The organism is Rubrivivax sp. JA1055 (assembly GCF_020966565.1).
Taxonomy (GTDB): domain Bacteria; phylum Pseudomonadota; class Gammaproteobacteria; order Burkholderiales; family Burkholderiaceae_C; genus Rubrivivax; species Rubrivivax benzoatilyticus.
This window is the reverse complement of the sequence record NZ_JAJKFP010000006.1, coordinates 224744-282414: the sequence shown is the minus strand read 5'-3', so window position 1 is coordinate 282414 and position 57671 is coordinate 224744. Positions and strand designations below refer to the sequence as shown.

The 57671-nt window shown below is 73.2% G+C and carries 48 protein-coding genes (1 of these 48 cut by a window edge); 24 read left to right on the top strand and 24 right to left on the bottom strand.

Annotated features, from left to right (window positions below; all coding sequences use genetic code 11):
* Positions 1–89: 89 nt before the first annotated feature.
* Positions 90–1349: a TetR/AcrR family transcriptional regulator gene (locus LOC65_RS10720; RefSeq protein ID WP_230247476.1), complete on the top strand. Its 1260-nt coding sequence runs from the start codon at positions 90–92 to the stop codon at positions 1347–1349.
* Here the strand turns inward: LOC65_RS10720 and LOC65_RS10715 are convergent, their stop codons facing one another.
* The 3 genes from LOC65_RS10715 to LOC65_RS10705 form a co-directional block, all read right to left on the bottom strand.
* A complete protein-coding gene (locus LOC65_RS10715) occupies positions 1350–2168 on the bottom strand; it encodes a ChaN family lipoprotein (protein WP_009855651.1) in 819 nt (272 codons plus the stop codon).
* 88 nt (positions 2169–2256) lie between these two features.
* Positions 2257–2886 (bottom strand): CDP-diacylglycerol--serine O-phosphatidyltransferase, encoded by a 630-nt coding sequence (pssA, locus tag LOC65_RS10710; RefSeq protein ID WP_029719060.1) that lies wholly within the window; start codon positions 2884–2886, stop codon positions 2257–2259.
* A gap of 79 nt (positions 2887–2965) precedes the next feature.
* On the bottom strand, positions 2966–3439 hold the full coding sequence (locus LOC65_RS10705) for a TerB family tellurite resistance protein (protein ID WP_009855649.1): 474 nt from the start codon (positions 3437–3439) through the stop codon (positions 2966–2968).
* Between the two features lie 215 nt (positions 3440–3654).
* Between LOC65_RS10705 and LOC65_RS10700 the strand changes: the two genes are divergently transcribed.
* The 6 genes from LOC65_RS10700 to LOC65_RS10675 all read left to right on the top strand — a co-directional run bounded on the left by LOC65_RS10700 (position 3655) and on the right by LOC65_RS10675 (position 12436).
* Complete coding sequence (locus LOC65_RS10700) at positions 3655–4782, top strand: efflux RND transporter periplasmic adaptor subunit (RefSeq protein ID WP_230247475.1); 1128 nt, start codon at positions 3655–3657, stop codon at positions 4780–4782.
* 8 nt (positions 4783–4790) lie between these two features.
* A complete protein-coding gene (locus LOC65_RS10695; protein ID WP_164963785.1) occupies positions 4791–7973 on the top strand; it encodes an efflux RND transporter permease subunit in 3183 nt (1060 codons plus the stop codon).
* A gap of 314 nt (positions 7974–8287) precedes the next feature.
* A complete protein-coding gene (locus LOC65_RS10690; protein WP_009855646.1) occupies positions 8288–8824 on the top strand; it encodes a hypothetical protein in 537 nt (178 codons plus the stop codon).
* A gap of 146 nt (positions 8825–8970) precedes the next feature.
* Positions 8971–9945 (top strand): hypothetical protein, encoded by a 975-nt coding sequence (locus LOC65_RS10685; RefSeq protein ID WP_009855645.1) that lies wholly within the window; start codon positions 8971–8973, stop codon positions 9943–9945.
* Positions 9946–9990: 45 nt separating this feature from the next.
* Positions 9991–11085 (top strand): AAA family ATPase, encoded by a 1095-nt coding sequence (locus tag LOC65_RS10680; RefSeq protein ID WP_230247474.1) that lies wholly within the window; start codon positions 9991–9993, stop codon positions 11083–11085.
* Complete coding sequence (locus LOC65_RS10675) at positions 11078–12436, top strand: DUF2201 family putative metallopeptidase (protein WP_230247473.1); 1359 nt, start codon at positions 11078–11080, stop codon at positions 12434–12436. The genes LOC65_RS10680 and LOC65_RS10675 overlap by 8 nt, the downstream gene beginning before the upstream one ends.
* Here LOC65_RS10675 and LOC65_RS10670 read toward each other — a convergent pair whose 3' ends face one another.
* The 12 genes from LOC65_RS10670 to LOC65_RS10615 form a co-directional block, all read right to left on the bottom strand.
* Entirely contained in the window at positions 12437–12772 is a 336-nt protein-coding gene (locus tag LOC65_RS10670) for a thioredoxin family protein (RefSeq protein ID WP_029719062.1), read from the bottom strand.
* A gap of 249 nt (positions 12773–13021) precedes the next feature.
* Complete coding sequence (locus tag LOC65_RS10665) at positions 13022–13810, bottom strand: SDR family NAD(P)-dependent oxidoreductase (protein WP_230247472.1); 789 nt, start codon at positions 13808–13810, stop codon at positions 13022–13024.
* A 19-nt stretch (positions 13811–13829) separates the two neighbouring features.
* Positions 13830–14735, bottom strand: a complete 906-nt coding sequence (locus tag LOC65_RS10660; protein ID WP_164963782.1) for a DMT family transporter — start codon at positions 14733–14735, stop codon at positions 13830–13832.
* Entirely contained in the window at positions 14735–16372 is a 1638-nt protein-coding gene (locus tag LOC65_RS10655; protein ID WP_230247471.1) for a gamma-glutamyltransferase family protein, read from the bottom strand. The genes LOC65_RS10660 and LOC65_RS10655 overlap by 1 nt, the downstream gene beginning before the upstream one ends.
* A 60-nt stretch (positions 16373–16432) precedes the next feature.
* Positions 16433–18025 carry an MFS transporter gene (locus LOC65_RS10650; protein WP_230247470.1) on the bottom strand — a complete coding sequence of 531 codons (1593 nt, stop codon included), beginning with the start codon at positions 18023–18025 and terminating at the stop codon, positions 16433–16435.
* A 447-nt stretch (positions 18026–18472) separates the two neighbouring features.
* Entirely contained in the window at positions 18473–19987 is a 1515-nt protein-coding gene (locus LOC65_RS10645) for a tripartite tricarboxylate transporter permease (RefSeq protein WP_009858647.1), read from the bottom strand.
* 13 nt (positions 19988–20000) lie between these two features.
* Positions 20001–20462, bottom strand: a complete 462-nt coding sequence (locus LOC65_RS10640) for a tripartite tricarboxylate transporter TctB family protein (RefSeq protein ID WP_009858646.1) — start codon at positions 20460–20462, stop codon at positions 20001–20003.
* Between the two features lie 97 nt (positions 20463–20559).
* Positions 20560–22326 (bottom strand): GspE/PulE family protein, encoded by a 1767-nt coding sequence (locus LOC65_RS10635; protein WP_230247469.1) that lies wholly within the window; start codon positions 22324–22326, stop codon positions 20560–20562.
* On the bottom strand, positions 22323–23105 hold the full coding sequence (locus LOC65_RS10630; protein WP_009858644.1) for a hypothetical protein: 783 nt from the start codon (positions 23103–23105) through the stop codon (positions 22323–22325). Before LOC65_RS10630 ends, LOC65_RS10635 begins: the two co-directional genes overlap by 4 nt.
* 6 nt (positions 23106–23111) lie before the next feature.
* On the bottom strand, positions 23112–25895 hold the full coding sequence (locus LOC65_RS10625) for a DUF3857 domain-containing protein (RefSeq protein ID WP_164963778.1): 2784 nt from the start codon (positions 25893–25895) through the stop codon (positions 23112–23114).
* Positions 25896–25969: 74 nt separating this feature from the next.
* Complete coding sequence (locus LOC65_RS10620; RefSeq protein ID WP_009858642.1) at positions 25970–26467, bottom strand: DNA-deoxyinosine glycosylase; 498 nt, start codon at positions 26465–26467, stop codon at positions 25970–25972.
* Positions 26464–27276 carry a TatD family hydrolase gene (locus LOC65_RS10615; RefSeq protein ID WP_230247468.1) on the bottom strand — a complete coding sequence of 271 codons (813 nt, stop codon included), beginning with the start codon at positions 27274–27276 and terminating at the stop codon, positions 26464–26466. Before LOC65_RS10615 ends, LOC65_RS10620 begins: the two co-directional genes overlap by 4 nt.
* Positions 27277–27364: 88 nt before the next feature.
* Here LOC65_RS10615 and LOC65_RS10610 point away from each other — a divergent pair, with 88 nt between their 5' ends.
* The 4 genes from LOC65_RS10610 (at position 27365) to LOC65_RS10595 (ending at position 31447) form a co-directional block, all read left to right on the top strand.
* Positions 27365–28297 (top strand): S1C family serine protease, encoded by a 933-nt coding sequence (locus LOC65_RS10610; RefSeq protein ID WP_230247467.1) that lies wholly within the window; start codon positions 27365–27367, stop codon positions 28295–28297.
* A 55-nt stretch (positions 28298–28352) separates the two neighbouring features.
* Entirely contained in the window at positions 28353–29330 is a 978-nt protein-coding gene (locus tag LOC65_RS10605) for a MoxR family ATPase (protein ID WP_230248280.1), read from the top strand.
* Entirely contained in the window at positions 29323–30276 is a 954-nt protein-coding gene (locus tag LOC65_RS10600; protein ID WP_230247466.1) for a DUF58 domain-containing protein, read from the top strand. Before LOC65_RS10605 ends, LOC65_RS10600 begins: the two co-directional genes overlap by 8 nt.
* A 139-nt stretch (positions 30277–30415) precedes the next feature.
* The gene (locus LOC65_RS10595) at positions 30416–31447 is read left to right on the top strand and encodes a VWA domain-containing protein (RefSeq protein ID WP_230247465.1); all 1032 of its coding nucleotides are present in this window, start codon (positions 30416–30418) and stop codon (positions 31445–31447) included.
* Positions 31448–31462: 15 nt separating this feature from the next.
* Here LOC65_RS10595 and LOC65_RS10590 read toward each other — a convergent pair whose 3' ends face one another.
* The 4 genes from LOC65_RS10590 to LOC65_RS10575 form a co-directional block, all read right to left on the bottom strand.
* Positions 31463–32233 carry a lysozyme gene (locus LOC65_RS10590; protein ID WP_009855560.1) on the bottom strand — a complete coding sequence of 257 codons (771 nt, stop codon included), beginning with the start codon at positions 32231–32233 and terminating at the stop codon, positions 31463–31465.
* A gap of 67 nt (positions 32234–32300) precedes the next feature.
* Complete coding sequence (locus LOC65_RS10585) at positions 32301–33380, bottom strand: PQQ-dependent sugar dehydrogenase (RefSeq protein ID WP_230247464.1); 1080 nt, start codon at positions 33378–33380, stop codon at positions 32301–32303.
* A 47-nt stretch (positions 33381–33427) separates the two neighbouring features.
* Positions 33428–35137: a single-stranded-DNA-specific exonuclease RecJ gene (gene recJ / locus LOC65_RS10580; protein ID WP_230247463.1), complete on the bottom strand. Its 1710-nt coding sequence runs from the start codon at positions 35135–35137 to the stop codon at positions 33428–33430.
* Positions 35134–36069, bottom strand: a complete 936-nt coding sequence (locus LOC65_RS10575) for a hypothetical protein (RefSeq protein WP_230247462.1) — start codon at positions 36067–36069, stop codon at positions 35134–35136. Before LOC65_RS10575 ends, recJ begins: the two co-directional genes overlap by 4 nt.
* Positions 36070–36121: 52 nt before the next feature.
* On the opposite strand from LOC65_RS10575, the gene LOC65_RS10570 reads away from it, so the two are divergent.
* From LOC65_RS10570 to LOC65_RS10545, 6 genes are all read left to right on the top strand, one after another.
* Positions 36122–37378 carry a lipoprotein-releasing ABC transporter permease subunit gene (locus tag LOC65_RS10570; RefSeq protein ID WP_230247461.1) on the top strand — a complete coding sequence of 419 codons (1257 nt, stop codon included), beginning with the start codon at positions 36122–36124 and terminating at the stop codon, positions 37376–37378.
* Positions 37371–38045, top strand: a complete 675-nt coding sequence (locus tag LOC65_RS10565) for an ABC transporter ATP-binding protein (RefSeq protein ID WP_009855555.1) — start codon at positions 37371–37373, stop codon at positions 38043–38045. The genes LOC65_RS10570 and LOC65_RS10565 overlap by 8 nt, the downstream gene beginning before the upstream one ends.
* A gap of 31 nt (positions 38046–38076) precedes the next feature.
* Positions 38077–38934 carry a 3',5'-nucleoside bisphosphate phosphatase gene (locus tag LOC65_RS10560; RefSeq protein ID WP_230247460.1) on the top strand — a complete coding sequence of 286 codons (858 nt, stop codon included), beginning with the start codon at positions 38077–38079 and terminating at the stop codon, positions 38932–38934.
* 114 nt (positions 38935–39048) lie between these two features.
* On the top strand, positions 39049–40329 hold the full coding sequence (locus LOC65_RS10555; protein WP_164963770.1) for a sensor histidine kinase: 1281 nt from the start codon (positions 39049–39051) through the stop codon (positions 40327–40329).
* A 10-nt stretch (positions 40330–40339) separates the two neighbouring features.
* Positions 40340–41104, top strand: coding sequence for a LytTR family DNA-binding domain-containing protein (locus tag LOC65_RS10550; RefSeq protein WP_164963769.1), 765 nt, complete (start codon positions 40340–40342; stop codon positions 41102–41104).
* Between the two features lie 109 nt (positions 41105–41213).
* Complete coding sequence (locus LOC65_RS10545; RefSeq protein ID WP_164963768.1) at positions 41214–44279, top strand: PAS domain-containing protein; 3066 nt, start codon at positions 41214–41216, stop codon at positions 44277–44279.
* Positions 44280–44303: 24 nt separating this feature from the next.
* On the opposite strand, the gene LOC65_RS10540 is transcribed toward LOC65_RS10545, so the two are convergent.
* Both LOC65_RS10540 and LOC65_RS10535 read right to left on the bottom strand, forming a co-directional pair.
* Positions 44304–46388, bottom strand: coding sequence for a M3 family metallopeptidase (locus LOC65_RS10540; protein ID WP_230247459.1), 2085 nt, complete (start codon positions 46386–46388; stop codon positions 44304–44306).
* Positions 46385–47107, bottom strand: a complete 723-nt coding sequence (locus LOC65_RS10535; RefSeq protein WP_009855549.1) for a hypothetical protein — start codon at positions 47105–47107, stop codon at positions 46385–46387. Before LOC65_RS10535 ends, LOC65_RS10540 begins: the two co-directional genes overlap by 4 nt.
* 163 nt (positions 47108–47270) lie before the next feature.
* Here LOC65_RS10535 and LOC65_RS10530 point away from each other — a divergent pair, with 163 nt between their 5' ends.
* Genes LOC65_RS10530 through LOC65_RS10515 form a run of 4 tightly spaced genes read left to right on the top strand, consistent with a single transcriptional unit; the run spans position 47271 to position 51459 of the window.
* Positions 47271–47828, top strand: coding sequence for a YaeQ family protein (locus LOC65_RS10530; RefSeq protein ID WP_230247458.1), 558 nt, complete (start codon positions 47271–47273; stop codon positions 47826–47828).
* A gap of 13 nt (positions 47829–47841) precedes the next feature.
* A complete protein-coding gene (locus tag LOC65_RS10525) occupies positions 47842–49953 on the top strand; it encodes a prolyl oligopeptidase family protein (protein WP_230247457.1) in 2112 nt (703 codons plus the stop codon).
* 11 nt (positions 49954–49964) lie between these two features.
* Positions 49965–50702 carry a leucyl/phenylalanyl-tRNA--protein transferase gene (aat, locus tag LOC65_RS10520; RefSeq protein ID WP_230247456.1) on the top strand — a complete coding sequence of 246 codons (738 nt, stop codon included), beginning with the start codon at positions 49965–49967 and terminating at the stop codon, positions 50700–50702.
* Between the two features lie 28 nt (positions 50703–50730).
* Positions 50731–51459 (top strand): arginyltransferase, encoded by a 729-nt coding sequence (locus LOC65_RS10515; RefSeq protein ID WP_164963762.1) that lies wholly within the window; start codon positions 50731–50733, stop codon positions 51457–51459.
* Here the strand turns inward: LOC65_RS10515 and LOC65_RS10510 are convergent.
* Together LOC65_RS10510 and LOC65_RS10505 are read right to left on the bottom strand one after the other, a co-directional pair.
* Entirely contained in the window at positions 51411–53087 is a 1677-nt protein-coding gene (locus tag LOC65_RS10510; RefSeq protein ID WP_230247455.1) for an MBL fold metallo-hydrolase, read from the bottom strand. The two genes, LOC65_RS10515 and LOC65_RS10510, sit on opposite strands and share 49 nt — an antisense overlap.
* Entirely contained in the window at positions 53084–53455 is a 372-nt protein-coding gene (locus LOC65_RS10505; RefSeq protein WP_029718963.1) for a thioredoxin family protein, read from the bottom strand. Before LOC65_RS10505 ends, LOC65_RS10510 begins: the two co-directional genes overlap by 4 nt.
* A gap of 127 nt (positions 53456–53582) precedes the next feature.
* On the opposite strand from LOC65_RS10505, the gene LOC65_RS10500 reads away from it, so the two are divergent.
* Positions 53583–54356: a ferredoxin--NADP reductase gene (locus LOC65_RS10500; protein WP_009858602.1), complete on the top strand. Its 774-nt coding sequence runs from the start codon at positions 53583–53585 to the stop codon at positions 54354–54356.
* A gap of 111 nt (positions 54357–54467) precedes the next feature.
* On the opposite strand, the gene petA is transcribed toward LOC65_RS10500, so the two are convergent.
* Entirely contained in the window at positions 54468–55082 is a 615-nt protein-coding gene (gene petA / locus LOC65_RS10495) for a ubiquinol-cytochrome c reductase iron-sulfur subunit (protein WP_009858603.1), read from the bottom strand.
* A 195-nt stretch (positions 55083–55277) separates the two neighbouring features.
* On the opposite strand from petA, the gene LOC65_RS10490 reads away from it, so the two are divergent.
* Both LOC65_RS10490 and LOC65_RS10485 read left to right on the top strand, forming a co-directional pair.
* Positions 55278–56630 carry a sigma-54-dependent Fis family transcriptional regulator gene (locus LOC65_RS10490; protein WP_230247454.1) on the top strand — a complete coding sequence of 451 codons (1353 nt, stop codon included), beginning with the start codon at positions 55278–55280 and terminating at the stop codon, positions 56628–56630.
* A protein-coding gene (locus LOC65_RS10485) for an RNA methyltransferase (protein WP_230247453.1) crosses the window boundary here: on the top strand, positions 56627–57671 show its 5' portion. 11 nt of this gene lie beyond the right edge of the window; the window shows 1045 of its 1056 coding nt (coding positions 1–1045); its start codon is at positions 56627–56629; its stop codon lies beyond the right edge, outside the window. The genes LOC65_RS10490 and LOC65_RS10485 overlap by 4 nt, the downstream gene beginning before the upstream one ends.

Sequence of the window (57671 nt, the reverse complement as noted above, 5' to 3'; positions counted from 1 at the left end):
GCGGCAGCGACCATACCGGGCCCATCGAAAACCCGACATCGGCACAAACCACAGGGCACGGCACGGAACTCGGGCGGCATCGTTGCACCATGCCCGGCCCCACCGCCTCCGCAGCGCCCGACGCCGCGTCCGCCCACGCCCCGCACGGTGCGCGCCGCCGCGAGGCGCTGCTGGACGCCGCGGCACGGCGCTTCAACGAACAAGGCCTGCGCGGCGCGACGCTGGCCGACATCGCCGGCGCCGTCGGCCTGGCGACGAACAGCCTGACGCACTACTTCCGCCGCAAGGAGGAGCTGGCCGCGGCCTGCCTGCTGCGTGCCATCGCCGCGGTCGACGAACTGGCCGCCGAAGCGGCCGCCGAGCCGGGGCTGGAGGCGCGGCTGCGGCGCTTCTTCTGCGGCTTCGCCGCCCGGCTGGCCGAGGTGCACGCCGGCCGCCGCCCCGACCTGGTGGCCTTCAACGACGTGCGTGCGCTGCCCGAGTCGCAGGCCGAGCCGGTGTTCGCGGCCTACAACACGATGTACCGCCGGGTGCGTGCGCTGCTCGACGCCGACGACGCGCCGCGCCTGTCGCGGGCCGAACGCAACGCACGCGGCCACGTCGTGCTGTCGGTCGCCAACTGGCTGCGCAGCTGGATCGTCAGGCACGAGCTGGAGTGCTACGAACGCGCCGCGGCGCGGGTCGCCGAGCTGCTGGTGCACGGGCTGGCGGCGCCGGGCTCGCGCTGGGCGCAGGTGGCCGAGCGGCCGCCCATCGTGCTGGCGCCGCCGGCCGGGGACGCCGCAGCCGAGGCCTTTCTGCAGGCGGCCACCGCGCTCGTCAACGAGCAGGGTTATCGCGGCGCGTCGGTCGAGCGCATCGCCGCGCGGCTGCACCTCAGCAAGGGCGCCTTCTATCACCGCCACGACACCAAGCACGACCTGATCTCGGCCTGTTTCGAGCGCAGCTTCGAGCTGCAGCGCGCGGCGCTGCGCGCGGCCGAGGCGGCACCCGGCAGCGGCTGGCAGCGGGCCGGCGCGGCGGCGCGGGCGATGGCGGGTTTCCAGCTGTCGGCGCAGGGGCCGCTGCTGCGCGCCTCGGCGACCAGCGCGCTGCCCGACGCCGCCGAGCGCGACCGGGTGCAGCGCAGCGGCGAACGCCTGGCGGCGCGCTGCGCCGAGCTGCTGCTGGCCGGCATGGTCGACGGCTCGATCCGGCCGCTGGACCCGGCGCTGGCCGCCGAGCTGCTGCTGGCCGTCGTCAACGCCGGCGCCGAGCTGCCGCTGTGGGTGCCCGAGGCCGGCCGCGACGACGTCGCGCGGCTGATGCTGCAGCCGCTGTTCGAGGGCCTGCGCGCGCCGCCGGTTTGATCAGCGCGCGGCCGGGGCCGCCGGCGCGGCGCGCATCGCGGCGCAGGGGTCGGGGCGCGGCTGGCGCGGCACCTCGATGCGGCGGTCGAATGCCGTCGTGGCGTCGCCGGCCTCGACGACACCGATCGCCTCGGAGCGTGCGCGGGTCGCCGCGCTCAGCCAGCGCGGCGCGCCGACGTCGGTGCGCACGTGGCCGTTGCCGGCCAGCAGCACGGCGCCGCCGCCAGCGTGGGCCTCCAGCGCGCGCGCCATGCTCTGGTCGCGCGCCACCTGGGCCAGCGCCATGCGGCGCGCCGTCGCGGCGTCGAGCTGGCCGCAGTGCGAGCCTTCGATCTCGCCGGCCAGCACGTCGAGCACAGCCGCCGGCACGTCGGCGTCGAAACCTTGCGCGGCCAGGCCCTCGCGCATGACGACGCGGGCGTCGGCGCGCGAGACGTTGGCGGCGACGATGGGCACGCCGGCGCGCAGCGCGGCGGCGACGAACGGGCGGTAGAAGTCCCAGTTCCAGCCCGGCCCGCCGGCCGCGGCGATCAGCGCCGCGGCGTCGCCGCCGGCGGCGCGCGCGGCATCCAGGGCACCCTGGCGCTCGCGGTCGAACTGCTCCATCACCAGCGCCGGGCGCTCGCCGCGCGCCAGCACGGCCTCGAAGGCGGCCAGGCGCAGCGCGTGCGCAGCGGCGTTGTCGTGCACCTCGCCAAGCAGCACGACGGGGCGCTGCAGCTGCAGCGGCGGCGCGGCACAGGCACCCAGCGCGGTGCAGGCGGCGAAGACGGCCGCGATGCGGCGCAGGCGGGAGACGGGCGGCGTCAGGACGGTCACGACAGCTTCCTCGGGGACGAACGTGAACGGCTGGCGGCGGCTGGCGCGTGGAGAACCCGGCAGGCGCCAGCGCCCGCCGGGCCGGCGATCAGAGCTTGGGGATGCGGATGCGGCTGATCATCAGCGAGCCCGACACCGCGTAGATCAGCACCAGCGGGTGCAGCACGAAGCCGGCGACGTGGATCTGGCCGAACCACAGGTCCTGGCGCACGTGGCCCAGCGCGGCGGCCACGGCGAGCAGCGCGACGATCAGGATCGAGGTCGGGATCGGCGTGCCCTCGAAGTACTTGACCTTGTCGCCGCCCTCCGAGAGCGTCTCGGCGGTGACGTTGTAGCGCGCCAGCCGAGACACGCCGCAGGCGACGAAGTAGACCAGCACGATGCGGTCGTACAACCCCTGCATGCCGACGCCGTAGGCCATGATGGCCGGGGCGACGCCGAAGGAGATCACGTCGGCCAGCGAGTCGAGCTCGCGGCCCATCGCCGAGCTCTTCTGTCGCCAGCGCGCGATGCGGCCGTCGAGCACGTCGAAGACCAGCGCGGCCAGCACCAGCGCGGCGGCAAAGTAGACGTGCAGCACGTCGCCGGTCTCGAGATAGGTCATCGTCGAGAACAGCGCCCCGACGCCGCAGATCGCGTTGCCGAGGGTGAACCAGTCCGCGAGATGGAACTCGCGGATCATCGAGAAGGGCTTCTTGGGCGGGAGAGGCGTCGTCATGGGCAGGGTCGCGGCCGCCTTCGCGCGCGGCCGGGGCGCCAGTGTACGGGGGCCGGGCGAGCCGCCGGGCCGGGGTGCGTCAGGTCTTGTGCACGACGCCGGCGGCCTCGCGTGCGCGGCGCTTGGCATGCACGTAGGCGCCGTGCGGCACGTGCAGCAGGTCGGCGATGCGCCACAGCAGGTGCTGCTCGTGGGCGCCGAGCGTGCCGTCGGCATAGGCCACGCGCCACATCGCCTCGACGATGGCGATCTTCTGCTCCATGTCCCAGGCGTCGTTGATCGCCGAGGTGAAGCCGAACAGGTCGCTGGCACCGGCCACCGTGCGCTCGGCGAGCTCGACGAGGCGCTCCAGCTCGTCGTCGGCGAGGCCGAACTGCGTGCGCAGCGTCGCCAGCACCGAGGCGCGTTCAGCCGGCGAGATCCCGGGCTCGGAGCGCATCACCTCGACGAGCAGCGCGGCGCAGGCCAGCTGCAGCGTGTGCACGTCCTGGCGCGCGGGGGCGTCGCGGCGCGGGGCGACGGCGTCGAACAGGTCCTTCAGGGTCTTGAGCATCGTGTCGGGACGGCGGCGGCCAAGGCGCCGCCAGCCCCCGAGGGTAGCGCGTGCGGCGATGCCCCCGCCCGGGGCGGCGTTCGTCGCGTGCCGGGGCCGTCCCGGTGCCGCCGCGGCCGGCCTTCGTCGCAGCGGCCGGGCGGCGGCGGCCGGCTTTCGTTACGCTCGCGGCTTTTGTCGAGACCGATGCCGCCCGCCGCGGCCCGCCGATGTCCATGCGCCACGCCCTGACCGCCGTCTGCCTCGCCTGTCTGCTCGCCGCCTGCGGCAAACCCTCCAGCCCCGACGCCAACGGCGCCGCCGCCGCACCGACGCTTTACATCGCCGCCGAGGACATCGTCACCGTGCAGTCCAGCGCCATCGCCGGCGGCCCGGTGATCACCGGCTCGATCCAGCCCGAACGCCGCGCCGACCTGGCCGCCGAGGTCGCGGCGGTCGTCGTGCAGGTGTTGAAGGACAACGGCGAGCCGGTGCGCCGCGGCGACCTGCTGATGCGCCTGGACGACACCGCGCTGCGCGAGAGCCTGGCCTCGGCCGAGGAATCGGTGCGTGCGTCGACGCAGGCCTGGGAGCAGGCCGAACGCCAGGTGCAGCGGCTGAAGACGCTGCAGCAGCAGGGCATGATCTCCACGCAGGCGCTGGAAGACGCCGAGATCCGGCGCAACAACACGCAGAGCGAGCTGGTCGCGGCACGCGCCCGCGCGGTGTCGGCGCGCCAGCAGGTCACGCGCACGCTGGTGCGCGCCCCGTTCGACGGCATCGTCAGCGAGCGCCGCGTCTCGGTCGGCGACACGGTGCAGATCGGGCGCGAGCTGGTGAAGGTCGTCGACCCGGCGAGCATGCGCTTCGAGGGCCTGGTCTCGGCCGACCGCGTGGCCGAGCTGAAGACCGGGCAGGCGGTGCGCTTCCGCGTCAACGGCTACGGCCGCGACGAGTTCAGCGGCCGCGTGCGCCGCATCGACGCCACGGCCAACGCGACGACGCGCCAGGTGGCGCTGATCGTCGACTTCGCCGACGCCGCCCAGGCGCCGCGTGTGGCCGGGCTGTTCGCCGAAGGCCGCGTAGAGACCGGCAGCACCGACCGGCTGACGCTGCCCGAGAGCCCGATCGTGCGCAGCGGCGAGGCCGCCGCCGTCTGGCGCCTGGACGGCAAGGCGCTGCAGCGTGTGGCCGTCAAGCTGGGCGACCGCGACGCGCGCACCGGGCTGGTCCCGGTGCTGTCGGGCCTGGCCGCCGGTGACCAGGTGCTGCGCAACCCGTCGCGCACGCTGACGCCCGGCCAGGGCTACGAGCTGAAGCAGGCCGGCGCCGCCAGCGCCGCCGCGGCTTCGGCCGCGAAGTGAGGCGCGGCATGCTGCTGTCCGAATTCAGTGTCAAGAAGCCGGTGGCGATGGTCGTCGTGATCATCGCCATGATGGCGCTGGGCCTGCTGGCGCTGTCGCGGCTCAAGGTCAACCAGCTGCCCGACGCCGAGCAGCCGGTGCTGGCGGTGACCATCCCCTACCCCGGCGCGTCACCCGAGACGGTGGAGCGCGAGGTCGTCGACCGCATCGAGAAGGCGCTGCAGGGCATCTCCGGCGTCGACCAGCTGCGCTCGACCTCGGCCGAGGGCAGCGCCACGCTGATCATCGTCTTCGACTTCGGCAAGGACCTGGTGCTGGCCTCCGACGAGGTGCGCAACGCGATCGGCTCGGTGCGCCACAAGCTGCCGGTGGAGATGCGCGAGCCGGTGCTGCAGCGGCTGGACCCGAACACCCAGCCGATCATGCAGCTGGCGCTGTCGTCGACGACGCAGAGCCACGCCGAGATCTCGCGCCTGGCCGAGGACCAGCTGGCCGACCGCTTCCGCGCCATCCCGGGGGTGGCGGTGGTCAACGTCGGCGGCGCGCTGTCGCGCGAGCTGTCGGTGCTGCTGCGTGCGCAGAAGCTGCGCGAGTACGAGGTCTCGGTGACCGAGGTCGTGGCCGCGCTGCGCGCCCAGAACGCCACCGCGCCGGTGGGCAAGGTGCGCGGCACGCTGGAGGACCAGAGCATCCGCCTCGTCGGCCGCATCGAGCACCCGGCGGACTTCGGCCAGATCGTCATCAAGCGCCGCGGCAACGAGCTGGTGCGGCTGGCGCAGGTGGCGGTCATCGAGGACGGTTATGCCGAGCTGACCAGCCGCTCGATCCGCAACGGCAACCCCAACGTCGGGCTGTCGATCACGCGCACCCGCGAGGCCAGCACGGTCAGCGTCGCCGACGAGGTGCGCCGCGTCGCCGAGGACATCCGCAAGACGCTGCCCGAGGGCACGACGCTGACCGTCACGCGCGACGGCGGCGAGGAGGCGCAGAGCAGCCTGGACAACGTGATCCACGCGCTGGTCTTCGGCGCCGGGCTGACGGTGTTCGTGGTCTACCTGTTCCTGAACTCCTGGCGCTCGACGCTGATCACCGCGCTGTCGCTGCCGACCTCGGTGCTGGCGGCCTTCATCGCCGTCTGGGCCTGCGGCTTCACGCTGAACTTCATGAGCCTGCTGGGGCTGTCGCTGGCCATCGGCGTGCTGATCGACGACGCCATCGTCGTGCGCGAGAACATCGTGCGCCACCTGGAGATGGGCAAGGACCGCATCTCGGCGGCGCTGCAGGGCACGTCCGAGATCGGCCTGGCGGTGACGGCGACGACGTTCTCGATCGTCGCGGTGTTCATCCCGATCGGCGTCATGCCCGGGCTGGCCGGCGAGTGGTTCCGGCCCTTCGGCCTCACGGTCGTCGCCTCGGTGCTGGTCAGCCTGTTCGTCAGCTTCACGCTCGACCCGATGCTGTCGGCCTACTGGGGCGACCCGCCGGGGCGCCACCTGCAGCCCAAGCGCGGCATCGAGGCCAAGCTGGCGCGGCTCAACGCCTGGTTCGACGAACTGGCCGAACGTTATTCGCGTGTCGTCGGCTGGGCGCTGCACCACCGGCGCTGGATGACGGCTTTCGCGGTGGCGAGCTTCGTCGCCGCGCTGGCGCTGCAGGCCAAGTTCGGCGGCACGAGCTTCCTGCCGACCTCGGACGTCGGCACGATCGCCGTCGAGGTGCGCACGCCGGCGTCGAGCAGCCTGGAGTACGCGCGGCTGAAGGTCGAGGCCGCCGCGGCGCTGGCGCGCGAGATGCCGGAGACGGTGGCCACCAACAGCTCGGTCAACCCGAACGGCGGCCGCGTCTTCGTCGACATCGGCAAGAGCACCGAACGCCGGCGCTCGGGCACCGAGATCGCGACCGACCTGCGCGCCCGCGTCTCGCGCCTGGTCGGCGCCGAGTACGCGGTCATCGACGACCTGAACAACGGCGCGCAGAAGCCGGTGCAGATCCGCTTCTCGGGCCCCGACTCGCGCCGGCTGCTGGAGATCACCAACGAGTTCATGGCCCGGCTGCGCCAGGTGCCGGGCGCGGTGGATGTCGCGCTGTCGGAGCAGGACCCGCAGGTCGAGCTGAAGATCGAGCTCGACCGGGGCCTGGCCAACACGCTCGGCATCTCGGCGGCCGACGCCGCGCAGGCGCTGCGTGTGGCGTTTGCCGGCGTCGAGGCCGGCGACTGGATCGACCCCAGCGGCGAGACGCGCGACGTCGCCGTGCGCCTGCACCCCGACGACCGTGTCGACGCCGGCAACATCGAGCGCCTGCCGATCGCCGTCAGCGGCGCCAACATGCTGGTGCCGCTGGAGCAGATCGCCACCGTGACCGTCGGCCGCGGGCCGTCGCAGATCCAGCACGCCGACGGCAAGCGCATGATCGCCGTGGCCGCCAACGCCCAGGGACGTTCGGCCGGCGAGGTGACCGCCGACGCGCTGAAGATCGCGCGCTCGATGGACTTCCCGCCGGGCTACGCGCTGGAGCTGGCGGGCACCTCGCGCGACCAGGAGATGGTGTTCCGCGACCTGGGCACGGCGCTGTTTGCCGGCATCGGGCTGATGTACCTGATCCTGGTGATGCAGTTCGGCTCGTTCACGACGCCGCTGGCGGTGATGCTGTCGCTGCCGCTGTCGCTGATCGGCGTCGTGCTGGCGCTGCTGGCCACCGGCGGCACGCTGAACCTGATGAGCTTCATCGGCGTCATCATGCTGATGGGCCTGGTGGCCAAGAACGCGATCCTGCTGCTCGACGCCGCGCGCGCCCGCGAGGCCGAGGGCCTGGACCGCGAGGAGGCGCTGGCCGCCGCCGGCCGCCAGCGGCTGCGGCCGATCCTGATGACGACGCTGGCGCTGATCGCCGGCATGCTGCCGGTGGCCGTGGGCGTCGGCGAAGGCGGCGAGTTCTACCGCCCGATGGCCGTGGCCATCATCGGCGGCACGATCACCAGCACGCTGCTGACGCTGCTCGTCATCCCGAGCTTCTACGACAGCATCGAGACCTCGCGCGACCGTGCGCTGGCCAAATACCGCCGCCGCGCCGAGGGCCGGCACCCGGCACTGGCCTTCGTCACGACGCTGGCCGAGGCGCTGGCGACGCTGCTCGGGCTGCGCATGGTCTGGCGGCTGCTGCGTTCGCGCCTGGGCGGCGCGCGGGCCTGAGCCGGGGGGCCGCCGAACGGCGGCCGCCCAAAACAAAGCCCGCAGGCCGTCACCGGCTGCGGGCTCGTCCGTTGTCGAGTGGCGGGGCCGTGGCGGCGCTTCGACGCGGGATTCCAGGCACGGGGTCACGGGTTCCCGGGTTCCGCCCAATGTGCGGTCGGTTGCGTGCCTTGAATGGAGCCACTGTAGCCCGGCCGCGTGACGGCGATGTGTCGAACTGACCCGTCCGAGGGGGGCAGATCCACGCATCCACGGGGCCGCAGAGGACATCGCGGCGGCGCGCGCGGCGCGGCAGAATGCGCCGCAGACCGGCGATGAAGTACCGCGAACTCGTCCTCTTCAACGGCGAACGTTTCCTGGTGCCCCAGGGCATCCAGCGCATCGACACGGGCGCCACGCACGGCTGGCAGGTGCGCTACCAGGGCACGCGGCTGTTCTCCGACCACACGCGCGACGGCAGCGGCGCGCGCCAGGCCTTCGAGCTGGCGACACGCGAGCTGATGCGCCGCATCGCCGCCCTGCCCGCCCCGGTGACGCTGCAGCGCGCGCCCAGCGCGCACAAGACCAGCGCGCTGCCGCCGGGCATCTCGGGGCCGATCATCCGCACGAAAAAAGGCAGCACCACACGCACCGCGGTGCTGTCGGTGCTGCTGCCGTGTTACGGCGCGCCGGCGCGGCGCACCAGCGTGCACATCGGCAGCGAGAACACCTACAGCGTCGAGCGCTTCGAGCAGGCGCTGGCGCGCGCCGTCGAGCTGCGCGCCGAGGCCGAACGTGCCTACACCGCGGCCGCCACCCAGGCCCGCCGCCGTGCCGGGCTGGCGATGCGGCGCGTGCTGCGCGACGCTTGAGTTGCCGGCCAGCACGGCGGCGGCCGCGGCGGCACAATTCGCGTCATTCGCAGCCGGCGAGCGCCACGGCATCCCGCCGGCCCGCGCTGCGTCCCGAGGGCCGCCCTGGACGGCGGCCGATGTTCCGCCGAGCACGAGGTGAGCCGTTGAGCACCGCCGTCCCGCTGACCCACCACGAGATTCTCGAACTCGTCGCGCCCTTCAGCCGCAGCGGGCGCCGCGTCGACCTCGCCGCCAGCGACCGCATCGCGCGCCGGCTGCGCTTCAAGCCGTTGCAGCACGCGCCCGAGGCACCGCTGGACCAGACCCTGCACGAGGAGCTGGAGCTCGAGAGCTTCGCCGCCGACGACCACCGCGTGACGCGCCGCCTGCGCGGCGACGACGGCCTCGAGGCGGTGCTGGTGGCCGACGGCCCCGACGTCGGCGAGCTGGCCCAACGCATCGCCGCGGTGCCGCTGGCGCGCCACTTCCTCGCCGGCGAGGGCTGGCGTGCGGTGCTGTCGCACCGGGCGCGGCTGTCGGGCGACGGCGTTGCCACGGTCATCCTGACCGAGGCCCGCGCACGTGTCGCCGGGCTGGACCTCAAGCTCAAGGTCTCCGGTGTCGCGGGCATCAACGCCGACCTGGAGCTGATGCCGCGCGCCGGCCAGACGATCAGCCTGCCCGACGACCTGCTGGCCGTGCTGGGCTGGCCCTGGACCTGCATCGCGCGGCTGCGCGAGGGCTGGGGCGGCGCGCTGCGGCTCAAGGGCGACGGCGCCGAACGCACCCGCGACGCCGAGCACAAGCTGGTGCAGACGCTGGACCACCTGGCGCGCACGCTGGCCGGCACGCCGCGCGAGTTCCACGAGCGCATGGCGCGCGAGCGCTGGCGCGTCACGCTGCGCCGCGCGGTGCCGATGCTGGTCAGCGTGGCGCTGATCGCCGGCGCGGCGATGGTGCCGCTGGTCGAGCTGTCGCAGAACTCGGTCTGGCGCATGCTCGTCTTCCATTCGCCGGCCTTCCTGCTGATGCTGTTCTTCTGCCTTGGCGAGATGCCGCGGCTGGAGTTCCCGCCGCTGCCGCGCCTGGCGCGCGCCGGCTCCTGGGAGCCCCAGGCGCCGGCCGCGCCGTCCGCCTGAAAACCCTCCCACCCTGCCCCGACCCCCACGATGCTCGGCAACCCGATGAACATCCCTCCGGTCTCGATCGCCGCGGCCAAGGCCGCGCTGGTCGAGCAGTTCGGCGACCCCGTGCTGCGCCGCCGCGCCTCGATGCTGTGGGGCACACGCGGCGTCGGCAAGTCGTCGATCGTGCGCCAGGTCGCCGAGCACCACGGCGTGCCGCTGATCGACCTGCGCCTGACGACGATCGAGCCGGTGGACATCCGCGGCGCGATCTACGCCGACGACCGGCTGGAGAAGACGGTCTGGTTCCCGCCCGAGTTCCTGCCGCAGGCCGACCAGCCCGCCGGCCTGCTCTTCCTCGACGAGCTGACCGCCGCCGACCAGCGGCTGCAGGTCTCGGCCTACTCGCTGATCCTTGACCGCCGGGTCGGCCGCTACGAGCTGCCGCCGGGCTGGATGGTCGTCGCCGCCGGCAACGCCAGCTTCCACGGCGCGGTCTGCCACGACATGGGCACGGCGCTGGCCGACCGCATGTTCCACTTCAACGTGCAGACCGTCGTCGAGGCCTTCCTGCAGCACGCCATCGCGCACGACTTCGCGCCCGAGGTCATGGCCTACCTGAAGGTGCGGCCCGACAAGCTCGACGACACCCAGGCCCAGCTCGCCGCCGACCACCTGATCGGCGCCAGCCCGCGCGGCTGGGAGGACGTGTCCAACGTGCTGAAGAGCGGCCTCGGCGACGCCGCCAAGCGGGTCTTCGTGCAGGGCCGCATCGGCGCGGCCAACGCCGCCGAGTTCTTCGGCGTGCTGCGCGAGATCCAGTCCGGCGCCGACGTCGTCAAGCTGCTCGCCGCCCGCCCCGGCGAGGAGACCGCGGCGCTGCTGCCGCGCACGCTGGACGGCCTGTACGGGATGATCTACGGCCTGCTGGCCGCGGCCAACGACGACCGCGCGCTGGACCGCGCGCTGGAGATCATCGAGCAGCTGCCCGACGCGCGCACCCAGGTCGCGCTGCCGATCCGCGAAGCGCAGACGCTGGCCATGGAGCTGCTGATGCAGAAGGCGCTGGAAGGCGGCATGGAAGGCACGATCCTCGACAGCCCGGCCTACCGCCGCTACAGCGAACGCCGCCAGCGCGAAGGCCAGAATGCCTGAACCGGCGTCGGTGCACCGGCACCGCGGCACGCGCGCGGTGCAGCGCATGGTGGAGTTCGCGCCGTCCACCGGCGGGCTGGCGCTGTGGGCCCACCACCGCGACCGCCCGGCCGACGAGCCGGCGCCGATCATCGCCACCGACGGCCACACGATCTGGTACGGCGCGGCCTTCGAGTCGCTGACGCTGCCCGAGCAGGCCGGCCTGGTGGCGCACGAGGTGCTGCACGTCGCGCTGCGCCACGCCCAGCGCTACACCGAGCTGCAGCAGCTCGTCGGCGACGTCGACCTGCCGCTGTTCAACCTCTGCGCCGACGCCATCGTCGACAGCACGCTCGGCCACCTCAGCTGGCTGGAGCTGCCGGCCGGCGCGGTGCTGCTCGACCGGCTGCTCGCCAGCACGCTGGGCATCGAGACGACGCTGGAGAAGGCGCTGCTCGAATGGGACGTCGAGCGCCTGTACCGCGAGATCGACGATCGCCGCCAGGACGGCCGCGACGGCCGGCGCCAGGGACAGAAGCAGCAGGAAGGCGGCGACGACGGCAAGGCCTCCCGGCGCAGCAGCGCCACGTCCTCGAAGGAGAGCGAGGACGGCCAGGGCGAACGCTCCGACGGCCCGCGTTCTGGGCGCGCCCGCGCACTGGCGCGCGGCCTGGTGCCCGACCTGCTGCCTGGCCGCCACGGCGCCGGCAGCCCCGAGGACGAGGCCGAGGCCTCGCGCGAGTGGCGCGAGCGCCTGACACGCGCCCACGCCGGCGACGGCGCGCACTCGATGCTGCGCACGCTGCTGGCCGACCTGCCGAAGACGCGCACGCCCTGGGAACAGGTGCTGCGGCTGCAGCTCGGCCGCGCGCTGGCGCCCAGCGCCGAGACCTCGTGGTCGCGCCCGGCGCGCTCCTACATCGCCAACCAGGGCCGCATGGGCTCGCGCCGCATGCCCTTCGAGCCCGGCCGCACGCAGAGCAAACGCGTGCCGCGGCTGGCGGTCGTCGTCGACGTCTCGGGCTCGGTCGACGATGCGCTGATGGAGCGTTTCGCGCGCGAGATCGAGGCCATCACGCGGCGGCTGGAGACCGGGCTGGTGCTCGTCGTCGGCGACGAGCGCGTGCAGCGGGTCGAACGTTTCAAGCCCGGCCAGTCGGACCTGCGCGCCATCGAGTTCCACGGCGGCGGCGGCACCGACTTCACGCCGCTGCTCGAAGAAGCCGACCGGCACCGGCCGGACATCGGCGTCGTGCTGACCGACCTCGACGGCCCGGCGCGCTTTCGCCCGCACTGGCCGGTGGTCTGGGCGGTGACGGCCAAGGACGCCCACGCCGAGGCGCCGTTCGGCCGCAAGCTCGTGCTCGACTGATCAGGCCGCCGCGTCGGCCAGCGCCTGCCAGGCGCGGCGCAGCTCGTGCTCGCCCTGCGGGCGCACGACGCGCGCGATCTCGCGGCCACGGTGCAGGAACACGAGCGTCGGCCACAGCTTGACCGCGAAAGAACGCCCCAGCGGGCGGCCGCGGCCGTCTTCGACCTGGCGGTGGGCGATGGCCGGGAACTGCGCACGCACGGCGGCGATCGCCGGCTGCGCGCCCAGGCAATGCGGGCACCAGCCGGTGCCGAACTCGAGCACGACGGGCGCATCCAGCGCATCGACCTCGTCGCGGGTCGGCTCGCGCTCGGCTGGCAAGGGCGTTGCGGGCATGCGTGTCTCCTGGTTCTCGGTCTTGTCGGGGCGAGTATCGCTGCGCGGCCTGTCGGGGGCGCTGAGGAAGGCGGCGCGAGAGGCGTGGTGTCTTCGTCGCGGGGGCGGGAGGGACGGGGTCAGGTCTTGCGAGACCTGACCCCGGGCTGCCCAGGAGGGACGGGGTCAGGTCTTACGAGACCTGACCCCGGGCTGCCCAGGAGGGACGGGGTCAGGTCTTGCGAGACCTGACCCCAGGCTCCACGCAGCTCAGAACGTGCCCGGGTAGGCGCCGCCGTCCAGCAGCAGGTTCTGCCCGGTGAAGAACCCGGCGTGCGCGCTGCAGACGAAGGCGCAGAAGGCGCCGAACTCGTCGGCGCTGCCGAAGCGCCCGGCCGGGGCCTGGCGGCGGCGGGCCTCGATCACCGCATCGAGCGGCTGGCCCGTCTTGGCGGCACCGGCGGCCAGCGTGGCACGCAGCCGGTCGGTGTCGAAGGCGCCGGGCAGCAGGTTGTTGATCGTCACGTTGCGCCCGGCCAGCGCCGGCTGGCGCGCGAGACCGGCGACGAAGCCGGTGAGGCCGGAGCGGGCGCCGTTGGACAGGCCGAGCACGTCGATCGGCGCCTTCACTGCGCCCGAGGTGATGTTGACGACGCGGCCGAAGCCGCGCTCGGCCATCGCGTCGACGGTGGCGCGCATCAGCGCGATCGGCGCCAGCATGTTGGCGTCCAGTGCGGCGATCCAGGCTTCGCGCTCCCAGGTGCGGAAGTCGCCCGGCGGCGGCCCGCCAGCGTTGTTGACGAGGATGTCGACCTGCGGCGCGGCGGCCAGCGCCGCGGCGCGGCCGGCTTCGGTCGTGATGTCGCCGACGACCGCACGCACCTCGACGGCCGGGTTCAGCGCCCGCAGTTCGGCCGCCGTGGCCTCCAGCGCCTCGGCGCCGCGCGCGGTGACGACGACGTTGACGCCCTCGCCAACCAGCGCGCGTGCGCAGCCCTTGCCCAGCCCCTTGCTGGCGGCGCAGACCAGCGCCCAGCGTCCTGCGATGCCCAGATCCATTCGTGTCTCCTCCAGAGTTTCAGCGTGCACGCGCCAGCAGCGTGATGCCGGCCAGCACCAGCGCCGTGCCGGCGACGATCCAGCCGTTGAACGGCTCGCCCAGCAGCACCACGCCCATCAGGATCGTCGACAGCGGCCCGATCATCCCGGTCTGCGCCGTCAGCGTCGGGCCGATGCGTTCGATGGCCATCATCACCATCAGCACCGGCGCCACCGTGCAGGCGGTGGCGTTGAGCACCGACAGCCACAGCACCGCCGGCGCCACCTCGGCCGCCGACAGCGGCCGCAGCACCAGGAACTGGGCGATGCACAGCACGCAGGCGACGCAGCTCGCCAGCCCGGTGAGGCGCATCGCGCCCAGCCGGCGCACCTCGGCGCCGCTGGCCACCAGGTAGATCGCGTAGCTCACCGCACTGCCGAAGACCAGCGCCGCGCCCAGCGCGGTCTGCGGCCCCGACAGCGTCACCTCGTGGCCGAAGACCAGCAGCACGCCGGCGTAGCTGACCGCCAGCGCCGCCAGCTGGCGCCAGCTCACGCGCTGGCGGAAGAACACGACGCCGAGGAACAGCACCAGCGTCGGGTTGAGGTAGAGGATCAGCCGCTCCAGGCTGGCGCTGATGTACTGCAGCCCGGCGAAGTCCAGCGTGCTGGCGAGGTAGTAGCCGCTGAAGCCCAGGCCCAGCACCACGCCCCAGTCGCGCCGCGTCAGCGCCGGCTTGCCGCGCCCGGCCCACCAGGCGATGGCCATGAACAGCGGCAAGGCGAACAGCATGCGGTACATGACCAGCGTGATCGCGTCGACGCCGTGACGGTAGGCCAGCTTGGCGATGATCGCCTTGCCCGAGAAGGCCACCGACCCGGCGGCGGCCAGCGCCAGGCCGGCGCCGACGGCGTTGGGCGCTGCCGTTCGGGGCTGGACACTCATCACCAGCCGGCGACCAGGCCGTCGCGGCGCGGGTCGCTGGCGGCGACGTAACCCTCGACCGCCGGGTCGCCCAGGCGCCAGATGAACTGGCCGGCGCCGAAGTCCTGGTAGCTGTCGTCGATGACGTCCAGCCGGTGGCCCAGCGCCGCCAGGCCCTGCACGACGGCCGGGTCCATCGCCGCCTCGACGTTGAGCTCCAGGCCGGCGTTGAAGCGCCAGCGCGGCGCGTCGCAGGCGGCCTGCGGGTTCTGGAACCAGTCGACCATGCGCAGCAGGGTCTGCAGATGGCCTTGGGGCTGCATGTTGGCGCCCATCACGCCGAAGCTCATCAGCGGCCGGCCGCCGGCGGTGACGAAGCCCGGGATGATGGTGTGGAACGGGCGTTTGCCCGGCGCCACGACGTTGGCGCTGCCGGGGTCGAGGCTGAAGGCGTGGCCGCGGTTCTGCAGCGACAGCCCCCACTCGGGCACGACGACGCCCGAGCCGAAGCCCATGTAGTTGCTCTGGATGAAGCTGACCATCATCCCGCTCTCGTCGGCGGCGGTGAGGTAGATCGTGCCGCCCTTGGCCGGGTTGCCGGCCTGGAAGTCCTGGGCGCGTTTCGGGTCGATCAGCTTCGCGCGGCCGGCCAGATAGTCGGGCGACAGCAGGTCGGCGGCCGACAGCGCCATCGCCGACGGCTCGGCGACGTGGCGGTAGACGTCGGCGAAGGCGAGCTTCATCGCCTCGATCTGCAGGTGGCGCGCCTCGATGCTGTCGGCGTGGTGTTCGGTCAGGTCGACGTGGCGCAGGATGCCCAGCGCGATCAGCGCCGCGATGCCCTGGCCGTTGGGCGGGATCTCGTGCAGCGTGACGCCGTGATAGTCCATCGCGATCGGCTCGACCCATTCGGGCACGTAGCCGGCGAAGTCGGCCAGCGTGTGCGCCCCGCCCTGGGCCTGCGACTGGCGCACCAGGCTCTCGGCGATCTCGCCGCCGTAGAAGGCTTCGCCGCGTGTCACGCCGATCGCACGCAGTGCACGCGCCGCACCGGGCAAGCAGAAGCGTTCGCCGATCCGCGGTGCACGGCCACGCGGCAGGAAGGTCTCGGCAAAACCGGGCTGCGAGGTCAGCGACGGCAGCTGCGCCGCCGCGACCCATTTGTCGCCGACGACGACCGGCACCGCGTAGCCGCGTTCGGCGATCTCGGCCGCGGGTTCGAGCAGCTGCGCAAGCGGCAGGCGGCCGAAACGTTCGGCCAGCGCGACCCAGGAGGCCACCGCGCCGGGCACCGTCACCGCGTCCCAGCCGCGGGCCGGCGGCGTGCGCGCGCCGTCGCCGTGGCGGCGGCGGAAGTACTCGGGCGTCCAGGCCGCCGGCGCACGGCCCGAGGCGTTCAGGCCGTGCAGGCGCTCGCCGTCCCAGAGGATGCAGAAGGCGTCGGAGCCCAGGCCGTTGCTGCAGGGCTCGACGACGGTCATCACCGCCGCCGTCGCGACCGCCGCGTCGACTGCGTTGCCGCCGGCGGCCATGATGCGCAGCCCGGCCTGCGCCGCCAGCGGATGCGAGGTGGCGACGAGGTTGCGCGCAAACACCGGCAGGCGCCGGCTGGCATAGCCGGCGCTCCAGTCGAAGAAGTCGGGCGAGGCGTAGTCCATCGGGCGATTGTCTCCAGCGGCGGCGGCGAGCGCGTGGCGCGGGCTTCGCCAGTCGTCAAGTCAGCCGCGGTGCGGCGGCGCCTCGCGGTCGGCGACGAAACGCCGCAACAGCGGCGGCTCGCTGCCGCGGTGCAGCGCGGTGCGGCGTGCACGCAGCCCGGCGTCCTCGGCGGTGAAGCGCTCCAGCCGGCGCTGGTGCTCGATCCAGTTCTCGTCGACGAAGTGCTCGACCCAGCGGCCGGGCTGCGCGGTGTCGCGGAACAGCGCCCACGACAGCGCGCCCTGGCGCAGCCGCGCCGCACGTGTCAGCTGCATCAACGCGGTGAACTCGGGCACGTCGGCGTCGTCGACCTGGTACTCGACGGTGACCATCACCGGCCCGGCGTCGGGCTCGATGTCGATCGCCGGCTCGGCGGCGGCGCGCGGCACCGCCGGCGTGAAGTCGGCGTCCTCGCCTTCGACCGACCAGCGCTGCGCCCAGGGCAGCAGCGCGGCGCCGAGCAGCGACGCCGCGGCGATCGCCTCGGCGACGCCGACGAGGCCCGCGAGCTTGCCGAAGGCCATCGCGCCGAAGGCCGTGCCGGCCATCAGTGCCATCTGGTAGATCGCCATGCCGCGCGCGCGCACCCAGTTCGGCAGCGCGAACTGCGCCGACATCGCCAGCGTGTTGGCCGTCGAGATCCAGGCCATGCCCGAGACGAAGACCGCCGGCACCGCCATCCAGAGCTCGGGCACGAAGGCGGCGATGGCCGCCGCCGCGGCCTGCACGATGCTGCCGTAGCGCACGAACTGGTCGCGGTTGAAACGCCGGCGCCAGCGCGGGAACAGCAGCGCCGCGCAGATCGCGCCGGCGCCCATGCTGGCCATCAGCAGCGTGAAGCTGCCGGCGCCGCCGCCCTCGAGCCCCTTGGCGACCAGCGGCAGCAACGCCAGCAGCGCGCTGGACTGCAGGAAGAACAGGAACACGCGCACGATGACGGCACGCATGCGCGGCGACTGGCGCACGTGCTGCAGCCCGACGCGCATCGCGCCGACGAACCGTTCGCCCGGCAGCGCGCTGGTGCGCGGCTCGGAGCGCCAGCGCAGGATCAGCACGAAGGCCACGCCGGCAAGCACCGCGTTGAGCACGAACACCGCCGCGGTGCCGGCCGAGGCCAGCAGCGCGCCGGCGACCACCGGGCCGACGACGCGCGACATGTTCATCGAGATGCCGTTGAGGGCCAGCGCCGCCGGCAGGTGCGCGCGGCCGACGACCTCGGGCACGATGGCCGAGAACACCGGCCAGCGCATCGCCAGCCCGATGCCGTTGAGGAAGGTGAGCAGCAGCAGCAGCGACGGCGTCAGCAGCCCGGCCACGGCCAGCGCGGCGATCAGCAGCGCCACCAGCGACACCCACATCTGCGTGCCGGCGAAGTACAGCCGCCGGTCGACGATGTCGGCCATCGCGCCGCTGGGCAGGCCGAGCAGGAACACCGGCAGCGTCGAGGCGGTCTGCACCAGCGCCACCATCGCCGGGCTGGTGGTCAGCGTCGTCATCAGCCAGGCGGCCGCGACGTCGTTCATCCACATCGTCATGTTGGCCGCCAGCCAGGCGAACCACAGCCCGCGGAAGACCGGGCCTTCCAGCGGGGCGAGTGCGGCGGGGAGCTTCAAGAACGCGGCGGACGACGTTGCGAGAGCCGCGAGCGTAGCGCGAGAGCGCTACACGCCGTGCGCGTGGGGGCGGCGGACGGGGGCAAGGGGTCAGGTCCCGCCGGCGGAAGGGGACCGGCGGAAGGGGTCAGGTCCCGCAGGACCTGACCCCAGCATTCAGCGGCGTACGCGGCGGAAGGGGTCCGGCGGAAGGGGTCAGGTCCCACAGGACCTGACCCCAGCATTCAGCGGCATACGCGGTGGAAGGGGTCCGGCGGAAGGGGTCAGGTCCCGCAGGACCTGACCCCGGCATTCAGCGGCATACGCGGTGGAAGGGGTCCGGCGGGAGGGGTCAGGTCCCGCAGGACCTGACCCCAGCATTCCCAGCATTCAGCGGCGTACGCGGCGGACGGGGTCAGGTCCCACGGGACCTGACCCCGGCATTCTGACCCCGGCATTCACCAGCATTCAATCCGCGTCCTGGAACGCCTCCTCGCGCTTGGACTTGATCGATGGCAGCATCACGATGATGACCATCAGCACCGCCGCGACGAGCAGGCCGGCCGACAGCGGGCGCGTCGCGAAGGTGGTCCAGTCGCCGCGCGACAGCAGCAGCGCACGGCGCAGGTTCTCCTCCATCATCGGCCCGAGGATGAAGCCCAGCAGCAGCGGCGCCGGCTCGCAGCCCAGCTTGTAGAACGCGTAGCCGGCGATGGCGAAGCCCGCGCCCATGAAGACGTCGAAGTTGTTGTTGTTCAGCGTGTACAGGCCGATGCAGCAGAAGACCATGATCGCCGGGAACAGGAAGCGGTAAGGCACCGTCAGCAGCTTGATCCAGATGCCGATCAGCGGCAGGTTCAGGATCACCAGCATCAGGTTGCCGACCCACATCGACGCGATCAGGCCCCAGAACAGCTGCGGGTCGCTGGCCATCACCTGCGGGCCGGGCTGGATGCCCTTGATCGTCATCGCGCCGACCATCAGCGCCATCACCGCGTTCGGCGGGATGCCCAGCGTCAGCATCGGGATGAACGAGGTCTGCGCGCCGGCGTTGTTGGCGCTCTCGGGGCCGGCGATGCCGCGGATGTTGCCCTTGCCGAACGGCACTTCGCCCGGCCGGATGCCCATCTTCTTCTCGACCGTGTAGGCCGCGAACGAGGCCAGCAGCGCGCCGCCGCCGGGCAGCACGCCGAGGATCGAGCCCAGCGAGGTGCCGCGCAGCACCGCCGGCCAGGCGTTGCGGAAGTCGTCGCGCGTCGGCCACAGGCCCTTCACGTCCTTCGTGAAGACCTCGCGCTTCTCGGCCGGCTGGCCGAGGTTGGCGATGATCTCGCCGAAGCCGAAGACGCCCATCGCGATGGCGACGAAGCTGATGCCGTCGGTCAGCTCGGGGATGTCGAAGCTGTAGCGCGGCACGCCGGAGATGACGTCGGTGTTGATCTGGCCGATCAGCAGGCCCAGCACGATCATCGCGATCGCCTTGACCAGCGAGCCCGAGGCCAGCACGACGGCACCGATCAGGCCCAGCACCATCAGGCTGAAGTACTCGGCCGGGCCGAACTTGAAGGCCAGCTCGGTCAGCGGCGGCGCGAAGGCGGCGATGATGATCGTGCCCACGCAGCCGGCGAAGAACGAGCCCAGGCCGGCGGCGGCCAGCGCCGGGCCGGCACGGCCGCGGCGGGCCATCTGGTAGCCGTCGATCGCCGTGACCACCGAGCTCGACTCGCCGGGCACGTTGATCAGGATCGCGGTCGTCGAGCCGCCGTACTGGGCGCCGTAGTAGATGCCGGCCAGCATGATCAGCGCCGGCGTCGCGTCCAGCGAGTAGATGCTGGGCAGCAGCATCGCGATCGTCGCCACCGGGCCCAGGCCCGGCAGCACGCCGATCAGCGTGCCCAGCAGCGCCCCGCCGAAGGCGTAGGCGAGGTTTTCGAGCGTGAAGGCGACGCCGAAGCCGAGCGCCAGGTTGTTCAGCAGATCCATCTCGTCGCCTTCCTCAGCCCAAGAACGCCGGCCACAGCGGGATCGTCAGGCTCAGGCCCTTGATGAAGATCGCCCAGCTGCCCGCCGTCAGCACGACGGCGCTGATCAGCGCGTCGCGCCAGTGGAACTCGTCGCCGGCGGCCGCCGAGATCACGACCAGCAGCGGGATCGCGATGAACATGCCCAGGTGCGGCAGCGCGAAGCCGAACACGACGACCGAGCCGACGATGATGGCCAGCGGCTTGAACGCCCAGCGGCCGATCGGGTCGCCGTCCTCGGTGGCGATGGTCAGTGCCTTGAACAGCACCATCGAGCCCAGGATCGCGAGCAGGATGCCGAGGCCGAACGGGAAATAGGCCGGCCCGGGCCGTGCGGCGCTGCCGAAGCTGTACTCCTGCGCGCCCCAGGCGAACCCGACGCCGACGGCGACGAACATCAGGCCCGACCAGAAATCCTTCTGGCTCTTGATTTTCAAGGGGTGTCTCCTCCAGCCAAAGCGTGGCGGATTCTGGCAGCGCACCCCGGCGGCGCCGATGTGGATATCACGTAAGCCGGCGTCGGCGCCGGCCGCGTCAGTTCAGCGACGGCGTGCTGCGCAGCACTTCCTCGATCGTCGTCAGCCCTTCGGCGACCTTCATCGCGCCGGCCAGGCGCAGCGGCCGCATGCCGCCCTTGATGCCCTGGCGGCGCAGCGCGTCGGCGTCCAGCGTCGGGTGCACGTGGGCGCGTGAACCCTCGTCCATCACCAGCAGCTCGTACAGCCCGGCGCGGCCGCGGTAGCCGGTGTGGCGGCACTCCAGGCAGCCCACCGGCTTGTAGGCGCGCACGCCGCCGGACAGCCGCCAGGGCTTGACCATGGCCTCCAGCGCCTCGCGCGAGGCGCCCTCGTCGGGCTGCCGACAGGCCGGGCACAGCGTGCGCGTCAGGCGCTGGGCGAGCACGCCGATGACGGTGGCCGAGATCAGGTACGGCGGCACGCCCAGGTCGGCCAGCCGGGTGATCGCGCTGGCCGAGTCGTTGGTGTGCAGCGTGCTGAAGACGAGGTGGCCGGTGAGCGCCGCCTGGATCGCCATCTCGGCGGTCTGCAGGTCGCGGATCTCGCCGACCATGATGATGTCCGGGTCCTGGCGCATCAGCGCCCGCAGCCCTTCGGCAAAACCCATGTCGATCGCCGGCTGGACCTGGGTCTGGTTGAACGCCGGCTCGATCATCTCGATCGGGTCCTCGATCGTGCAGACGTTGACCGTCTCGTTGGCCAGCGCCTTCAGCGTCGCGTACAGCGTCGTCGTCTTGCCGCTGCCGGTGGGGCCGGTGACGAGGATGATGCCGTGCGCGCGCCCGGTCAGCTCCTGCCAGGCGCGGGCCTCGGCGGCGCCGAAACCCAGCGCCTCGACGCCCTTGACCACGGTCTCGGGGTCGAAGATGCGCATCACCAGCTTCTCGCCGAAGGCCGTGGGCATCGTCGACAGCCGCATCTCGACCTCGCCGCCGCCCTCCGGCCTCAGGGTCTTGATGCGCCCGTCCAGCGGCCGGCGGCGCTCGACGACGTCCATGCGGCCGAGCAGCTTGATGCGCGCGACCATCGCGCCCATCACCGTCAGCGGCACCTGGTAGACGGTGTGCAGCACGCCGTCGATGCGAAAGCGGATCGCGCCCATCTCGCGCCGCGGCTCGAGGTGGATGTCGCTGGCGCGCTGGTCGAAGGCGTACTGCCACAGCCAGTCGACGACCTGCACCACGCCCTGGTCGTTGGCGTCCAGCGTGCCCTTGGCGCGGCCGAGCTCGACCAGTTGCTCGAAGCTGGCCGCCGCCGACACCTCGCCGCTCTTCTGCGCCGCCCTCACCGACTTGGCCAGGGCGTAGAACTCGGTCGTGTAGCGGCGCACGTCCTCCGGGTTGGCGACGACCAGCCGCAGCGTGCGCCGGGTGTGGGCCTCGATCTCGGGCACCCAGGCGACGTCGAAGGGCTCGGCGGTGGCCACCGTGACCTCGGTCGGCGACACCGCCACCGGCAGCGCCCGGCGGCTCTCGGCGTAGTGCACGCTCATCACCTCGGCGACACGGCCGACGTCCACGCGCAGCGGGTCGATGCGCAGATAGGGCATGCCGGCGCGGCCGGCCAGCCAGGCGGTCAGCGCCTCGGTGTCCAGCGCCTCGCCGCTGCCGGCACGCACCAGCCCCGCGCCGCCCAGACGCACCAGCGCGTGCAGGCTGGAGGCGCCGGCGCCGAAACGCCGCACCACGCGCTCGGCATCGGCCGGCGTGATCCAGCCGTCGTCGCGCAGCCAGTCGAGCAGCTGGCGCCAGTCGAGCCTTCCACGCGGGGTCTTGCGGTTCATCGTGCCTCTCGTGCGGGTTGCGGCCCGGCGTAGGGCCTGAGCATGCGCAGCCACTTGCGCGCCGGCAGGCCGTAGGCGCCGAAACGCGCCTCGATTGTCGCGGCGCGTTCGGTCAACACGTTGCGCGCCGGCATCTCGACGTGACGGCCGGCGACGACGACGGTGTTGCCCTCCTTCGTCGGCCGCAGGCTCCAGACCTGGTCGGCGCCGAAGACCGCGGCGATGCGCGTGATGCTGCGCTCGAAGCTGGCGTCGCGGCCGAAGAGGTTCACGCTCATCAGGCCGCCGTCCTCCAGCACGGCGCGGCAGCCGGCGTAGAAGTCTTCGTCGTCGAGCACCGGCGCGGCGGCCTCGTGGTCGTAGAGGTCGACGTGCAGCAGCTGCACGCTCTGCGGCTCGGCCTGCTCGTGCAGCCAGCGCCCGGCGTCGGCCACCACGACGTCGGCCTCGGCCGGCAGGTGGAACCAGTTGCGGCAGACGGCGACGACCTGCGGGTTGAGCTCGACCACCGTGGTCGGCATGCGCAGCGCCTTGTGCGTGAAGCGCGTGATCGCCGCCGCGCCCAGCCCGAGCTGCAGCGCGCGCCCCTGGCCGATGGCCTCGGTGGGCAGCCACAGCAGGCTGGCGAGCATGCGCTGCACGTACTCGAGCTCGACGACCTGGGGCTTGCGGATGCGCATCGCGCCCTGCACCCAGATCGAGCCCAGGTGCAGGTAGCGCACGCCGTCGGATTCGCTCAGCGTGGCTTCGGGCAGGGAGAAAGTCTCTTGTTCGGACATCGGGGATCAGCGTGCGCCGTCCAGGCGCTGGAGTTCGAGCCGGGACATCCCGTACTCGATGAATTCGGTCACGCCGGTGTCGACGGCGCGGCGGAAGTGGCGGCGCGCGGCGGCGCGGTCGCCGTCGAGCAGCGCCTTCTGCCCGGCGAAGAACTGCAGCTCGCATTCGCGCCCCGGGTCGGCACGGCCGCCCTCGCGCGTGGCGGCGAGCGCGTCGTCGTAGCGGGCCTCGCCGGCCAGCCAGCGTGTCACCGGGTGCGGCCAGGCACGTTCACCGGCCGGCGCCACCTGGCGCAGCGTGGCGACGCCGTCGTCGCCGGCGCGGCGCGCGGCCAGGTACAGCCAGATCGGCGCATAACCGGCCTCGCGCACCGAACGGTCCTTCAGCGCGGCCTCGAAGCCGGCGCGCGCCGCGGCAGCGTCGCCGCGCAGGTAGGCGGCGCGGGCCCGGGTCTGCAGCGCGTCCAGGTCGCCCGGGGCACGGCGCAGCGCTTCGCCGGCCCGCTGCTCGGCTTCGTCGTAGGCGCCGCGCATCAGCGCGTTGACCGCCGCGGCGGCATGGGTGGCCGCCGGCTCCGGGTCCAGGGCCAGCGCGGCCTGGAAGTCGGCGCGCGCGGCGTCGAGTTCACCCAGGTGGTCGAGCAGCATCGCGCGCTCGACCAGCGTCTGCGCCCGCAGCGCCGGCGCAAGGCGGTCGCCGGCGAGCACGGTGTCCAGCAGCACGCGGCGGCCGAGCGCCTCGCGCTGGACCTCGGTGACGATGCGCAGGCGGCCGGCACGCAGCTCGGCGTCGAGCGCGGCGTAGCGGGCGCGCATCGTGTCGGCCTGGGCAGGCGTCACCGCCGGCACCTGCACCGTGCCGGCCAGGCGGCCGAAGGCGCGCACCAGGCGCTCGCGGTAGGCCGGGAACTCGGCCGCGCCGACGCGGTCCTGCAGCATCTCCAGATCGGCCTCCAGACGCTGCGACTGCGGCGCCGTCTCGGCGCGCAGCTGCAGGCGGAAGGCCGGCGCCGACTCCTCGGCGCGCGAGCTGCCGCTGCGGCCGAAGGTCGGCTGCTCGAAACGGAACTCGACGCTCTGGCGGTAGCGCCCGGGGCTGGCCAGGCGCAGGCCGCGCGCGCGGTCCGAGCCGTCGGGCAGGCGCAGCACCGACATCGGCAGCGGCAGGCCGTAGTCGGTGACGAAGACCCGCTGCTCGGGGAAACGCCAGGCCGGCGGCAGCGTGTAGCGCTGCACCAGGCGCACCGCGTTGCGGCCCGGCACGTCGGTCATCTCCAGCGCGCCGTCGGCCGCCAGCCCCGGATACAGGCGCAGATGGTCGGCGCGCAGGTCGCGCTCGAACTCGTCGGCCCCGCGCGCGGCGCGCTGGGCGCGCAGCGCCTCGGCGATGTCGCCGTAGAAGGTCTGCACCGACTCGAAGGCGGCCGGCTGGGCGAGCGAGGCGAAGCGCAGCACGTCCTCGCCCTCGGCCTGCAGCCGGCCCTGGGTGCCGGGCAGCTCGACCAGCGCCGTCGCGTCGGCACGTGCCGGCAGGCCCCAGCCCAGGCCGCGCGCGATGCGTTCGTCCAGCGGCCCGGTCTGCAGCGAACGGGTCGGGTCGACGAGCAGGCTGCGGCCTTCGGGCTGCAGCTCGGCGACGACGTGGTCGAAGGCCAGCGGGCTGGGCAGCATCGCCGCGACGTCGCGGCGCATCGTGCTGGACACCAGCACCGGCGTCGCGCGCACGCCGGCGGCACGCGCCAGCGCGCCAAGCAGCACGACCTTGTCCTTGCAGTCGCCGTAGCGCTGCGCCAGCGTCTGCGCGGCCGGCGCCGGACGGTGCGAGCTGGCGCCGATCTCGGTGCCGAAGTAGCGCACCTGGGTCTGCACGAAGTCCAGCATCGCCAGCAGACGCGCCTCGCGGTCGGCGCCGCGCAGCGCCTCGGCCTGCGCCGAGACCTCGGCCGAGGGCCGCAGCGCGGGCTCGAACAGGGTCTCGGCCCAGCGCGCGACGTCGGCCCAGTCGGCGAACTCGCTGAGCTGCAGCATGTCGTCCAGCCAGCTGTCGGCCGGCGCATACGCGTCCTCGACGAAACGCGGCACCCCGCGGCGGCGGAACTCGGTGATGCGCAGGCCGTCGGCGCTGCGGCCGGCGTCACTGACCTCGGCCGCGCCCGCACGGTGGCGGATGTGGCGCTGCGCCGGCGCCAGCAGGCGGTAGCGGTACAGCCCGGTCGGGCCCAGGCCGTGGCGGGACCAGTCGACCTGGACGAAGCGGCCGTCGAACACCGGGTTGTCGCCGACCAGCGTGTAGGCGAACTCGATGCGGTCGCCGACACGCACGTCGTCCAGCACGATGGAGGCCGTGCGGCGGCCGTCCAGGCGCTGCTGCTCGAGGCCGGTCTCGCGGTCGAGCAGGCGCACGCGGCGCGCGGCCAGCTTGTCGATGCGCGCACCGCCGCGGCGCAGTTCCAGCCGGTGCAGCGTCAGGCGCTCGTAGCTCGGGTCGAACTCGATGCTGATCTGCGACGCGTTCTCCAGGCCGCTGGCGTCGCGCACCTGGCGCACGACGTGGCGGTAGCGCTCGCTGGGCCCGCGCCCGGCCGGCAGGCGGGTCTGCTGGTCGACCAGCAGCACCTGCAGCGGCGCCGCCGGCAGGCCGGCGTCCAGGCCGCTGGCCGACATCGGCTGCACCCAGGCCGGCTCGCGGCCGATCTCGAAACCGGCCGTCTTCGGCGCCGCTGCCGCCGCCCCGGCGGCCAGCAGGCCCGCCGCCAGCGCTGCCCACCAGCGCCTCCACCCTCGTGACATCTTCGGGATCTCCCTGCACTTGCTCTTGCCGCCGCATTGTGACCGGGCCCCGGCGCCGGGCCGCCGGCGCGCGCTCAGGCCAGGCCGTGGGCGGCGAAGACCTCGCGCCAGGCGGCGAGCTTGCGCTCGAAGCTCCAGCTGGCGTTGGCCGGGCTGGTGGACGGCAGGCGCAGCGTGGCGAGCCCCAGCGCCTGCAGCCGGCGCATCGTGCGCGCCGACTCGCCGCCGTTGTGCGCCACCGCCTGCAGCCCCGGCGCCAGGCGGCGCAGCGCGGCGAAGTCGTTGAGCTCGGGTTGCTCGATCGCCGTGTCCAGGCTGCCCTCGCGGCGGCACGCGGCGTAGACGTCCCAGAGGCCCAGGCCGTGGCGCAGCATCTCCTGCAGCCGCTCCGGGTACGGCAGCGCACGCAGGTCCAGGCCCCACAGCGCCGACAGGATGGGCCAGAACTGGTTGCGCGGATGGGCGTAGTACTGCCCGGCGGCCAGCGACGCGACGCCGGGAAAGCTGCCGAGCACCACCAGGCGGGTGCGCGCGTCGGCCACCGGCGCCAGGCCGACGAGGCGGGCGTTCACAGCGCGGCCAGCCGCGGCAGCGCGGCCACGGCGTTGGCCGTCGTCACCGCGGCGGTGTGCTCGGCGGTCCAGCCGCGCAGCGCGGCCAGCGTGCGCGCGATGCGCGGAAGCTCGGCGGGCTCGTTGCGCCCCGGCGCGGCGCCGGCCTCGCGCTCGGCGGCGCTGCGGTACAGCCACTGCGGCGGGATGTCGGGGGCGTCGGTCTCCAGCACCGGCACGGTCTCGGGCAGCGTCGCGGCCAGGCGGCGGATCTGCAGCGCACGCTCGAAACTCATCGCGCCGCCGAAACCCAGGCGCAGCCCGAGCGCGGCGAACTGCGTCGCCTGCGCGTCGCTGCCGTTGAAGGCATGCGCGATGCCGCCCGCCACCTCGACGCGGCGCAGCCCGTGCAGCAGCAGGTCGGCCGAGCGCCGCACGTGCAGGATCACCGGCAGGCCGGCGTCGCGCGCCAGCGCCAGCTGGGCCAGGTAGAAGCGGCGCTGGCGCTGCAGATCCAGGCCGGGCACGAACAGGTCCAGCCCGATCTCTCCGACGGCCACCAGGCGCGGGTCGTCACGGTGGCGGCGCAGCTCGTCGGCCAGGCGCTGCAGATCCTCGTCGGCGGCGCGGCCGACGTACAGCGGGTGGATGCCCAGCGCATAGGCCAGGCCGTGGCGCTGCGCCAGTTCGCGCACGGCGCCGAAGTTCGCCGCCTCGACCGCCGGGATCACCTGCATCACGACACCGGCGCTGCGCGCGCGGGCGACGACGGCGTCGCGGTCGGCGTCGAATTCCGCGGCGTCGAGATGGCAATGCGTGTCGATCCACATGGCGCGATGATGCCGCCAACACCGGGTTCGCCCGGCCGGCCGGACGTGTTACCGTCTCCGGCGGTTCCCGGTGCAGGAGCCCACGACGATGAAGAAGGCACCGCTCTACAGCCGTTCGCGCCGGCCCGCCGAGGCCGCAGCGCCCGTCGCCGCGCCGCCACCGGCCGCCGCGCCGGAGGCGGCCGTGCCCGCAGCCGCAGCATCGGCCCGTCGACGCCGCGTGCCGGCCGAGGCGCTGTGGGCGGCTGCGGGCGCCGCGGTCGCCGTGCTCGCGCTGCTGGTCACCGGGCCGTTGCACCCGGGCGCCCGCGTGCTGACGCAGGACGACATCGACGCCGCGGTGCGTGCCTCGCTCGAGAAGGAGCCGCTGCCGTCGGCCGCGGCCAAGGCCTACGAAGCCGTCGCGCCGTCGGTGGTGCGGGTCGTCGGCCTGATGGACGAACACGACGACGGCCGCCGGCTCGACGACTCCGAACGTGCGCTGCAGCGCAGCCTGGGCACCGGTGTCGTCGTCATCGACAACGGCACCATCCTGACCAACCTGCACGTCGTCTGGGGCGCGCACCGGGTGCGCGTGACCTTCGCCGACGGCACCGAGTCGCGTGCCCGCCTGGTCGGCGTGCAGACCGAGAACGACCTCGCGGTGCTGCGTGCCGACCACGTCCCCGACGACCTGGCCGCGGCGACGATGCGCAGCACCGCCGACCTGCGCCCGGGCGACCACGTCATCGCTGTCGGCAACCCCTTCGGCATCGGCCCGTCGACGAGCTACGGCATCGTCTCGGGGCTGAACCGCGAGTTCCGCTCCGAAGAGGGCAAACGCACGCTGAGCAACCTGATCCAGTTCGACGCCGCCGCCAACCCCGGCAACTCGGGCGGCCCGCTGGTGACGATGGACGGCCAGGTGGTCGGCATCGTCACCGCCATCCTGAACCCCTCGGAGCAGCGCACCTTCGTCGGCATCGGCTTCGCCGTGCCGATCGAGAACGCCGCGGCCGCCGCCGGCATGCCGCCGTTCTGAGGCCGCCCTTACGGAGACCCCCTTGACGCCCGCAAACGAAGCCACCCCGGCGCTGATGGAACGCCTGCTGTACGAGGTCAAGCGGGTCGTCGTCGGCCAGGACCGTTTCCTCGAGCGGGTGCTCGTGGCGCTGCTGGCGCAGGGCCACCTGCTCGTCGAAGGCGTGCCCGGCCTGGCCAAGACGCTGACCGTGAAGACGCTGGCGCGCGCCGTGCGCGGCAGCTTCAAGCGCATCCAGTTCACGCCCGACCTGGTGCCGTCGGACCTCGTCGGCACGCGCATCTACAACCAGAAGACCGGCGAGTTCTCGACCTCGCTGGGCCCGGTGTTCGCCAACCTGGTGCTGGCCGACGAGATCAACCGCGCGCCGGCCAAGGTGCAGAGCGCGCTGCTGGAGGTGATGCAGGAGCGCCAGGTGACGATCGCCGGCGAGAGCCACCGCGTGCCCGAGCCCTTCGTCGTGATGGCGACGCAGAACCCGATCGAGACCGAAGGCACCTACCCGCTGCCCGAGGCCCAGGTCGACCGCTTCATGATGAAGGTGCTGGTCGACTACCCGAGCGAGGAAGAGGAGTTCGTCATCGCCCAGCGCGTGACCGGCCCGGCCGTCGAGATCGACGCGGTGGCCGACACCTTCGCGCTGGCCGCGCTGCAGCGCCAGTGCCGCGAGGTCTACGTCGACCCGGCGCTGATCCAGTACGCGGTGAAGCTGGTCTCGGCGACGCGCACGCCGGCGCGCCACGACCTCGCCGAGCTCGGCCGGCTGATCACCTACGGCGCCAGCCCGCGCGCGACGATCGGCATGATCGAAGGCGCACGGGCGCTGGCGCTGCTCGCCGGCCGGCGCTACGCGCTGCCCGAGGACGTTGCCGGCATGGTCGCCGACGTGATGCGCCACCGTCTGGTGCTGAGCTACGAGGCGCTGGCCGAAGGCGTGACGGCCGACGCCATCGTTCAGCGCGTGATGAAGAAGATCGCGCCGCCGGACAAGCCGCTGGCCGGTGGCCGTTTCGACGGGAGCGCCGGTGCCTGAGTCGGCCGAGCACCTGCTGCGCCGCCTGGAGTGGACGGTGCTGCGCCGCCTGGACGGCGTGCTGCAGGGCGACTGGCGCACGCTGCTGCGCGGCGCCGGCGTCGACCTCGCCGACCTGCGTGAATACCAGCTCTTCGACGACGTGCGCCACATCGACTGGAACGTCACCGCGCGGCTGCAGCAGCCCTACGTGCGCCAGTTCGTCGAGGACCGCGACCTCAGCGCCTGGTTCCTGCTCGACCTGTCGCCCAGCGTCGACTTCGGCTCCGGCGGGTGCAGCAAGCGCGAGGTCGCGCAGGGTTTCGTCGGCGCGCTGGCACGGGTCTTCACGCGCCACGGCAACCGCGTCGGCGCGGTGCTCTACGGCCGCAAGGTCGAGCACGTGCTGCCGCCGTCGGCAACCCGCCGCCACGTGCTCGAACTGCTGCGCCGCATGCAGGCGCCCGCGACGCCCCTGCCCGGCAGCACGCCGACGTCGCTGGCCGAGCTGCTGGACACCGCCGGCGGCATCCTGCGCCGGCGCTCGATGGTCTTCGTCGTCTCCGACTTCATCAGCACGCCCGGCTGGGACCCGGCGCTGGGCCGGCTGGCGCGCCGCCACGAAGTGGTCGCGGTGCGGGTGCTCGACCCGGCCGAGAGGGCGCTGCCCGACGTCGGCCTGGTCACCGTCGAGGACGCCGAGACCGGCGAGCAGCTGTTCGTCGACGCCGCCGACCCCGAGTTCCGCGCCCGCCACGACGCGCTCGCCGCCGAGCAGGAAGAGCGCCTGCGCGCGGCGCTGTTCGAGTCCGGCGCCGACGTGCTGGAACTCGCGACCGACGAGGACCTGCTCGACGCGCTGCTGCGTTTTGCCGACCTGCGCCGCCAGCGCGCGCGGCTGAAGGCCTCGCCGCGGCTGCCGGCGCATCTGCGCGAACGGGCGGAGCCGTTGGGGGCCGGGGCATGAGCCCTCAGGACTTGTCCGGGGCTCATTCCCGCTTGGCGGGACCGGCCGCCAGGCCGAAGGGTGCCCCAGTGAGCCCTCAGGACTTGTCCGGGGCTCATTCCCGCTTGGCGGGATCGGCCGCAGGCCGGAGGGTGCCCCAATGAGTTTTCTGTGGCCGCAGATGCTGCCGGCGCTGGCCCTGCTGCCGGTGCTGGTGCTGCTGTACCTGTGGATCCTGCGCCGGCGCCGCCGCGCGACGGTGCGCCTGGCGAGTGTCGCGATCGTCAAGCAGGCGCTGGGCAAAGGCCCGGGCTGGCGCCGCCACGTGCCGCCGGCGCTGCTGGCACTGGCGCTGGCGGTGCTGCTGCTGGCGCTGGCGCGGCCGACAGCGACGCTGACGCTGCCGATGGCCGAACGCACGATCATCCTGGCGATGGACGTCTCGGGCAGCATGCGCGCCGAGGACGTCAAGCCCAACCGGCTGGTCGCCGCGCAGGAGGCGGCGCGCGCCTTCGTCGAGTCGCTGCCGCGCGAGGTGCGCGTCGGCGTCGTGTCCTTCGCCGGCACCGCCGCCGTCGTGCAGGCGCCGACGACCAGCCGCGACGACGTCTTCGCCGCGATCGAGCGTTTCCAGCTCCAGCGCGGCACCGCGATCGGCAGCGGCATCGTGCTGTCGCTGGCGACGATCTTCCCCGACGCCGGCATCGACATCCAGCAGATCACCGGCCAGCGCACGATGCCGCGCATGCTCGGCGATCCGGAGAAGAAGACCGAGTTCACGCCGGTGCCGCCGGGCTCCTACGGTTCGGCGGCGATGATCCTGCTGACCGACGGCCAGCGCACGACCGGCCCAGACCCGATCGACGCCGCGAAGATGGCCGCCGACCGCGGCATCCGCGTCTACACGGTGGGCGTCGGCACGACGCAGGGCGAGATCATCGGCTTCGAGGGCTGGTCGATGCGCGTGCGCCTGGACGAGGACACGCTGCGCCAGATCGCGCAGATGACGACCGGCGAGTACTTCTACGCCGGCACCGCCGAGGATCTGAAGAAGGTCTACCAGCGCCTGGGCTCGCGCATGGTCGTCGAGCGCAAGGAGACCGAGATCACGGCGCTGTTGGCCGGGCTGGGCGCGCTGCTCGCGCTGGCGGCCTCGGCGCTGTCGCTGTGGTGGTTCGGGCGCGTCGCCTGACGCGCCCGGCCCGGTTCAGGCGGGCGTCGGCTCGGAGCGTTTTTTCGCCCGCTTGGCGGTGGCGCGCCGCGGTTTGGCCGGCAGCTGCAGGCCCAGCGGGTCCTGCGTGGCCAGCACCGCGCCGCGTGCCGCGCGTCGGCGCGGCGCGGTGTTGGCGGCCTCCTGCTCGCGCTCGACACGGCGTGCAATCGAACGCTCGGCCAGCGGCAGCACGACGGCGCCGCGCACCGTGCGCACCCCGCCGGCGGCACGCCAGTTCTCGCCCAGGAACAGCGCCCGCTCGGCGCGGCGCCGCCGCGTCAGCCCCGGCAGCGGCTGGAGCACGCCGTCGACACGCGCCTTGTCCCAGACCAGGAACTGATCGGCGGCCCCGGCGGCGTCGCCGGCGTTGAGCTTCTTCAGCAGTGTCGACTTCAGCAGGCTGCCGGCGCCGAGGTTGAAGACGAAGCTGACCAGCGCGCCGAACTGCGCGTCCGACAGCGGCACCGTCACCAGCCGCTGCACGTCGCGGCAGGCGTCGAGCAGGTCGGCGCGCAGCAGCGTCTCGGCCTGGGCGCGCGTGATGCCGCCCGGGTAGGCGGCACGCGCCTGCTCGCGCGCGGCCGGCCCGCGCAGCCAGCGGCCGGCGTGGTCGGCGATCGCATGGCCCCAGCCGATGGTCCAGATGCCGACCGGGTCGAGATAGGCGTCGACGTTGACCGTGCTCGGGTCGCCGTCGGGGATGCCCTCGAAGCTCTTGACCAGTTCCAGCCCTTCGTCGGGCATGTCGCGCAGCGTTGCCGGCATCGTCGCCTCCTTCCGAAGAAGGAAGCCATTGTTCGCGGCACGCTTCAGGGCGCAATCCCCTGCTGCGTCAGCGCTCCAGGCGCCAGAGTTCGCCGTCGCGGCCGTCGGTCAGCACGTAGAGCCAGCCGTCGGGGCCCTGGCGCAGGTCGCGGATGCGCTGGCCCATCGGCAGACGCTGCTCGTCGACGACGCGGCGGCCGTCCAGCGTCAGCCGCACCAGGGCTTCGCCGCGCAGCGCGCCCAGCATCAGGCTGCCACGCCAGCCCGGGTAACGATCGGAGGTCACGAAAGCAATGCCGCTGGGCGCGATCGACGGCACCCAGACCTTCAGCGGCTGCTCGAAACCGGGCCGCGGCCCTTCGTCGCCGATGCGCGTGCCGGTGCCGTAGTTGCGGCCGTAGGTCAGCAGCGGCCAGCCGTAGTTGCGCCCGCCCTCGACGACGTTGACCTCGTCGCCGCCCTGCGGGCCGTGTTCGCTGGCCCACAGCTCGCCGCTGGCCGGGTGCAGCGCCGCGCCCTGCACGTTGCGGTGGCCCAGGCTCCAGACCTCGGGCGCCCAGCCGGCGCGGCGCGGGTTGTCGGCCGGCGCGCGGCCCTCGCGGTCCAGGCGCACGAACTTGCCGAGGTGGTTGCCCGGCAGCTGGGCGTCGTCGCGGCGCGAGAAGCGGTCGCCCAGGCCCACGGCCAGCGTGCCGTCGCGCAGGAAGACGATGCGCGAGCCGCAGTGGGCGCGGCTGGAGACGCCCGGCTGCTGGACGAAGATCGTGCGCACCTCGGTCAGCCGTTCGCCGACCAGCCGGCCGCGCGCCAGCGCCGTCGCGTTGCCTTCGCCCTGCAGCGCGGCGTAGGTCCAGAACACCAGCCCGTTGCGTTCGAACTCGGGGTCGACGGCGACGTCGAGCAGCCCGCACTGGCCGCGCACGTCGACCGCCGGCAACCCGGCCAGCGGCGGCGACAGCGTGCCGTCGCCGCGCAGCAGGCGCAGCCGGCCGACCTTCTCGGTGACCAGCGCCCGGCCGTCGGGCAGGAAGGCCAGCGCCCAGGGATGGTCCAGCCCACGCGCGACGACCACCGGGCGCAGCGCCTCGGCGGCGGACACGGGCGCCACGAACGCGGCGACGACGGCGAACAGGGCGAGGCGTTTCATGGCCCGGATACTGCCGCGGATGGCGGCAACCTTGTGCCGCCGGGGTCTCAGGCCGCCGCCTCGACCACCATCTGCACGCGCTGCTGGCCGTTCCACTCGTCCAGCGACAGCCGGTAGGCCAGGCGCAGGCGCTCGGGCAGCGGCTCGGCATGGCCGAACCAGATCGCGTCGCGCAGCACGCTGCCGTGGCGCAGGCGCAGCTTGGTGTGCTTCTCGCCGACCAGGCGCTGCTGCACGACCTGCACCTCGTCGCAGAACACCGGCGCCTCGAAACCCTGGCCCCAGACCTGGGACTCGAGCAGCGCCACCGTCTTCGTGTCGAACCACTGCGGCTCCAGCGGGCCGTCGACGGCCAGCCGGCGCTCCAGCGTCGCCGCGTCCAGCCATTCGCCGGCGACGGCGCGCAGCGCCTGCTCGAAGGTCTCGAAACCACCTGCGGCCAGCGTGCAGCCGGCGGCCATCGCGTGGCCGCCGAAGCGCAGCAGCAGCCCGGGGTGGCGCTTGGCGACGAGGTCCAGCGCGTCGCGCAGGTGAAAGCCCGGGATCGAGCGCCCGGAGCCCTTGAGCGTGCCGTCGGCGCCGCAGGCGAAGGCGAAGGTCGGCCGGTGCAGCCGGTCCTTCAGCCGGCCGGCGACGATGCCGACCACGCCTTCGTGGAAACCGGGGTCGAACAGCGCGACGGCCGGCGGCGTGTCGGCGCTGCCGTAGCGCTCGACGGTCGCTTCGGCGGCTTCGCGCATGCCGGCCTCGACCTCGCGGCGCTCGCGGTTGATGGCGTCGAGCTGCGCCGCGAGTTCGGCGGCGCGCATCGGGTCGTCGCTCAGCAGGCACTCGATGCCCAGCGTCATGTCGGCCAGGCGCCCGGCGGCGTTGATGCGCGGGCCGAGCGCGAAGCCGAAGTCGAAGGACGCGGCACGCTCGGGCGCCCGGCGCGCGACGGCGAACAAGGCCGCGACGCCCGGCTGCATGCGCCCGGCGCGCACGCGCGCCAGACCCAGGCCGACGAGGCGGCGGTTGTTGGCGTCCAGACGCACGACGTCGGCCACCGTGCCCAGCGCCACCAGGTCGAGCAGCGACTCCAGCCGCGGCTGCGTCGCGGCATCGAAGCGCCCGCGCGCACGCAGCTCGGCGCGCGCGGCCAGCAGCACGTAGAAGACGACGCCGACGCCGGCCAGCGCCTTGCTGTCGAAGGCGCAGCCGGGCTGGTTCGGGTTGACGATGACGTCGGCGGCAGGCAGCACGACGCCCGAGGCGTCCATCGCCGGCAGGTGGTGGTCGGTGACCAGCACCGCGAGGCCGAGCGAACGCGCGTGCGCCACGCCTTCGAGGCTGGCGATGCCGTTGTCGACGGTGACCAGCAGGTCCGGGCGCTTCTCGCGCGCCAGCTCGACGATGGCCGGCGTCAGCCCGTAACCGTGCACCGCGCGGTCGGGCACGACGTAGTGCAGGTGTTCGCGGCGCGCGCCGAGCATCGCCAGGCCGCGCAGCGCGACGGCGCAGGCGGTGGCGCCGTCGCAGTCGTAGTCGGCGACGACGCAGATGCGGCCGCCGCCGGCGACGGTGTCGGCCAGCAGCCGGCCGGCCTCGGCGGCGCCGCGCAGCGCGTCGGGGCGCAGCAGGCGCGAAGGATGGGTGTCGAGCTCGTCGGCGGCGCGCACGCCGCGCGCGGCCAGCAGCCGCGCCAGCAGCGGGTGCACACCGGCCTGTTCGAGCGCGAAGGCCGCACGCGGCGGCACGTCGCGGGATTGCAGGATCACAGGGTCTCCAGAAGCTCGTGCGGCGACGGGCGCGCCAGGCGGGCGCGCAGCGACTGCCAGGCGCCGCCGGCTTCGCAGGCCACCGACGAACGTTCGCCGCACAGCGTCAGCTTGATGGCCTGGCCGCGTGCGCGGGCGGCCAGCAGTTCGGCGACCGGGCCGGCGTCCAGCGTCTGCCAGGCCTGGCACCACGCGGCCCAGTCTTCGTTCAGCGCCGGGCCGCGAAGCCGGGTGTCGACCGTCGGCACGCGTCCGCGCACCGGCTGCGCCGAGCCGCAGCCGCTGAGCCAGAAGGAGTTGACGGTGGGCAGGCCGCGCGCCTCGCGTTCGTCGTTCAGCGGGTGCGTGTACAGCAGCATCTGCACCTCGTTCTGCAGCCGGCGCACGAGGCGCACCTCGGGCTGCTCGGTCAGCCAGGCGTCGACGTGGCGGCCGATGACCCGGTCGGGTGACGCGGTGCGCAGCTCGGCCAGGCTCTCGTGCGCCAGATACCAGCGCAGCGGCGCGCCCCAGCGCAGCAGGCAGCCCTCGCTGGTGAACAGCGGAGCCACGGCCTCGAAGAAGGCGCGCGACGCGGCCTCGTCCAGCGCCAGCCCGGCCGGGTCCAGGAAGCTGATCTGCTCGGTGCCCAGGTGCCAGTGCGCCGGCGTCAGTTCGCCCCAGGCGAGGTCGCCGAGGTCGGTGGCGCCGTCCTGGGCGGCATGCCAGGCGGCCCAGGGCAGCTGGCCGTCGCCGCCGGCGAAACCGAGCGCGAGCGCCAGCGCACGCTCGTGCGGCGGGCTGAAGCTGGTCTCGACGCCGTCGTCGTGCACGCGCGCCGGCAGGCGGGCGAGCAGTTCACGCAGCCGCGGCAGCTCCAGGCTGCGCAGCGCGGCGCGTCCGGCGTCCGACAGCGGCGCCGCGAAGGGAACGATCAGGTGCACGGCGCGCATTATCCGGCGCCGCCCGAGGGAGACGCGGCCGCCGGGTTAGCATCGCCGCCCCATGAACCTGCCTTACGAGTGGCACGTCGGCTGGCGCTACACGCGCGCCGGACGCGCCGGCCGGCGCAACGGCTTCATCTCGTTCATCTCCGCGATCTCGGTGCTCGGCATCACGCTCGGCGTGGCCGCGCTGATCATCGTGCTCAGCGTGATGAACGGCTTCCAGAAGGAAGTGCGCGACCGCATGCTGAGCGTGATCTCGGCCGTCGAGATCCACGAGGCCGGCGGCGGCGCCCTGCCCGACTGGCAGGCCACCGCGGCCGCGGCGCGGGCCAGGCCCGAGGTCGTCGGCGCGGCCCCCTTCGTCGCCGCGCAGACCCTGGTCGGCCGCGGCGACGTGCTGCGCGGCGCCGTCGTGCGCGGCATCGAGCCGGCGGCCGAAGCCGAGATCACCGAGCTGGCGCAGCGCCTGCGCGACCGCGAGCTGGCGGCGCTGCAGCCCGGCCAGTGGCATGCGGTGATCGGCGCCGAACTCGCGCGGCTGCTGGGCGTGCGCGTCGGCGACACGATCACGATCGCCGCGCCGGGCGGCCAGTTCACGCCGGCCGGCGTCGTGCCGCGGCTCAAGCAGTTCACCGTCAGCGGCACCTTCGAGGCCGGGCACTACGAGTACGACAGCGGCCTGGTGCTGATCGCGCTGGACGACGCCGCGCGCCTGTTCCAGACCGGCGGCCCGACCGGCGTGCAGCTCAAGCTGGCCGACGTGCACCAGGCACGCCGCGTCGGCGACGAGCTCGCCCAGGCGCTGGGCCCGTCGGTCGTCGTGCGCGACTGGACGCAGACCAACCGCAACTGGTTCGACGCGGTGCAGGTCGAGAAGCGCATGATGGCCATCATCCTGACGCTGATCGTCGCCGTCGCCGCCTTCAACCTCGTGTCGACGCTGGTGATGACGGTGACCGACAAACGCGCCGACATCGCCATCCTGCGCACGCTGGGCGCCAGCCCGCGCTCGATCATGGGCATCTTCATCGTCCAGGGTGCGACGGCCGGCATCATCGGCACCTTCGGCGGCGTCGCGCTGGGCCTGCTGGTGGCCTTCAACATCGACGTCATCGTGCCGGCACTCGAACGCCTGCTGGGCGTGGCCTTCCTGCCCGGCAGCATCTACGTCATCAGCCGCATGCCCAGCGAGCCGATGATGGCCGACATCGTGCCGATCGCCGTCGTCTCGCTGCTGCTGGCCTTCGTCGCCACGCTGTACCCGAGCTGGCGCGCCAGCCGCGTGAACCCGGCCGAGGCGCTGCGTTATGAGTGAACACGATCCCGACCGCGTGCTCGAGGCCGTCGAGCTGCACAAACGTTTCCACGAAGGTGATCTCGACGTCACGGTGCTGCGCGGCGTCAGCCTGCAGGTCAGCCGCGGCGACACGCTGGCCATCGTCGGCGCCTCGGGCTCGGGCAAGAGCACGCTGCTGCACCTGCTCGGCGGCCTGGAGCGGCCGACGTCCGGCCGCGTGACGCTGATGGGCCGCGACTTCGCGACGATGGACGCCGCCGAACAGGGCCGCTGGCGCAACCGGCACCTGGGCTTCGTCTACCAGTTCCACCACCTGCTGCCCGAGTTCAGCGCGCTGGACAACGTGGCGATGCCGCTGCGCATCCGGCGCGAGAGCCCCGAAGCCGCGCGCGACGCGGCGCAGCGCATGCTGGCCGCCGTCGGCCTGGCCGCGCGGGTGGCGCACCACCCGGCGCAGCTGTCCGGCGGCGAACGCCAGCGTGTCGCGATCGCCCGCGCGCTCGTCACGCGGCCCGCCTGCGTGCTCGCCGACGAACCCACCGGCAACCTCGACCGCGGCACCGCCGGCGCCGTCTTCGACCTGATGCTGGGCCTGTCGCGCGAGCAGGGCACGGCCTTCGTCGTCGTCACCCACGACGAATCGCTGGCGGCACGCTGCGGGCGCACGATGACCCTGGCGCGCTGAACACCGCGGCCGCTTCCTAGAATCCCCGGCGGTGCACCTGATCAACGCCGACCTCCACTCGCATTCCGACGTCTCCGACGGCACGCTGGACCCGGCCACGCTCGCCGAGCGTGCGCATGCCCGCGGCGTCGAGCTCTGGGCGCTGACCGACCACGACGAGCTGGGCGGCGTCGCCCGCGCCCGCGAAGCGGCGCTGGATCTCGGCCTGGACTTCCTCGCCGGCTGCGAGATCTCGGTGACCTTCGCCGGCGAGTCGGTGCACATCGTCGGCCTCGGCGTCGACCCCGCCGACGAGGCGCTCGTCGCCGGGCTGCACTCGATCCGCGCCGGGCGCCGCGAGCGCGCCGAACGCATGGGTCAGGCGCTGGCCGCGGTCGGCATCCGCGGCGCCTTCGAAGGCGCGCTGCGCTACGTCGGCAACCCCGATCTGATCTCGCGCACCCACTTCGCGCGCTGGCTGGTCGAGGCCGGCTACTTCGCCGAGACGCACGAGGTCTTCCGCCACTACCTGGCCGCCGGCAAACCCGGCCACGTGCCGCATCACTGGGCCGGGCTGGGCGATGCGGTGCGCTGGATCACCGGCGCCGGCGGCGTCGCGGTCATCGCGCATCCGGCGCGCTACCGCTTCTCGCCGACGGCCGAGTACGCGCTGTTCAGCGAGTTCGTCGCCCATGGCGGGCATGCCGTCGAGGTCGTCACCGGCAGCCACACCACGGCCGAGCAGCTGCAGTACGCCGACACCGCGCTCGAGTTCGAGCTGCTCGCCTCGCGCGGCAGCGACTTCCATTCGCCCGACGAGAGCCGCGTCGACCTCGGCGCCCTGCCCGACCTGCCCGGGCGGCTGACGCCGGTGTGGCAGGCGCTGGCCGGGCGCATCCAGCGCCGCTGAGGCGCGCGGCGGGCGCGGCCGGCACGACCGCCGATGGAGCGGCTTCGTCCCCGCCGCGGCGGTGTTCGTCGCGGCGCCGCCCGCAGGCGACGGCTGCCGCTACGCTCTCGGACCATGACCCCGACCGTGCCGACACTGGACCAGCCGCTGCCCGCCGAACTGACCGGCCTGCACCACGGCTGGTTCACGCGCTACCGCCGCTGGCCGGTGTTCAGCCCGAACTGGGTGCGCCAGCGCTGGCTGCACATCGGCGTGGTGCTGCTGCTGTCGCTGTCGCCGATGTTCATCGGCGTCTTCTCGACCGACAACCCGGCCAACCGGCCCTGGCTGGGGCTGGCCGAACTGGTGCTGGTGATGCTCGCCGCCGCCGCGGCCGGCCCGCTGCTGGGGCTGTGGGTGCGCCGCCGCGGCTGGGACGAGCGCCGCGAGTGGTGGGGCCTGGTCGCGGCGATCGCCGCCGTCGTCGCCACGCTGCTGCTGTTCCAGGCCTACGCCGCCGAGCCGCTGAAGCAGTACGTCGCCGAGCACACCGGCGACGTCGACGAACACGGCAAGCGCCGCCGCATCGTGATGATGATCGGCATGACGATCCGCACGCCGGACGACCCGGTGAAAGAACAGCAGGCGCAGGAGGAGCAGCAGGACCCGGTGCGCTCGACGCTGGACTACGTGGTGCGCGGCACGATCATCTTCCTGCTCGCCGGCGGCCTGGGGCTGCGCGGCTGGCGCCGCGAACGCGAGGGCCTGGCCGCGCTGGCACGCGAACGTGCGCTGGCCGAGGCCCAGGCGCAGCGGCGCGAGGCCGAGCTGCGGCTGTCGGTGCTGGCGGCGCAGGTCGAGCCGCACTTCGTCTTCAACACGCTGGCCGGCGTGCGCAGCGCCATCGCCACCGACCCGGCGCGTGCGGCGGAGATGATCGACCGCCTGGTCGAGTACCTGCGCGCCTCGATTCCGCGGCTGCGCAGCGACGGCTCGGCCCAGGCCACCGTCGGCGGCCAGTTCGAGATCGTGCGTGCCTACCTCGGGCTGATGGCCGCGCGCATGCCGCGGCTGGCCTGGTCGGTGCAGGCCGACGAGGCGCTGCTGCGCCACCGCTTCCCGCCGCTGATGCTGATCTCGCTGGCCGAGAATGCCGTCAAGCACGGCGTCGAACCGAAGATCGGCCCGGTGCGCGTGGACCTGCGCGCCGAACGCACCGACGACGGCCGGCTGGCGCTGGTCGTCGAGGACGACGGCGCCGGCTTCGGCGCCTCGACGGCCGGCACCGGGCTGGGGCTGGCCAACATCCGCGAGCGCCTGGCGCAGCTGTACGGCGAGCGCGCCGCGCTGACGCTGAAGGCGCGCCCCGGCGGCGGCGTCTCGGCGACGATCACGGTGCCGCTGGAAGAATCCTGAAGGACGCACGATGAGCGAACCCACCGCCCTGCTCGCCGACGACGAGGACCTGCCGCGCGCCGAGCTGCGCCGCATGCTGGCCGCCGTCTGGCCCGAGCTGCGCATCGTCGCCGAATGCGAACACGGCCCGGCCGCGGTCGAGGCGATCGAGCAGCACCGCCCCGACATCGCCTTCCTGGACATCCGCATGCCGGGGCTCAGCGGGCTGGACGTGGCGCGCGCGGCCAGCGGCCGCTGCCACACCGTGTTCACGACCGCCTACGACAACCACGCGATCGAGGCCTTCGACGCCGGCGCGGTGGACTACCTGCTCAAGCCGGTGGTCGCCGAGCGCCTGGCGCAGACCGTGGCGCGGCTGCGCGAGCGCCTGGCCGCACGCGCCCAGGCCCCCGAGCTCGACACGCTGCTGCAGCGCCTGGGCGCGCAGTTCGCGCAGCGCGACGCGGCGACGCGGCTGCGCTGGATCAGCGCCAGCGTCGGCGACACGATCAAGATGTTCGGCATCGACGAGGTGCTGTTCTTCCAGAGCGACGAGAAGTACACGCGCGTCGTCACCGCCCGCGACGAGGCCCACGTGCGCAAGGCGCTCAAGGAGATCGCCGAAGGCCTGGACGACGAGACCTTCTGGCAGGTGCACCGCGGCTGCATCGTGCGCGCCAGCGCGATCGCACGCGCCCACCGCGACGACCTCGGCCGCATCACGCTGCACCTGCGCGACCACCCCGAACGCCTGGCCGTGAGCCAGGCCTATGCCTGGCGCTTCAAGCCGATGTGAGCGCGGCGGGTCGCGCCGCCGCCACGCGTGCCGGCGCTGGCGGCAAAGGCGTACGGCGGGCGTCATACTTGCAACTTCGACGTCAGAACTGCCCCGCCAACTCTTTCGCATGCCGCGCCGCGCCACGACGACCCGCTCCTCGCCCGCGGCACCCGCAGCCGAACGCCGCGACTGGTTCGAGGCGCTGCCGGCCGCCGTGGGCGCGCTGGCGGCGGACGGCAGCGTCGAGCGCCTGAATGCCGCCGCCCGGGCGCTGCTCGGCATCGAAGCCTTCACCGCCGGCATGCCGGCAGCGCAGCTGCTGGGACTGGACGACGACGGCGCCGACGCGCTGGCACGCTGCTGCCGCGGGCTGCAGCCGGTCGAGCTGCGCCGCCAGGCCGCGGCGGGCCCGCGCTGGCTGGCGCTGACGCCCAGCCGCCTGGACGACGGCACGACGCTGCTGGCGCTGGCCTCGCGCGACGCCGAACACGCCCGCGAGGCCGAGCTCGTCGAGCTGCACGCGCTGCTGGACGTCGCCGCCTCGGTCGGCCGCCTGGGGCGCTGGGACCGCGACCTGCAGACCGGCCGCGGCCACTGGGACCGGCGCGTCTTCGCGATGCGCGGCCTCGACGGCGAAGGCGAAGCGCCGTCGCCGGAGGAGGCCGAGCGTGCGATCGTCGCCGCCGACCGCGAAGGCTTCGTCGGCACGATCCGCCAGACGCTGCAGCAGCCCGGCCGCCACCGCTACCGCTACCACGTGCGCACGCCGGCCGGCCAGGTGCGCTCGATGCTGTGCGAGTGCGTCGTGCTGCCCGACGAGCAGGGCCGGGCCTGGCGCGCCGTCGGCTTCCTCGTCGACGACACGCTGGCCTGGTCGCTGGCCCACTCGCACGACTCGACGATGTCGCAGATCGCGATGGCCGCCGACATGACCGGCATCGCGCTGTGGCGCCACGACCTGCACGACGACCGCGTGCACTACAACCCGCGTGCGGCCCAGATCCTGGGGCTGCCGCTGGAGCCGCGCGGCCTGCCGGCAGGCCAGGTGCGCGAGCTCGTGCATCCGCAGGACCTGCTGCGGCTGGACGCCCAGCGCCAGGCCTGCCTGGCCAGCGACGAGCCGGTGGACACCGAGCTGCGCTACCGCCGTCCCGGCAGCGAGAACTGGCGCAGCCTGCTGGTGCGCCGCGCCGTCGAGCGCGACGACCAGGGCCGGCCGGTGGCCTTCATCGGCGTCGCGATGGACGTCACCGAGCGCGTCGACGAGTCGCGCCGCGCGGCCGAACTCGGCCGGCGCTTCGAGCTCGTCACCCGTGCCGCCGGCATCGGCTACTGGAGCGTCGAGCCGCTGGCCGGCGGCCACTGGAACGAGCAGCTGCGCACGATGCACGGCCTGCAGGTCCACGAGCCGGTGCCGAGCTGGAACGAGTGGCTGCAGCGTTTCGTGCACCCCGACGACCGTCAGCGTGTGGGCCGCCGCTTCGACGAGTGGCGCGAGAACGGCATGCGCCAGAGCGGCACGGTGTTCCGCATCGTGCGCGCCGACGGCGAGGTGCGCGAGCTGAGCGTTCGCGCCGGCTTCGACGGCCCCGGCGGCGATGCGATGTTCGGCATCGTGCTCGACGTCACCGAGCGCCGCCGCGCCGAGGCCGCGCTGCACCAGGCCAGCGAACGCGCGATGCTGGCTGCGCGCGGCGCCGGCGTCGGCACCTGGGAGCTCGACGTGCGCGACGGCAGCGCGATCTGGGACGAGCAGATGTGGCGGCTGCGCGGGCGGCCGCCGCGCAGCACGCCGCCGACGATCGCCGAGCGCCTGGGCTTCGTGCACGAGGCCGACCGCGACACGATGCGGCTGCACCTGCTGGAGCCGCTGAACCCGGCCTCCGAGCCCGACCTGGAGTTCCGCGTCGTCTGGCCCGACGGCACGGTGCGCTGGATCGCCGAGCGTTCGACGGTCCTGCCCGGCCCCGACGGACGCCCGCGGCGGCGCATCGGCGTCGAGTGGGACATCACCGACCGCCGCGCCGCCGAGGCGGCGCGCCAGGAGCGCGCGATCGCGCTGCGCGAGAGCCAGGCCAAGTCGCGTTTCCTGTCGCGCATGAGCCACGAGCTGCGCACGCCGCTGAACGCCGTGCTCGGCTTCACCGAGCTGCTGCTGGCCGACAGCGGCAGCCGCGACGGTTCCTGGCGGCGCCATCTGCAGGCGGTGCGCGGCGCCGGCCAGCAGCTGCTGGCGCTGGTCGACGACGTGCTCGACCTGGCCAGCCTGGAAGGCGGCGAGATGCGCGTGGCCTCGGAGCGCGTGGCGCTGCGCGGGCTGGCGCTGCAGGCGCTGGAACTGGTCGAGCCGCTGCGCGGCCAGCGCGACGTGACGGTCATCGCCGGCACGCTCGACGGCATCGTGCTCGCCGACGCGGTGCGCCTGCGCCAGGTGCTGCAGAACCTGCTGACCAACGCCATCAAGTACAACCGCGACGGCGGGCTGGTCGAGATCGAGTCGCGCCGCCGCGACGGCAAGGTGCTGGTCAGCGTGGCCGACAGCGGCCGCGGCATGACCGAGCAGCAGCTGCGCCACCTGTTCGAGCCCTTCAACCGCCTCGGCCTGGAGCGCGAAGGCATCCCCGGCACCGGCATCGGGCTGGTGATCGTCAAGTCGCTCGTCGAGCGCATGGGCGGCTCGATCTCCGTGCGCAGCACGCCGGGCGTGGGCACCGTGGTCGAGCTGGTGCTGGCCGACGGCACGGCCTCGCCGACCCCGCCCCCGACACCGCCGCGTGCGGCGCGGCCGCTGCCGGCCGCCGCCCCCGGTTCATCGTCGGGCACCGTGCTCTACGTCGAGGACAACCCGGTCAACGCGCTGATCGTCTCGGAGCTGGTCGCCCGCCGGTCCGACCTGAGGCTGGTCATCGCCGACGACGGCGCCAGCGGCGTGCGCCGGGCCGCCGAACTGCGCCCGGACCTGATCCTGCTGGACATGCAGCTGCCCGACATCGACGGCCACGAGGTGATGCGCCAGCTGCGTGCGCAGCCGCAGACGGCCTCGATCCCGGTGGTCGCGCTGTCGGCCAACGCGATGCCCGAGGAGATCGAGCGCGCGCTGGCCGCCGGCATGGCCGACTACTGGACCAAGCCGCTGGACTTCCGGGCCTTCATGGTGTCGCTGGAGGCGATGTTCGGGCCGCCCCCGCCCTGAGCGGCAGGAGCGGCCGTCACGGCCTCAGGCCGGCTCGGGCAGCAGGCCGCGCTTTTCCAGCAGCGGCTGCACCGTCGGCGCGCGCCCGCGGAACGCGGCGTAGGCCGCACCCGGCTCGCGGCTGTTGCCGGCGGCGTAGATGCAGCGCTTGAGCGCCTCGGCGACCGTCGGGTCGAACGGGCTGCCGGCCTCGGTGAAGGCGTCGTAGCCGTCGGCATCCAGCACCTCGGCCCAGAGGTAGACGTAGTAGCCGGCGGCGTAACCCGAGCTCGAGAACAGGTGCTGGAAGTGCACCAGGCGGTGGTTCATGCCGACCGCGGCCGGCAGCCCCTGCGCGGCCATCAGCTCGGCCTCGAAGGCGCACAGGTCGGCCGGCGGCTCGGCGTCGGGCAGCGCGTGCACCGCCATGTCGACGATCGCGCTGGCGCAGTAGCGCACGGTCTCGTAACCCTGGTTGAAGCGGCGCGCGGCTTGCAGCCGGCGCACCAGGTCTTCCGGGATCGGTTCGCCGGTGTCGACGTGACGGGCGTGGCGCGCCAGCACCTCGGGTTCGGTCGCCCAGTGCTCGAAGAGCTGCGACGGCAGCTCGACGAAATCGCGCAGCACCTGCGTGCCCGACAGGCGCGCGTAACGCACGCTGGACAGCAGGCCGTGCAGGCCGTGGCCGAACTCGTGGAACAGCGTGCGCACGTCGTCCATCGACAGCAGCGTCGGCCGGCCGGGCTCGCCCTTGGCGAAGTTGTTGTTGTTCAGGATCACCGGCAGCTCGGCGCCGCCGTCGGGCGCGTTGCGGCTCTGCCAGCGCAGCGGGCTCATCCAGGCGCCGCTGCGTTTGCTGGGGCGCGCGAAGTTGTCCTGCAGGAACACGCCGATCGCCGTGCCCGCGGCGTCGCGCACCTCGTAGGCGTGCACGTCGGGGTGGTAGACCGGCAGGTCGGCGCGGCGCACGAACTGCAGGCCGAAGAGCCGGCCGGCGCAGTCGAAGGCGGCGGCGACCACGTTCTCCAGCGCGAAGTACGGCTTGACCTCGGCGTCGTCCACCGCGTAGCGCTGCTGGCGCACCTTCTCGGCCCAGAAACGCCAGTCCCAGGCCTCGATCGTGCCCGGCACGCCGGCGGCGGCCTTGACCTCCTCGAGCGCGGCGCGTTCGCGCGCCACCGCGTCCAGCGCGCGCGGCCAGACTTCGCCCAGCAGCTGCTGCACCGCCGCCTGACGGCCGGCCATGGTGTCGGCCAGCGCGTAGTCGGCGTAGCAGGCGTGGCCGTGCAGCGAAGCCTGCTCGCGGCGCAGGCGCAGGATGTCGCGGGCGACCTCGCGGTTGTCGTGCTCGCCGCCATGTTCGCCACGCGAGACCCAGGCGCGCCAGGCGGCTTCGCGCAGGTCGCGGCGCTCGGAGTAGGTCAGGAAGGGCACGACCAGCGAACGCGACAGCGTGATGACGTGGCCGTCCAGGCCGCGGTCGGCCGCGGCCTGGCGCGCCGCGGCACGCACGAAGCCGGGCAGCCCGGCCAGCTCGTCCTCGGTCTTCAGCTCCAGCCGGAACGAGGCCTCGTCGTGCAGCACGTTCTGCGCGAAACGTGTCGTCAGCGCGGCCAACTCCTCCATCACCTCGGCGTAGCGCTGCTGCGCCGCGCCCTGCAGGCGCGCGCCGGCACGCACGAAGTCCAGGTGCACGCGTTCGAGCAGGCGCTGCTGCTCGGCGTCCAGCCCGAGCTCGGCGCGGCGCGCGTGCAGCGCGTCCAGACGCGCGAACAGCGCCGCGTCCATGTAGACGGCGTTGTCGTGCGCGGCCAGCGGGCCGGCCATCTCGCGCTGCACGGCCTGCAGCTCGGGCGAGGTGTGCGAGGCGCTGAGGTTGTAGAAGACCGCTTCGACACGCGCCAGCAGCCGGCCGCTGCGGTCGAGGGCGGCGACGGTGTTGTCGAAGCTCGGCGCCTCGGGGTTGGCGCCGATCGCGGCCAGCTCGTCGCGGTGGGCCTGCATCGCCGCCTCGAACGCGGGGCGGAAGTGCGCCGGGTGCAGGGCGTCGAAGGGCGGCAGGCCGAACGGCGCGGTCCAGTCCTGCAGCAGCGGGTTGTCCGCCAGAGGGGTCGACACGGCGGCGCTCACTTGGCGCCCTTCTTCAGCAGGATCTCGTCGTCCTCGCGGTAGCGGCGGTTGGCGCATTCGCCAGCCCAGAGGTCGCGCTCGGCGTTGAGCTTCTCGGTGCGCTCGGCCAGCGCGAGATTGCGTTCGTTCCACGACACGACCTTGGCTTCGGCCGCCGCGGCGCGGGCGTTGAAGGCGCTGACGCCGCCTTGAGCGCCCTGCTCGAGCTGCTGGCGCTCGGCATCGAGCGCGAGGCGGGTCTTGTCGATCTCGGCCTTCTCGCGGTCGAGCTTGCGCTTCTCGCGCTCGGCCGTCGGCCCGGTGCGCTCGCCCAGATCCTCCATGCGCTGGTTCCAGTCCTGGACGCGCTGGTTGAGCTCGCTGTAACGCGCGACCAGTTCCTTGGAGCGCTGCGAGAACTCGTTGAGCTTCTCGCGGTCGGCCTTCAGGCTGTCCTGCTCGGCGGCGAGGGCCGGACGCTCGGCATCCAGGCTCGCCCGCTCGGCCTCGACCTCGGCGCGGCCGGCCGCGACGGCGTCACGGCGCTCCAGGCAGTCGCGCAGCTGGGCGCGGGTCAGGAGCGGCCCGCCGCCGACGCCGCTGCCGCCCAGCAACAAGGTGCGGCCCGAGGCCGGGGCCGCCGCCTTGCCGGCAGGCGGCGTGTTTTGCGCCCAGACAGCCGTGCAGCTGCCGGCGACGAGCAGGGCCGCGGCCAGGCGCGGCGCAAGGTTGCGCTTCATGAACGATCCTCGTGAATGGGGTGGCCGGCACCCGCCGGCCGAACCGGCAATGATGCCACCCGCCACCATCCCCGTCGCGCTCCGAGGGCAGGCCCGCGCGCCACGCGTCGCCGCTGTGGCACAGTGCGCGGCGCGGCGACGTTGCCGCCTCCCCCGGGCCTTCATGGCGCTCAAATCGACGATCTACAAGGCCGCCGTCGCGGTGGCCGACATGGACCGGCCGCTGTACGCGGACCACTCCCTGACCCTGGCCCTGCATCCCTCGGAGACCGAGGAGCGCCTGATGGTGCGCCTGCTGGCCTTCGCGCTGCAGGCCGACGCCGGCGACGCCGCCGACAACCTGCAGTTCACGCGCGGCCTGTCCGACAGCGACGAACCCGCGCTCTGGCAGCGTGATCTGGACGGCCGCCTGCGCCACTGGATCGAGATCGGCCAGACCGACGAACGCCGCCTCACCAAGGCCTGCGGCCGCGCCGACCAGGTCACGCTCTACGCCTACGGCCAGTCGGTGCCGGTGTGGTGGAGCGGCCTGCAGGGCAAGATCACGCGGCTGCGCAACCTGCGGGTCTGGCAGCTGCCGGCGGCGCAGACGCAGGAACTGGCCCGGCTCGCCGCACGCTCGATGCAGCTGCAGGTGACGGTGCAGGACGGCCACGTCTGGGTCGGCGACGCCGGCTCCAGCGTCGAGATCACCCCCGTGCGCCTCTGGCCCGCCGACTGAAAGACCCGCCCCGATGATCTCCCGCCGCGACTTCTCCTTCGCGCTGCCGCTGGCAGCCGCCGTGCCGACGATGACTCTTGCCGCCCCCCTTCCCGACGACGAGCTGCTGTGGCTCGAGGACGTTCAGGGCGAACGTGCGCTCGCCTGGGTGCGCGAGCGCAACGCCGAGACCGAGGCCCTGCTGCAGAAGCAGCCCGGCTTCGACGCGACGCGCCAGCGCATCCGCGCCATCCTCGACTCGCGCGAGCGCATCCCCGCCGTCGTGCGCCGCGGCGTCTGGCTCTACAACCTCTGGCAGGACGAGCGCAACCCGCGCGGCGTCTGGCGGCGCACGACGCTGGCCGAGTACCGCAAGCGCGAACCGGCCTGGGAGACGGTGCTCGACGTCGACGCGCTGGGCCGCGCCGAAGGCGAGAACTGGACCTGGAGCGGCGCCGTCGCGCTCGGCCCCGAGTACCGGCGTGTGCTGGTCAAGCTCTCGCGCGGCGGCGCCGACGCGCACGTCGTGCGCGAGTTCGACACGGTGGCCAAACGTTTCGTCGACGGCGGCTTCGTGCTGCCCGAGGCCAAGAGCGAGGTCGACTGGATCGGCCCCGACGAGATCGCCGTCGGCACCGACTTCGGCCCCGGCTCGCTGACCGACTCGGGCTACCCGCGTGTCGTCAAGCGCTGGCGCCGCGGCACGCCGCTGGCCGCGGCGACGACGATGTTCGAGGGCCGGAAGACCGACGTCGCCGCCGGCGTCTCGATCGACCACACGCCGGGTTACGAGCGCACGGTGTTCCAGCGCGCGGTGGACTTCTACCGCAGCGAGATGTTCCTGCTGCAGGGCGAACGCCTGCTGCGCCTGGACAAACCCGACGACGCCGAACTGAGCTTCTGGAAGAGCCGTGTGCTGATCACGCTGCGCAGCGACTGGACGGTGGCCGGGCGCAGCTGGAAGAGCGGCTCGCTGCTGGTCGCCGACGCCGACGCCTACCTGCGCGGCGAACGCCGCTTCGACGCGCTGTTCGAGCCGACGGCGACACGTTCGCTGGCCGGCATGACGGCCACGCGCGACACGCTGATCGTCGAGATCCTGGACAACGTCGCCGGCCGGCTGGAAGAGTGGCGCCCGGTCGACGGCCGCTGGCAGCGCCGCGAGGTCGCCGCGCCCTTCCCCGGCACGCTGTCGGCGGTCGCCCTGCACGACCCCGAGCTCGCCGACGACCCGCTGGCCGACGCCTATCTGCTGCAGTACACCGACTTCCTGACGCCGGACACGCTGTCGCTGGGCCACGTCGGCCGCGACGAGCGCGAGGTGCTGAAGTCGCGGCCCTCGTTCTACGACGCCGCCGGCATGCGTGTCGAACAGCGTTTCGCCACCAGCCGCGACGGCACGCGGGTGCCCTACTTCGTCGTCTGGCCGCGCGGCGCCAAGGCCGACGGCGCCAACCCGACGCTGCTCTACGGCTACGGCGGCTTCGAGGTCTCGATGCAGCCCTACTACTCGGGCGTCGTCGGCTCGAGCTGGCTCGCGCGCGGCGGCGTCTTCGTGCTCGCCAACATCCGCGGCGGCGGCGAGTTCGGCCCGGCCTGGCACCAGGCTGCGGTCGGCGCCAACCGGCAGAAGGCCTACGACGACTTCGCCGCCGTCGCCGAGGACCTGATCGCCACGCGCGTCACCAGCCCGCGCCACCTCGGCATCGAAGGCGGCAGCAACGGCGGCCTGCTGGTCGGCGCGGTGATGGTGCAGCGCCCCGAGCTGTTCAACGCCGTCGTCTGCCAGGTGCCGCTGCTGGACATGAAGCGCTACACCAAGCTGCTGGCCGGCGCCTCATGGATGGCCGAGTACGGCGACCCGGACGACCCGGCGCAGTGGAGCTTCATCTCGCGCTACAGCCCGTTCCACAACGTGCGTGCCGGCGTGAAGATGCCGCGCGTGCTGTTCGTCACCTCGACGCGCGACGACCGCGTGCACCCCGGCCACGCGCGCCGCATGGCCGAGCGCATGCGCCGCCAGGGCCACGACGTGCTGTACTGGGAGAACATCGAGGGCGGCCACGGCGGCGCGGCCGACAACGGCCAGCGCGCGCAGATGACGGCGCTCGAATACGCCTTCCTGCAACTGCAGCTGGGCCGCTGACGCCGGGCACGATGCTGCCGATCGCCTGGATCGACGAGGACACGCCGCTGCCGCCGGCGCGGCACGCGCTGGGGCCCGACTCCGACGCGCCGGGCCTCGTCGCCGCCGGCGGCCAGGTGACGCCGGGGCGGCTGGAGGAGGCCTACCGCAAAGGCATCTTCCCCTGGTACGGCCCCGGCCAGCCGGTGCTCTGGTGGAGCCCGGACCCGCGCATGGTGCTGCCGACGGCGGAGTTCCGCGTCTCGCATTCGCTGCGCAAGACGCTGCGCCGCTTCGCGCGCACGCCGGACCACGAGATCCGCGTCGACCACGCCTTCGACCGCGTCATCGCGGCCTGCGCCGGCACGCCGCGCGACGGCCAGGACGGCACCTGGATCGTGCCGCAGGTGATGAACGCCTACCGCGAGTGGCATCGCCTGGGGCGGGCGCACAGCTTCGAGACCTGGATCGACGGCGAGCTCGTCGGCGGGCTCTACGGCGTCGGCATCGGCCGCATGTTCTTCGGCGAGTCGATGTTCGCGCACCGCACGGACGCGTCGAAGATCGCGCTGGCGGCGCTGGTCGCCTTCGCCCGCGCGAACGGCATCACGCTGATCGACTGCCAGCAGAACACGCGCCACCTGGCGTCGCTGGGCGCGCACGAGATCGACCGCGAGGCCTTCGAGCGCCATCTGGCGAACGCCTGCGCCCAGGAAGACATTGGCCGTTGGACCTATGATGCCTCGCTGTGGGAGCGGCTCGCACCGTAGCCGCCCACGGCGCCGGAACGACACCCACGTGACGCATCCGAAGGAGCTACCCCTCTCGTCGCTGCAGTTCTACGCGACCGCGCCCTACCCGTGCAGCTACCTGCCGGGCGTGCAGGCCCGGTCGCAAGTCGCCACGCCCAGCCACCTGATCCACGCCGACGCCTACTCGGCGCTGGTCGCCGCGGGCTTCCGCCGCAGCGGCATGTTCACCTACCGCCCGCATTGCGACGGCTGCCGCGCCTGCGTGCCGCTGCGCGTGCCGGTCGAGCGCTTCGTGCCGTCGCGCAGCCAGCGCCGCGCCTGGAAGCAGCACGAGACGCTGAAGGCGCGTGTGCTGCGCCTGTGTTTCATTCCCGAGCACTACCAGCTCTACCTGCGCTACCAGTCCGGGCGCCACGCCGGCGGCGGCATGGACCACGACAGCGTCGACCAGTACACGCAGTTCCTGCTGCAGAGCCGCGTCAACTCGCGCCTGGTCGAGTTCCGCACGCCCGCAGGCGCGCTGAAGATGGTGGCCATCGTCGACGTGCTCAACGACGGCATCTCGGCCGTCTACACCTTCTACGAACCCGAGGAGCAGGCCAGCTACGGCACCTACAGCGTGCTCTGGCAGATCGAGCAGACGCGCCAGCTCGCGCTGCCGAACCTGTACCTGGGCTACTGGATCGCCGAGAGCCCGAAGATGGCCTACAAGAGCCTGTTCCGGCCCTACGAGCTGCTGCTCGACGGCGCCTGGCGCGAGCCCGGGCCGACGTAGCGCCAGACGAGGCCGTCGTCGCTGGCGGCCAGGCCGTCGGCGGCCAGCTTCAGCAGGTGCGCCAGCAGCGAGCGCCGCGCCGGCGCGTGCAGCAGCGCCGGCACGTCGGCGTAGACCTCGGGCAGCAGCGAGTCCAGGTCCCCGTCGCCGCGCTGCGCCAGCGCCCGCAGGACACGCTGCTCGCGCCGCAGGCGGTGGCGGATCAGCGCGTCGAACACCGCCTGCGGCTCGGCGACGAGGAAACCGTGCCCCGGCGCCAGCCAGGCCGGCGGCGCCGCGCGCAGCCGCTCCAGCGACACCAGGTAGGCCGTCATGTCGCCGTCGGGCGGGTTGATGACGACGGTCGAGCCCTGCATCACGTGGTCGCCGGTGAACAGCAGGTCCTCGTCCTCGAGCAGGAAGCAGAGATGGTTGGACGCATGGCCCGGCGTCGCGAGCACACGCAGCACGGCGCCGCCGCAGTCCAGGCGCTCGCCGTCGGCGGGTTCATGGTCGGGCCGGAAGCCCGTGTCCTGGCCGTCGTGGAACTCGGGGCGGCGGCCCACCACCGTCGCGCCGGTGGCCGCCGCCAGTGCCGCGGCGCCGGGTGAATGGTCGCGGTGGGTGTGGGTGACGAGGATGCGTTCGATGCGCCCCGGCGCCGCCGCCAGCAAGGCCTGCAGATGGCGCTCGTCGGCCGGGCCGGGGTCGATGACGGTCCAGGCGTCGCCCGCGCCGACGAGGTAGCTGTTGGTGCCCGGGCCGGTCATCAGGCCGGGGTTCGGTGCGGTGACACGCACGATGCGCGGCGACAACCGCACGGCGCGGCCGGCCACCAGGTCGGCGAACACGTCGCCGCGGCCGTCGGGGTCGAGCCGGCCGGCCTCGGCCCAGGCCGGGTGCTCGGGCATCAGCACCGTGCGCCGGCCGTCGGCCAGGCGCGCGCTGCGCGGCATCGTCAGGCGGATGTCGCGGCGGGCGGCCGAGGCGGCCAGCGCCGACGCGGCATCGGCGAATGGCAGCAGCTCCTGCAGCGTGCGCTCGGTCACCGGCAGCAGCTTGAGCCCGCGCGCCGGGTCCAGCGCGGCCTGCGGCGTCAGCCACATCAGCTCGACGGCCTCGTTGCCGTCGACCTCGGCCTGCTGGCCAACGGGCGCCGCCGCGGCGAAGAAACGCGTGTCGAAGCGCTTGGGCACGCCCGGCGGCGTCAGCCAGTGGCTGTGGCAGCTCAGCGTGCGCAGGTCCAGCTTCACGCCCAGCGCGGCGCAGACGTCGGCGATGCCGACCTCGCCGGCGTGCAGCCGGCGCCGCCAGGCGGCCGCGGCGACGGCGTCGAACGGGCGGTCAGCGAGCAGCAGGCCGACCTCCTCGAAACACTCGCGCAGCGCGGCGACGGCATAGTCCAGGCCGCCTTCGGCGACACCGAGCCGGGCCGACCAGGCGGCGTCACCGTCGCCGACGACCCAGGCGTGGGCCTCGGGGTCGCGCGCGTCGAGCACGCCGCCGGGGAAGACACACAGGCCGCTGCGGTAGTCGCCGTCGCGCTCGGCGCGGCGCATCAGCAGCACCTCGGGGCCGGCGGCGCCGTCGCGCAGCAGCAGCAGCGAGGCCGCGGCGCGGGCGTCGGCCGGCACGCGGTAGGCGCTCACGCGAAGACCTCGCCGCGCAGGCGCCCGGCCAGCGCGGCCGCCTCGGGCGCCAGCGCCCGCGCCGGCCGCGGGTCGTCGAGCGCGGCGCGCAGCACGCGGCGCAGCGTCTCGGGCTGCGGCGTCAGCGGGCCGCAGAAACGCACCGCGCGGCGATCGAAGACCAGCACCGTCGGGAAGGTCTCGACGTCGAGGTCGCCGACCAGGTCGGCCTCGTCCTCGATGTCGATCCAGCGGTGGGCCAGGCCGGGGAACTCGGCGGCCACCGCGTCGAGCACCGGCGCATAGGCGTCGCAGGTGCGGCACCAGGCGGCGCAGAGCACCGCGGCGCAGACATCATCGGCGCCCGTGGCGCCCGGGGAATCGTTCATCGGCCGCGACTTTAGCCGCGCTCAGAAGGCGTCGGACGGCGGGAATTCGCCACGTCGCCGGCAAGGGGGTGCGCATCAGGGTATTCGCGAATGTGTAGCATTTGATCTCGTTCAACCCTTTCCGGTCATGAGTGCATTCAACGAAGAGCGCGTCCTGAGCGTCCACCACTGGACCGACCGCCTGTTCACGTTCACGACGACGCGCGACCAGTCGCTGCGTTTCTCCAACGGCCACTTCACGATGATCGGGTTGCGCGTCGAGGGCAAGCCGCTGCTGCGCGCCTACAGCATCGTCAGCCCCAACTACGAGGAGCACCTCGAGTTCCTGAGCATCAAGGTGCCCAACGGCCCGCTGACCTCGCGGCTGCAGCACATCCAGGTCGGCGACACGATCATCGTCGGCCGTAAGCCCACCGGCACGCTGCTGATCGACTACCTGCTGCCCGGCAAGCGCCTGTACCTGTTCTCGACCGGCACCGGGCTGGCGCCGTTCATGTCGATCATCCGCGACCCGGAGACCTACGAGAAGTTCGAGAAGGTCATCCTCGTGCACGGCGTGCGCCAGGTCGACGAGCTGGCCTACCACGACCTGCTCACGAAGAACCTGCCCGAGCACGAGTTCCTGGGCGAGATGATCCAGAGCCAGCTGCTGTACTACCCGACGGTGACGCGCGAGAACTACCGCAACCGCGGCCGCATCACCGAGCTGATCCAGTCGGGCAAGATGTTCGACGACCTCGACCTGCCGATGCTCGACCCGATCCACGACCGGGTGATGATCTGCGGCAGCCCGGCGATGCTGCGCGACCTGAAGCACATGCTCGAAGGCATGCGCTTCAAGGAAGGCAACACGACGACGCCGGGCGACTTCGTCATCGAGCGCGCGTTCGCCGACCAGTGACGAAAAAACGCCCGGCGGCGGCCGGGCGTGGCAAGAGGGCCTGCAGGCGTCCGGCATCCGAGGCGGTGTGACCCGCGGCAGGCGCCGGCGGCCGTCAGGCCGCAAACGGCATCAGGCGACGGCGCTGCGGTCCTCGCCGATCAGCAGCCGGTTCTCGGCGACGTAGACGTGCGGCGGGATCTCCAGGTTCGTCGGCGCGGGCTTGTTCTTGAAGACGCGGCCGGCACCGTCGAAGGTCGAGCCGTGGCAGGGGCAGAAGAAGCCGCCCGGCCAGTCCGCCGGCACGCTCGGGTTGCCGCTGCCCTTGTTCACCTTGCTCGGCGAGCAGCCCAGGTGGGTGCAGATGCCGATGGTGACGAAGACCTCGGGGTTGATCGAGCGCGTGGCGTTGCGCGCGTACTCGGGCTGCTGGTTGCGCTCGGACTTCGGGTCGACGAGCTGGTCGTCGTGGCCCTCGAGCGAAGCCAGCATCTCCGGCGTGCGGCGCATGATCCACACCGGCTTGCCGCGCCATTCCACGGTTCTGAGCTCGCCCGGGGCCAGCGTGGAGATGTCCACCTCCACCGGCGCGCCGGCGGCCTTGGCGCGTTCGCTGGGGGCGAACGTCGAGACGAACGGGATCGCGGTGGCGACCGCGGCGGCACCACCGGCCGCGCTGGTCACCATGATCCAGGTGCGGCGTTCGGCGTTGGCGGGCGATCCCGGAGCGGGCAGCGTCATGTCCATCGAGTCAGGTCCTTCTCGCAGAAGTTGCGTGTCAGACGATCTCTATCAAGTGCCGTGCCAACCTGACAGAAGACGAAAACTTCTTTCATGACAATCACTTGCGCTTGATTCCCTGATCTCGGAAGGGAATAATGTCTGCCACTTTTGACAGCCATTGCTGCCACATCGGGCAGAGGCGCGCGTTACACTGCCACGATGCCCCCCAAGCTCCGCGTCGCCGAACGGCTGACGGCGCCGCCCGAACTCGCCAGTTATCTCGAAGGCCTCGAAGAACCGCACATCGTCTTCGACCGGCGCTACCGCATCGTCGCCGCCAACGCCGCCTACCGGCGCCAGTACAGCCCCTCGGCCAGCGTGCTGGGGCGCACCTGCTACGAGGTCTCGCACCGTTTCGCCGTGCCCTGCGACCAGGCCGGCGAGTCCTGCCCGTTCGCCAAGACACGCGAATCGGGCCAGCGCGAACGGGTGCTGCACCTGCACCACACGCCCCAGGGCGAGGCCTACATCGACATCGAGCTGACACCGCTGGCCGACGCCAGCGGCGAGGCGGTGCTGTTCGTCGAGCGCATGGCGCCGCTGCGCACGGCGCAAGGCCAGCCGGCCCAGCAGGGGCTGATCGGGCGCTCGCCGGCCTTCCGCGAGATGCTGGAGCAGGTCGCGCGTGTCGCGCCGTCGGAGGCCAGCGTGCTGCTGCTCGGCGAGTCGGGCACCGGCAAGGAACTGGTCGCGCGTGCCGTGCACGAAGCCAGCGAACGCGCGGCGCAGGCGCTGGTCGTCGTCGACTGCGCCAGCCTGCCCGAGACGCTGTTCGAGGCCGAGGTCTTCGGCCACGAACGCGGCGCCTTCACCGGCGCGACGACGACACGCACCGGCCTGGCCGAGACCGCCAACGGCGGCACGCTGTTCCTCGACGAGGTCGGCGACATCCCGCTGGCGATGCAGGTCAAGCTGCTGCGGCTGCTCGAAAGCGGCACCTTCCGCCGTGTCGGCAGCAGCGAGCTGCGGCGCACCGACGTGCGTGTCGTCGCCGCCACCCACCGAGACCTCGGCGCGATGGTCGCCGACGGGCGTTTCCGCGAAGACCTGTACTACCGCCTGGCGACCTTCCCGATCCGGCTGCCGCCGCTGCGCGAGCGCGAAGGCGACCTGGCGCTGCTGGCCGAGGCGCTGCTGGCCCGTGTCGCGCCCAAACGCCGGCTCGCGCTGTCGCCGGCGGCGCTGGCGCGGCTGGCCGGCCACCGTTTCCCGGGCAACGTGCGCGAGCTGCGCAACGTGCTCGAGCGCGCGGCGCTGTTCTGCGACGGGCCGGTGCTGGAGGCGCTGCACGTCGAACGCGCGCTCGCCGCCGGGCTGCCGCTGTCGCGCCCGGCGCTGGCCGTCGAAGCCCCGGCGCGTTCGCTGCGCGAGATCTCGCGCCAGGCGCTGCGCGAGCGCCTCGCCGCACACGGCGGCCGGCGCGCCGACCTCGCACGCGAGCTCGGCATCAGCGAACGCACGCTGTACCGGCGGCTGCGTGAGCTCGACACGCCCGAAGGGGAGCCCCGATGAGCCCCGCCCAGGCCGCCAGCGCGCCGCGTGGCGTGGCCGAGTTGCGCCAGCGCCTGCGCGCGCTGGGCGCCGGCCCGGGCCACGAGGAGCGGCTGCTGCGCAACTGGGTGCAGTGCCGCGCGCCGACCGCCGGCCGCGGCCAGGCAGAACACTTCTATCCGCGCGCGCTGTTCGAGGCGCTGCCGGCGCTGTTCGACTCGCTGGCCGCGCTGGCCACGCTGCAGTCGGCGCATCCGGGCGAAGACGGCGCCGAGCGCCTGCTCGTCGGCCTCGGCGACGGCCAGACGGTGGAGAGCGTGCTGCTGCCGCGCGACGGACTGTGCGTGTCGACGCAGGTCGGCTGCGCGGTCGGCTGCGTCTTCTGCATGACCGGGCGCGACGGCCTGCTGCGCCAGCTGGGCAGCGCCGAGATCGTCGCCCAGGTCGTGCTGGCGCGGCAGCGGCGCAGCGTCTCCAAGGTCGTGTTCATGGGCATGGGCGAGCCCTCGCACAACCTCGACGCGGTGCTCGAGGCGATCGACCTGCTGGGCACCGCCGGCGGCATCGGCCACAAGAACCTGGTGTTCTCGACCGTCGGCGACCGGCGCGCCTTCGAGCGCCTGCCCTTGGGCCGCGTGAAGCCGGCGCTGGCGCTGTCGCTGCACACCACCAAGGCCGAGCTGCGCGAACGTCTGCTGCCGCGTGCGCCGAAGCTCGCGCCGGAGGAGATTGTCGAGGCCGGCGAACGCTACGCACGCGCCACCGGCTACCCGATCCAGTACCAGTGGACGCTGCTCGACGGCATCAACGACGGCGACGACGAGGTCGACGCGATCGCGCGCCTGCTGGCCGGGCGCTACGCGATGATGAACCTGATCCCGTACAACGAGACCGAGGGCGACGGCTTCCGCCGCCCGCCCTGGGAACGTGCCGCCGAGATGGCGCGTGCGCTGGGACGGCGCGGCGTGCTGACGCGGCTGCGGCGTTCGGCCGGCCAGGACGTCGCCGGCGGCTGCGGCCAGCTGCGCGCCCGCGCCGCGGCGGAGCAGCCGGTCGTCCTCC

Coding starts and splice junctions, on each gene's coding strand:
- LOC65_RS10720 (WP_230247476.1), top strand. CDS start 90: ATGCCCGGCCCCACCGCCTCCGCAGCGCCCGACGCCGCGTCCGCCCAC.
- pssA (WP_029719060.1), bottom strand. CDS start 2,886: ATGACGACGCCTCTCCCGCCCAAGAAGCCCTTCTCGATGATCCGCGAG.
- LOC65_RS10705 (WP_009855649.1), bottom strand. CDS start 3,439: ATGCTCAAGACCCTGAAGGACCTGTTCGACGCCGTCGCCCCGCGCCGC.
- LOC65_RS10700 (WP_230247475.1), top strand. CDS start 3,655: ATGCGCCACGCCCTGACCGCCGTCTGCCTCGCCTGTCTGCTCGCCGCC.
- LOC65_RS10695 (WP_164963785.1), top strand. CDS start 4,791: ATGCTGCTGTCCGAATTCAGTGTCAAGAAGCCGGTGGCGATGGTCGTC.
- LOC65_RS10690 (WP_009855646.1), top strand. CDS start 8,288: ATGAAGTACCGCGAACTCGTCCTCTTCAACGGCGAACGTTTCCTGGTG.
- LOC65_RS10680 (WP_230247474.1), top strand. CDS start 9,991: ATGAACATCCCTCCGGTCTCGATCGCCGCGGCCAAGGCCGCGCTGGTC.
- LOC65_RS10675 (WP_230247473.1), top strand. CDS start 11,078: ATGCCTGAACCGGCGTCGGTGCACCGGCACCGCGGCACGCGCGCGGTG.
- LOC65_RS10670 (WP_029719062.1), bottom strand. CDS start 12,772: ATGCCCGCAACGCCCTTGCCAGCCGAGCGCGAGCCGACCCGCGACGAG.
- LOC65_RS10665 (WP_230247472.1), bottom strand. CDS start 13,810: ATGGATCTGGGCATCGCAGGACGCTGGGCGCTGGTCTGCGCCGCCAGC.
- LOC65_RS10660 (WP_164963782.1), bottom strand. CDS start 14,735: ATGAGTGTCCAGCCCCGAACGGCAGCGCCCAACGCCGTCGGCGCCGGC.
- LOC65_RS10655 (WP_230247471.1), bottom strand. CDS start 16,372: ATGGACTACGCCTCGCCCGACTTCTTCGACTGGAGCGCCGGCTATGCC.
- LOC65_RS10645 (WP_009858647.1), bottom strand. CDS start 19,987: ATGGATCTGCTGAACAACCTGGCGCTCGGCTTCGGCGTCGCCTTCACG.
- LOC65_RS10635 (WP_230247469.1), bottom strand. CDS start 22,326: ATGAACCGCAAGACCCCGCGTGGAAGGCTCGACTGGCGCCAGCTGCTC.
- LOC65_RS10630 (WP_009858644.1), bottom strand. CDS start 23,105: ATGTCCGAACAAGAGACTTTCTCCCTGCCCGAAGCCACGCTGAGCGAA.
- LOC65_RS10625 (WP_164963778.1), bottom strand. CDS start 25,895: ATGTCACGAGGGTGGAGGCGCTGGTGGGCAGCGCTGGCGGCGGGCCTG.
- LOC65_RS10615 (WP_230247468.1), bottom strand. CDS start 27,276: ATGTGGATCGACACGCATTGCCATCTCGACGCCGCGGAATTCGACGCC.
- LOC65_RS10610 (WP_230247467.1), top strand. CDS start 27,365: ATGAAGAAGGCACCGCTCTACAGCCGTTCGCGCCGGCCCGCCGAGGCC.
- LOC65_RS10605 (WP_230248280.1), top strand. CDS start 28,353: ATGGAACGCCTGCTGTACGAGGTCAAGCGGGTCGTCGTCGGCCAGGAC.
- LOC65_RS10595 (WP_230247465.1), top strand. CDS start 30,416: ATGAGTTTTCTGTGGCCGCAGATGCTGCCGGCGCTGGCCCTGCTGCCG.
- LOC65_RS10590 (WP_009855560.1), bottom strand. CDS start 32,233: ATGCCGGCAACGCTGCGCGACATGCCCGACGAAGGGCTGGAACTGGTC.
- LOC65_RS10585 (WP_230247464.1), bottom strand. CDS start 33,380: ATGAAACGCCTCGCCCTGTTCGCCGTCGTCGCCGCGTTCGTGGCGCCC.
- LOC65_RS10575 (WP_230247462.1), bottom strand. CDS start 36,069: ATGCGCGCCGTGCACCTGATCGTTCCCTTCGCGGCGCCGCTGTCGGAC.
- LOC65_RS10570 (WP_230247461.1), top strand. CDS start 36,122: ATGAACCTGCCTTACGAGTGGCACGTCGGCTGGCGCTACACGCGCGCC.
- LOC65_RS10565 (WP_009855555.1), top strand. CDS start 37,371: ATGAGTGAACACGATCCCGACCGCGTGCTCGAGGCCGTCGAGCTGCAC.
- LOC65_RS10555 (WP_164963770.1), top strand. CDS start 39,049: ATGACCCCGACCGTGCCGACACTGGACCAGCCGCTGCCCGCCGAACTG.
- LOC65_RS10550 (WP_164963769.1), top strand. CDS start 40,340: ATGAGCGAACCCACCGCCCTGCTCGCCGACGACGAGGACCTGCCGCGC.
- LOC65_RS10545 (WP_164963768.1), top strand. CDS start 41,214: ATGCCGCGCCGCGCCACGACGACCCGCTCCTCGCCCGCGGCACCCGCA.
- LOC65_RS10535 (WP_009855549.1), bottom strand. CDS start 47,107: ATGAAGCGCAACCTTGCGCCGCGCCTGGCCGCGGCCCTGCTCGTCGCC.
- LOC65_RS10530 (WP_230247458.1), top strand. CDS start 47,271: ATGGCGCTCAAATCGACGATCTACAAGGCCGCCGTCGCGGTGGCCGAC.
- LOC65_RS10525 (WP_230247457.1), top strand. CDS start 47,842: ATGATCTCCCGCCGCGACTTCTCCTTCGCGCTGCCGCTGGCAGCCGCC.
- aat (WP_230247456.1), top strand. CDS start 49,965: ATGCTGCCGATCGCCTGGATCGACGAGGACACGCCGCTGCCGCCGGCG.
- LOC65_RS10505 (WP_029718963.1), bottom strand. CDS start 53,455: ATGAACGATTCCCCGGGCGCCACGGGCGCCGATGATGTCTGCGCCGCG.
- LOC65_RS10500 (WP_009858602.1), top strand. CDS start 53,583: ATGAGTGCATTCAACGAAGAGCGCGTCCTGAGCGTCCACCACTGGACC.
- petA (WP_009858603.1), bottom strand. CDS start 55,082: ATGGACATGACGCTGCCCGCTCCGGGATCGCCCGCCAACGCCGAACGC.
- LOC65_RS10490 (WP_230247454.1), top strand. CDS start 55,278: ATGCCCCCCAAGCTCCGCGTCGCCGAACGGCTGACGGCGCCGCCCGAA.